This is a genomic window from Mesorhizobium sp. M0800 (assembly GCF_040320095.1).
Taxonomy (GTDB): domain Bacteria; phylum Pseudomonadota; class Alphaproteobacteria; order Rhizobiales; family Rhizobiaceae; genus Mesorhizobium.
The window spans coordinates 1-41,037 of sequence record NZ_JAMYOZ010000040.1 but is presented as its reverse complement, the minus strand read 5'-3'; the positions used below and the strand labels follow the sequence as shown (position 1 = coordinate 41,037).

The following is a 41,037-nucleotide window of genomic DNA, read 5'->3' as shown; positions in this document are numbered from 1 at the left end:
GACGCATCCACACCAGATACGACCGATGTGCTCACACCTTCCTGTCGGCGATCGCCTTCGCTGCAGCCTTCATCTTCTGGATCAATGAGTCCTGACCCTAGCTGAACCCTTCTAACCCTATCGGAGAGGGCGCCGCGCGGACTGGCTCGGCCACATAACCACCGACGGGAGTTCCCCACCGTGGCTCCGCCCCCGGCGCTGTGCCGCACGTTGGTTCGAGACCGCTATGATGGTGAAACCTCTCGCCCGATGGTCCACAAGAAGGGGCCATCTCATGCACGATCTCGGCCATGACCACCGGTGGCTTCTTGCCGGCAGCACTCAGGCGACTATAACGGGCGCAGAGCCGACCCTGCGGCTTCCAGACATTCGTGTACAGCTTCAGACCCTCAAGCCGAGCCCGCAGGGCCTCGCTTACCTTTTACGGGGCGGCGGTACGTCCAAGCCGCTTCAACAGTTAAGAATTTCGCAAAGACGATACCCCCGGATCGTCGAGCTTCCGCTGCCACTTCCCGCATTCGCCGAGGCGGTCAATGACCCGCCCTTCACAATAGTTATCCGGCAAGCATCTGGATGCGAGAGATAATGTTGCCGGAGGCATCTCTCATGGCTTCTACACCTGCCTGAACGCCAGAACCGCGTTCGTGCCGCCAAAGGCGAAGGAGTTGCTCAGTGCCACGCGCACCTTGCGCTCGCGTGCCACATTGGGCGTGACGTCGAGATCGCAATCGGGGTCCAGCTCACGATAATTGGCAGTCGGCGGCACGACGCTCTCGCGGATAGCCATCACGCAGGCGATCAACTCGAGCGCGCCGGACGCGCCGAGGCAATGCGCGTGCATGGACTTGGTAGAAGAAATGGACATTGAGAAGGCGTGCTGACCGAAGACGCGCTTGATCGCCGCCGTCTCGATCTGGTCGTTGGCCTTGGTGCCGGTGCCGTGCGCGTTGAGATAGTCGACATCCTCGGCGTCCAGCCTGGCATCGGCAAGGCAGGCCCGCATTGCTGCCTCCGGCCCCTCGACAGTCGGCGCGACGATGTCGGACGCATCGGCGGAAAGGCCGGCACCGGCAATTTCGGCAAGGATGGTGGCGCCCCGAGCCAGGGCATGCTCGTAGCTTTCCAGCACCGCCATGCCGGCGCCTTCACCAAGCGACAGGCCCTGGCGATCGGCCGAGAATGGCCGGCAAGTATCGGGCGAAAGCACGCGGATCGCTTCCCATGCCTTCAGCACACCCCATATGAGCGGCGCTTCGCTGCCGCCGGCAAGCATCACGTCGGCCCGGCCGAGCCTGATCTGGTCCACCGCGCAGGCAATCGCATGGTTTGCCGAGGAACAGGCGGACGTGACGCCGAAGACCGGCCCGCGCAGGCCGAGACTCATGCTGACCTGGCCGGCAGCGGCACCCGGCATCGCCTTGGGTACAGTCAAGAGAGCGGCACGCTTACCGCCCAGAAGGATGGCGCGGTAGGTTTGCTCGATCGCATCCCACCCGCAGCCGCCAACGCCCACCGTCGCACCGAAGCGATAGCTATTTCCCTCTTTGGAGGAAAGTCCGGCCTGACGCATGGCTTCGCGCGCCGCAAGCACAGCGAGCAGGCTGAAGCGGTCCATGGAGATGAGTTGCTTGCCGTCGATGTCATGCTCCGGCAGCGCCTTGATCTCGGCACCGATCCTGACCCTCAATTCATGGAGCTCGGAGTTGACGATTGGGCCGATGGCGGAGCAGCCTTCTCGCATCTCTCTCCAAATGGCGGCGGCGTTGGTCCCAAGCCCGCAAATCCCGCCAATCCCAGTAATCACGACGCGCCTGTCCATTCACACCCCCTTAGCGAGCAAGCTGCGCACGGCTTCCACCATGTCCCCAACATTCTGGAGATCCGACCATGCCTCGGCCGTATTCATCTCGATCTCGATGCCGTAGGCCTGCTCCAGGTCCCAGAGAACGTCCGCCAATCCCAGTGAATCGATACCGAGCGAAGTCAGTCCCGTGGCAGCCGTTATCTCGCCGCCCGTGGCAGGCGCTATGCCGCCCTCCGACGCGGCGCGCTTCTTGATCATGGCGATTATTTCGTTGGCGAGTTGATCTGCCATCTTGTTCCTTTCCAGCTTGCGTTTTCGGCGTCGTTCAAAACCCGAGTCGCGTCGCGTTGCCAAAATTGCCCCTCATAGAGCCTGTGCGACCGACCAAGCCCAATGCCCATAGGAACCGGACGAGTTCCGGCTTCTGCGGCGTCAGCCCGATGAGGAAGAAAAGTCGCCGGCCTCCCGCTTTTGCGCCAGCACATCAAGAATCTGCGTGTAAATGGATAGGAACCGTCGTCAAACGTCAGCTAAACGCTGCGACGGTGGGTGCTGTCAGCGTATTCACTCGGCACCTCATATGTAATCGAGATGTTTCATAGCTCCGGACCATTGCGATCAACTATTGTACCGGTCCACCATTCGTCGGAGAGTTCGACATGATCGGAGCGCTGCCTCTCATTCCCAGTACAATCTCCACCGCACGCGACAGATTTCCTCTTTCGGGCTCTTCTCAAGGGACTCGCCACGCGATAGAGGCAGTGATCGGCGCACGTTAGGTCCTGCCAAGTCCATGCGACATTCCGGAAAATTGGTAAAATCGTTTGTTCCAATCAAATGCATCCACGCTATGGATAGCTAAGACATGCGTTTCAAGGGCTCGATCTGAATCTTCTCGTCGTTCTCGACGCGCTGCTGAGCGAGCGCGGCCTCACGGCGGCGGCACGCCGCATCAACCTAACCAAATTCATGGGGGTTGGTGGATGTGGCGCAAGCCGTTGAAATGACGTAGGATTTGGTTGCTTAAGCCGATCCGAACCATTTCCCGGAGACCACACCTACCATGAACGATCTTGCGCTGCCGCTGAGCGGTTTGTCATCAGTCGGCGGCAAGTCCGTCGTCGCCCGTTTCGACGGCGGCATGCTGTCGTCCAACAGCGGCGTTCTGGCCTTGGCCGAGGTGGAAAAGCGGTTGCGGGTGGCCGAGCGTCTGGCGCGTTGCATCGACGATCCGCGCTGCCCGGACCAGGTCGTCTACAGCCTGGCGGACATGATCGGCTTTCGACGCCAACCGGCTGCGCCGCGATCCGGTCTTCAAGATGGCCCAGGATGCGCTGCCGTCGGGTCGGGATCTGGCGTCGCAATCGACGCTGTGCCGGCTGGAGAACCTACCCGGCGTGCGGGAGCTGGTCGCGATGGGACGGGCGATGGTCGATCTCTATTGCGCCTCGTTCCGGCAGGTGCCGAAGCGGATCGTACTCGACATTGACGATACCTTCGACGCTGTGCACGGAGGCCAACAGCTTCGCCTGTTCAATGCCCACCATGACGAGTACGGCTTCCAGCCGATCGTCGTGTTCGATGGTGCGGGACGGTTCGTCAGCGCGATCCTGCGACCGGCCAAGCGGCCGAGTGGGGCTGAGATCCGCCCCCACCTGCGCCGTCTGGTGCGGGCGATCCGGATCAACTGGCCGAACATTCGAATCCTGCTCCGCGGCGATAGCCATTATTGCAACCCGCAGGTCATCGACTGGTGCCGCGCCAACGACGTCGACTTCATCTTTGGCCTCGCGCCCACCACGACCCTGCGCAAGCATGTCGCGGATCTGGAGGCCAGCACGACGGCGCGCTTCGAAGCGTCGGCCAAGACAGGCAAGGTCCGCAGGTTCAAGGAGTTCTTTGACGGCGCCGCCAGCTGGAGCCGCGTCGAGCGCATCATCGCCCGCGTCGAGGTCAGTGCCCAAGGTACTGACACCCGCTTCATCGTCACCAATCTGGCCGGTGGCAAGGCCAAGGCGCTCTACGCGGACCTTTACTGCCGGCGCGGAGCGGCCGAGAACCACATCAAATCGTGGAAGACGCATCTCGCCGCCGACCGCACATCCTGCACCAGAGCCACAGCCAACCAGTTCCGGCTTCTGCATGCCGGCGCCTACTGGATGATGTGGAGCCTGCGCGCCGCGATGCCGAAGCGTTCCAGCTTTGCCGTCGCCCAATTCGACACGCTGCGTTTGCGCCTCATCAAGATCGCCGCGCGGGTGGTCGAGATGAAGACGCAAATCCGCTTGCACCTGCCGACATTCTGCCCCGACCAGCGCATCCTGCGCATCGTCCTCGATCGCATCCCCCAACTCGCGACATAACGATGGGGCGCTGACGCCCCGAAACGAACCCGTCGACCGCAACCTGCAAACCCCCGCCTGCCATCACAACGGAGCAATCCCGGCGCCTGACGAGGCGCGTGGAAAAGCACCGCAACGACGACCACAACGTCGCTTCAGGCCGTCAAAAGCTTATCGCCGTGCATCAAGGCGGCTAGTTCTTCCGCTGCGGGAATCGGGTTTGAGTAAGACGGACGAAGCACTGAGAACCAACGCTTTCGTGATAGTGCATTCATGCCCCGAGAATCCTGTTGACCGTTACGAACCCCAAGAAAGCCGGCGTTGAGTGAAACGGTCGCTGAACGTGCTCTGTGGCGTGCGCCGCCTGACTCTCGGTTTCGGCCATGCCGACTAACAGCGTATTGATAGGCCATCGCGGGCTAAGCTCTACCGGCGAAAGCCGCGTCAACAGCGGCAGGCAATCAGAAACTGGATCGGCGGCGACGATGATTATGATCAACGTGACGAACACGTGAATCATGCCGACGGCGCCGACGCTGCCGATGATGATGATGCCGATCATGCGTCGCTGATGCTGCCTAACTACAGTGCTTGTGATCATGCCGATCACCGCGTGATCACGAGCGGCGGCGCTTCGTGTCAGGTGCGTAGCCGGGATGGTCGCGCATGGCCGATTGTTCCTTCTGCCGCGGGGTGTGGGCTTGCTTTCGATCATGAGGGCGTCAGGCGCAACGAGAAGTTTAGATCAGGGGCTCATCCATGGGCTGGATGATAGTTATCCCTACAATCAATTGTACCAATATTACCGAATACTACTACAAGATCCCCAATGAAAGCGGCCGGATGGGTATCCGTCTCGCGTGGGCTGAAGCTGCCGGCAACAATGGGAAGACGAACATGTGCGGGATTGTTGGCATCGTTGGGCAACAGCCGGTGTCGGATCGGTTGGTCGACGCATTGAAGCGTTTGGAATATCGCGGCTATGATTCCGCCGGCGTTGCGACGATCACCGAAGGTGCCTTGCACCGCCGGCGCGCCGAGGGCAAGCTCGTCAATCTCGAGAGGAGACTGAAGGAAGAGCCGCTGAGCGGCAACATCGGCATCGGCCATACGCGTTGGGCAACCCATGGGGCCTCGACGGAACGCAATGCGCACCCGCACTTTACCGACGGTGTCGCCGTCGTCCATAACGGGATCATCGAGAATTTCACCGAGCTGAAGGAGGAATTGGCGGCGGCTGGCGCCGAGTTCCAGACCGACACCGACACCGAGGTCGTCGCGCATCTCTTGGCAAGACACCGCCGGGAGGGCATGAGGCGGCAAGAGGCGATGCGTGCCATGCTGAAACGCGTCAGGGGCGCCTATGCGCTTGCCGTCCTCTTCGAAGATGATCCGTCGACCATCATGGCGGCGCGCAACGGACCACCGCTGGCGATCGGTCACGGCGACGGCGAGATGTTCCTGGGCTCCGACGCGATCGCGCTCGCTCCCTTCACCAATGAAATTACCTATCTCATCGAGGGCGACTGGGCCGTTGTCGGCAATTCGGGCGCCCATATCTTCGATTTCGACGGCCACCCCGTCGAGCGTCCGCGCCATACCTCCACGGCCGCGGCCGATCTGGCCAGCAAGGGCAATCATCGCCACTTCATGGAGAAGGAAATCTGCGAGCAGCCCGAAGTCATCGCTCATGCTCTCCGTCACTATAGCAACATCATAGAGAATCGCGCCGACATGGTTTCTGGCATCGATTTCGCCAGGATCCCGAGCTTGGCGATCTCGGCCTGCGGGACCGCCTATCTCGCCGGACTGATCGGAAAATACTGGTTCGAGCGCTACGCGCGCCTGACGGTTGAAATCGACGTTGCGTCCGAATTCCGTTACCGCGAGATCCCGTTGTCGCCGCAGTCGGCGGCTCTTTTCATTTCGCAGTCCGGCGAAACCGCCGATACGCTCGCATCGTTGAGGTACTGCAAGGAGCGTGGGCTGAAAATTGGCGCTATCGTCAATGCCTGCGAATCGACCATCGCTCGGGAGGCCGATGCGGTCTTCCCGATCCTTGCCGGACCGGAGATCGGCGTCGCCTCCACCAAGGCGTTTACCTGCCAGCTTGCCGTTCTAGCCGCACTCGCCATCGGCGCCGCCAGAGCCCGCGGGACCGTAACCGAAGACGAGCTGCAGGCGCTCGTCAGGAGCCTCGCCGAAGTGCCGCGCGTCATGGGCCAGGTACTCAACAGCATCCAGCCGGAGATCGAGTTCCTGTCGCGCGAACTGTCAAAGTGTCGTGACGTCCTGTATCTCGGCCGTGGCACCAGTTTCCCGCTAGCGATGGAAGGTGCGCTGAAGCTCAAGGAGATTTCCTACATCCATGCCGAGGGCTATGCGGCGGGTGAATTGAAGCACGGTCCGATCGCATTGATAGACGACAACATGCCAGTGATCGTCATCGCGCCCCATGATCGCTTTTTCGACAAGACCGTCTCCAACATGCAGGAAGTGGCTGCCCGTGGAGGGCGGATTATCCTCATCACCGATGAAAAAGGGGCAGCCGCATCGAAACTCGACACTATGCACACGCTCGTGCTGCCGGCTGTCGACGAGATTATCGCGCCGATGATCTTCTCGCTGCCGATACAGCTTCTTGCCTACCACACGGCGCTCTTCATGGGCACAGATGTAGACCAGCCGCGCAATCTCGCAAAATCGGTCACGGTCGAATGATTGCGAACCTTTATAGGTGGCGATGCTCGTCCATCGAAAGCGCTACCCCCTGTCTGGATCCGAAGCCCGGATGAACCAGATGACCATTGCTGCAATTTCGGGAAACTCGCCGTCGCCGCATCATGACAATCGCCATCCTTTTTTCGGCCGGTCGGGCGATTGCACAGGGCAGCCGGATCGAGCTTGCTCAAGCCGACGTCAGCACAAAAGCGCGCGGCCCTTTCGGCTGTTTCCTCGGGCGCCCCATCCTTTCGGTCTCCGAACAAGCATCGGCGGCTTAAAAAATTTCGTTAACAGCGGTGATCGATGTGTGATTCAAGCACAAGCGCGTCTTTCGCTGCATCGGCGGTGGAAATTGGTCGAAGGTATCAGCGTCCGCGAGGCTGGGTGGCCGGTGCCGCGAATAGCCACTGGAGGCGTCAGGGGGAGTTCGAGTTGCTGTTCAAGAAAGCCATCGGCGAGAGTGAGTCGTGTAGGATCGCAGGTCGAATGCGCTACAGCCGATCAGGCCATCTCAGGGTGGGCAGGTTCTTAGAACTTGATCAGAAGCAGGTGAGCCGCCATATTCCGACCCGGCTGCCAATTTCAAGTGGCCCATTCCATGGATGAGGCCGGTCCGGCCGAATGGACGTCCATTTTTTTGATTTGCTGGGTGTGCGCCAGGGTCGGGGAGGAAATCTCCCGATTTGTCAGGCGCTCCCATCTTCTTGGAGATGTTTATGAAGGATTCGCGCATTCCCGAGCCAGTCTTGACGGCTATGTCGCAGGGGACCCACATCATCCGCGCTTATCGTGAGCACCTTGGGTATTCCATCGAGGACCTCGCGGTGGCGTGCGGGCTTGCCGCTGAGGAAATCCAAAACATCGAGCGGGGTGTGAGGTACAACAAGGGCTATCGGGATCGGATAGCAAGATCGCTGTCCATACCTGTGGGAATTCTTGAGGCAGAGGCGGACATATCGGACGCCGCCTGATCAGTCGGATAATCTGCAATGGGTGGAAGACCGCTCTTGTGATGTGAAGTTTGCGGCTGATAGTCGTCGCTTGATTCCGTTGGACGCGAATGCCTTCTGGCGCAGTACCGCCCAGAGAATTCTCGTCCACTGTCCGATGGAACTGCACACGGGCTCGCCGAACAGGAAGTTGGAACGCTTCGTCATGCTGTCTTAGGCGATATAGCCGCCCGGAGTGCTGCGACATGTGCACGATAGCATCGGCTCGCGACGATGGATTGCTAACAGCGAACTCATGCTGGTCGGCAAGGCGATACTGGCTGGAGCATCAACTCGGCCGACGAGAGTGGCCCCCCATCCTAGACTAGTTTCCGTCCACAAACGCGCCTATTTTGCAGCTTTTGCAAGCACTTGACCTCATCCAGTAGAGCCGTTGAACGGCAATGGACAGGCTCAAGAGCGCCGGTGTTGACAAAATCGCCGACCAAGGTATCGGCCCGCTTCAGCAGGCGCACCATGACCCGCACTGCATCCCAAAGCAGACTGCTGTCGCTCGGCTCGTGCATGAGTGCCGAAGTCACGGTGCTGTCCAGCCGCACGACCGCGCCGTCTTCAAGCTTCGCCTGCTGAGCGCTCGACAGCAGCATCCGATTGATCAATTCCCAGGTCTCGGGCAGGATCGCGCTGATCGTCCTTTGCAGCACCGACTTCTGTGGGCTCCACGACGACGGCAGGCGGGCAAAGGCGCGAAACGAGGCGGAGTCTTCGAGATGGAACGCCAGCTCTTGGTAGCTCAGTTGCCGGTACTGCTTGAGGATCGCGCAGCGCAACACCGCTTCGGCAGGCAGGCCCTGCCGTCCGGTGGCCTTACGCCGACCCGAACCAGATCTCGGGCCACCAGGCCAAGCAAATCGCAATCTCGTCCAGCCATTGCGACATCGCCTTCAGTTCGTGGCCGATCTCGTGCGTGGCGAAAACATCGAATATGCTGGCTTGGACGGTGCGTTCTTGGCGCATTGTCGGCTCCGGCGGTGGCAGATTGTACTTTGGAAGCAGTGGCATGAGACCAAAGTGTACCTGAAACCGCCGGGCCTTGCCTTGGCAAAATCACGATTTCATCAACAACATCAATGATTTGGAGTGTGTGGACGGAAACTAGACTAGGCAGGATCGGCCGACATGGCCGGCATCGCGCGCCGCTCTGAAAAGAGCACAGCGGGCATCCAGACGCTGCCGGGTTGACTATGGGTGTCGGAACAGCAAAAAGGGGCCGCTCTTCATGAGTGGCGTGCGCCGGCAGTCTAACCCCAAGCCCCCCCGCCAGGCTGCCGGCGCGCTTCTAGGAACATCGAGGTAGGGCACTACGCTTCCTTGTCCGACTACGCCTCGATCAGATCCCGAGCAGCCAGCCAGTGTCCGACCGTCGCTTGCGCCTCTGCCCGCTGAGCCTTGTGCTTCCTCCAGCGAGTCAAGCCGATCACCATGGGTGTCGCCAGTTCTGGTGCTCACCCATGTGCCATTTGCGATCTCGTGTCGGTGAGAGCACCGCAAGCACGTCCCCTGCTACGGCAAGGCGGCTTGCGTCGCCCGTGTTGTTACTATTCTTCGCTGTGATCGGAGTTTTTTCGTGGCTTCGGAATCGGGACATTCGGCTTTGCAAAAAAATAGGCCGTCGTGGTCGATCGTCACGCCCCCGAGTTCGGCGGCACGATGGAATGACAACAGCAGCGCAAGCTCCATTTGCGCGAGGGGCTCGTCCCTTCAAATACTTGATGCATTTGCGCTTTCCGTCCTCCGTGCATGTTGCTCGATGCCAGGCGGAGACCTCTGTCTAAACGATCGCGCATCGATGCAACGCCTGCGCGTTGATCGCCATCATCGCGGCGATCGCTTTGCCGCGACCGCCGCGGCAGCGATGCGCATGCAAAAATTCGCAGATGCATTCTAGCCAAATGCTAGCTGCCCAGCAAATGTCCGGCATTTCGCAAGGCCCCTAGGAAGAGACTGGCATGGGCGTTGGCATCGATCTTGGCCTGCATCGACAGCGGCATGCTGTGCCAGTTCTCCAAGGGCGCAGTGAAATGTGAGAACGTACCGTTGACGATGCAATGGTGGGTAACAAGGCCCTGTCTGTCCAACGCCAGCACGCCGATCTGGTCGCCCTGATATCGGATGGCTGCGACCCGCTGGACCCCCGCGTCACCGTCGACCCGCACGTCGAAAAGCAGGATGCCGCGGCTCCTGGTGGCTACCTCGGCGGCCTTTTCAGCGAAGCTTAAGGAGAGCGAGCGGACGCTTTCGACCGCCAGCTGTAAAACCATCAAATCCAGTTCATCCACTGCCATAAGGTACCTGCGCGCAACACATGGGTGATAGCAATCGACCACACCGCTTGTTCACAGATGTCGGCTCACGACCGATCATTGAGGGTTTGCCGGTCGTCCATTGACCGAGGGCGTGCTCCGGTTCGAACCGATCCTGAAGCGGAATGCGCTGGATCTACGGAACCCGAGGAGCAGGCCAGCCAGTTGCCGCGACAATTGATGTCGTGATCATTCCAGGCATCTCCATCGGCGTCGCTGAACGTCCCACTGGTAAGTCCGTTCTCTTGCGGCAAGCCCATCCTCGGACCGTCTTGTACCTGAAACCCTCGCGCTGACGTCCCTCGAAGCTCGGGACCGCCGGGCGGTTGATCGTCGAGAACTTTGTTTACGAAGGTCCGGACCTCCTGCAGAGCATATTCCGGTGCGCTCGCCTTTGAGCATTCCGCTGAAGCGTGACGTTTCGCTAGTCCGTGTTCCTTGCAGGCTCACCGCGAGGGCGCCTTGCACACAGCGGCACGTCAGCGCATGAAACTCGTCCCCCGTTCACTTCACAAAATGGATTTCCTGAAGTACTGGGAGCGCAGAGAAATCTCCGGTCGCAGCCTACCCGGTTAAAACAAGGACCCAACAATGAAGACTCTCGTCGTCTGCTCCGGCGGATTGGACTCCGTCACCCTTGCTCACAAGGTGGCAGCGGAGCACGAACTCGCCGGCCTCTTATCTTTCGATTACGGCCAACGGCATAGGAGGGAATTGGGCTTCGCCGCCCTCTGTGCGGAGCGACTGAGCGTCCCGCACCGCATCATCGACATCCACGAGATCGGCGGCGGCCTTTCCGGCTCCGCGCTGACCGATAATGTGGACGTGCCCGACGGGCACTACGCCGAAGACACGATGAAGGTCACGGTGGTGCCGAACCGGAACGCCATCATGTTGGCCATTGCCTTCGGCTTCGCCGCAGCGCACGACGCTGACGCGGTGGCGACGGCCGTGCATGGTGGGGATCATTTCATTTATCCCGACTGCCGTCCGGCCTTCATCGACGCTTTCCAGATGATGCAGGACCACGCGCTCGACGGCTACGCAAAGATTCGCATTTATGCACCCTATGTGAATCTCACGAAGGCGGACATTGTTAGGAATGGAGCAGCATACGGCACGCCATTTGCGCAGACCTGGTCCTGCTACAAGGGCGCCGAGCGTCACTGCGGGAGGTGCGGGACCTGTGTCGAGCGGCGCGAGGCGTTTCATCTCTCTGGGCAGCCGGACCCCACCGACTACGAGGACTCCGACTTCTGGCTCGATGCGCTGCGAAGGAGGACCGCGTAATGTTCCGCATCACCAAGGAATTCCACTTCTCAGCCTCGCATCAGCTCACCTCGTTGCCACCCGATCACCAATGCGCGCGCCTGCACGGGCATAACTACATCGTTGAAGTGGAGCTTTCAGCGAATGGACTGAACGAGAACGGCTTCGTGCGCGACTATCACGATTTGGCGCCATTCAAACGCTACATCGACGAGAGCTTCGACCACCGACATCTCAACGACGTGCTGGGACATGAGCAAGTCACGGCGGAATATCTGGCCAGACATTTTTATGAATGGTGCAAGGCACGCCTGCGCGAAACCTCGGCCGTGCGGGTGAGCGAAACGCCGAAAACCTGGGCGGAATACCGGCCATGACCGATACGCATCCCGCAATCCGCGTGAGTGAGATTTTCGGGCCGACGATCCAGGGCGAGGGCGTGCTCATCGGTTTGCCGACGGTCTTCGTCAGAACCGGCGGGTGTGACTATCGCTGTTCCTGGTGCGACAGCCTGCATGCGGTGGACAATCAATTCCGGCATGAATGGGAGATGATGTCCATTGGCGCGGTGTGGCAAAACGTGCTTGCGCTTTCCGGTGGCCGCCCGCTGATGGTATCGCTGTCAGGCGGCAATCCGGCCATCCAGCCGCTCGGCGCGCTCATCGAGCGAGGCCATGGTGAAGGTTACCGTTTTGCGCTGGAAACCCAAGGTTCGGTGGCCAGGGACTGGTTTTCCGACCTTGACGTGCTAGTCCTCAGCCCAAAGCCGCCATCAAGCCAAATGACGACCGATTGGGCCGCTTTCGAGGCGTGCCTCCAGGCGGCACAAGGCAAGCCGCAAGTCGTGCTCAAGCTCATTGTTTTCGACGAAAGGGACTACGCCTACGCGAAAGACGCCGCTGCGAGATTTCCGCGACTTCCGATCTATCTGCAACCCGGCAATCACACGCCGCCACGCCCCGCAAATGAAGACGCTCCTGTCGACCTTGACGGAATATTGAAGCGCATGGAGTGGCTGGTTGATGCCGTGACCCGCGACAGGTGGTTCGAAGCCCGTGTGCTGCCGCAGCTGCACGTTATGCTCTGGGGTAACAAGAGAGCCGTCTAGCCTAGGCCCGCTTTTCACTGAAGCTGCCCCGGCGGATATTCGGGTGGACGGGTTGTCCCACGCTTGACGGCGCTGCCGGGGTGCTTGCGGACTTCTGCCACCGGCACCAGGAGCGTGGCCAGCCGCTTACGACTCGGATTGTTGCCGAGGCTCGGTTTCGACGGGCGTCCCTGGCGCGAACCAATCAAAGGTTAGCGCGAGCCACGGGTGGATAGTATGGTGGTGCGATGCGGCGGCGCCTGCTGCAGCTGGCACGGTCCTTGCGGATTCTTGTTGCAAGGCCGAAGGGAGCTGTTGGCCGACAACCATGATCTGGCCAAGACGATTGTCGACTGCTTCCGATACAGAAAAGAGGCCGGACTCGACGTGGCGCTTTAGGGACTGCGAAATGGAATACGGCGCCGGAAGGCACGACCGAGCGATATCGTCGCTATGCCAAGACGCGTCTGGTCCGCTCCGAATCCTGTCTTGACACGACGGTCGCAGGTCAACAGTGAAAAACGTAGCGCAATCGGTTCACGATCGACTGAGAACCATGACCTTTCCTCTGCGGTGCTCAGACTGCCGCTGAGTGCCTGGCCGTTCCACTTTCGAAATATTTGTCGAACTTCGCCGCGATGCTTCTGACAAAGGGCCGGCTTTCCGCCGGCACGACGAAGCGGTCACCATCAAGTTCAAGCAGCCGCGCAGGACCATGAAGAGCCGTGGAACTCGCCTTGAGGAGAAGTCTTTGGCCGGCTTCGCCAAAGCGCTCCACCAGCTCAATCGCCGAGAAGGCGAAGTCACACATCAATCGCTCGATGATCCAGCCGCGAACACGGTCGCCGTCGGAAAGCGCGATACCCCGATCAGCGGCCAGCCCGCCATCAGCAACCATGCGTCCATACTCGGCGGTCGAAGGCATGTTCTGTGCATAGCCCTGGCGAAACTGGCTGATGGATGACGGGCCAAGGCCAATCAAGGTCTCGCAGCGATCCTCGGTATAGCCCTGGAAGTTCCGGTGCAGTGTTCCGGCGCGGGCGGCAAGCGCGAGGGCATCGCCCGGTTTGGCGAAATGGTCGAGCCCGATTGCTTCGTATCCCTGGTCCACGATCGCCCGCGCCGCAAGTTGCGATTGAGCAAACCGCTCTGCCGGACCCGGCAGCCATGCCTCGTCGATCATCGTCTGATGTTTCTTGAACCACGGCACATGGGCGTAGCCAAAAAGCGCTATCCGATCCGGTTCCAGGGTCAGTGCCTGCGCGACGGTGGAGGAGACACTCTCCCTGGTCTGGTGTGGCAAGCCGTAGAGCAGGTCCAGATTGACCGATTCGACGCCGCGCGAACGAACGCCGTCGACTACCGCTTTGGTCTGCAAAAAGCTCTGCTCGCGGTTAATTGCCTTTTGCACCTTCGGGTCAAAATCCTGGACGCCGAGGCTCGCACGGGTCATGCCGATTTCGGCGAGTGCGTCGAGGCGGGCATCGTCCATATCATTGGGTTCGATTTCGACGCTGATCTTGGCGCCGGGAAGAAAGGTGAAGCTGTTGCGCAGGGCGGTTCCCAGCGCCACCAGATCCTCCGGTTTGAGCATCGTTGGCGAACCGCCGCCGAAATGGACGGCACGCACGCGGCCCTTGCCTGCGACAAGACCGGCGACGGTGGCGATCTCGGCATGCAGTGAGCGAAGATATGTGGTCACCGGTTCGTAGTGGCGTGTCTGCTTGGTATGGCAGGCACAGAACCAGCAAAGCTTGTCGCAGTACGGGATGTGCAGATAGAGCGAGATCTCGTCACCACCTTCGAGCGCCTCCAACCAGCCTCGGTAAACGACGGCATCGACCCCCGCATGGAAATGCGGCGCGGTCGGATAACTGGTATAGCGCGGGACGTTCTCGCCAAGTCTGGCAGCTAGCTCCAGTCGCATGTCGTGGTCCACCGTGTTTGCGTCGCCGGAACTGTGGATGCTTGGATGAGCCTAAGCCCTGATTTCGATCAACCTTCAGCACGGACAAACTGCCGCAAGGATTTTTCTACCGTCGATTGCTATCCTCCCGCACTGGACCGGTAGAGCGATCGAATGACATTACGGCAGGACAGTCACAGTTCCGGCATTCCCGTTCTTTGCCTGTCTTGCGAGGCACGGCACCGCGGTGTCTGTGGTGCGCTCGAACCAGACCATTTGGCTCAGCTCGCCAAGACGTCGTCGCGGCACAATATCGAGCCGGGGGTCGAACTGATCGGCGACGCCGAGGCGGTCGACTGTTATTCAAACGTGCTTTCAGGCGTGGTGAAGCTCACGAAGAGCCTTTCGGACGGCCGCCAGCAGATCGTCGGTCTCCAGTTCGCGCCGGATTTTCTGGGACGGCCCTTCAAGATGAAAAGCGCGATCAATGCGGAAGCGGCAACAGCTGTCTCGCTATGCTCGTTTCCGAGAGCGGCCATCGAACGGATGATGAAGGAATCACCGGAATTTGTGCATCGCCTGTTCAAGCAGGCGCTGAACGAACTCGACGAGGCACGCGAATGGATGGTGACTCTGGGGCGCAAGACCGCACCGGAGAAGGTGGCGAGCTTTCTCCTCATGATCGCCCGGAACATCGGTTCCAGTGTTGACCCGGCGGCTAGGTCGGCGTGCTTCGAGCTGCCGATGACGCGTGCCGACATCTCTGATTTCCTTGGAATTACAAACGAGACCGTGAGCCGTCAGCTGACCAGCCTGAGAATGGACGGCGTGATTCGGATCGAGAACAACCGCCGTGTCACCGTGGACAGCATGAGCCGGCTGGAACGGCGCTGCGGCGGCCGAGGCGCAACCGCCGTTTGAATGACACCGAAGCTGCATGGCCTACGTCACTTATTTCGTTCGGGGCAGGGCATGCTCGCGTTGGGCTTAGAAGAAGCCGCATAGCGACAGCCCGCTCTCCATCCGATCGCCTGAGCCAGGTGTGTTTCGGCCAACTCGTCGGCGAAGCATCCATCCTCGAGGTGCTCGACGTGCAACCGGCTGTTCCAGGCAGGATTGCACTCGGCCGAAGTCAATACGCCTCATACGCAGGGGAAAATCGCCGTCTCCCCGAACCATGAATGTCACGAAGGCAGCGCAACGCTGGCGCTGGATGTCCCAAGGCATTGAAACGATCGACGTTCGGCAAGGCATCGGCCTACTTTCTAGCGTCACAGAAGGCGCGCTTCCCCACACGCCCGCGATCGCCTCCATACCCGGCCCGACCGGGGACGCGGGGCCTGTCCGTAAGCGTGGCGGCCGGTGCTGCGCTTCCACATTCGATCGCCACAGTCTGATCGCACCGAACTCGATGCTGCTCGAAGCAAAATCGTGCGGCTCTGACATGGATCAGGGCGAGCAGGCCACGGCTGCGCAATAAGGCACTGCGGTTTGGCGCCCGCCGGAATTGGAAATCGGGGCTTGCGATGAAATTCGGCACAGAGATCGTCCTTCTAAGCCTGTTTGCGTTTGCGGCCCTGGTGGCTGCCGGCTTCGGCGTAGATGAACCTTTTCGCCGGCATATGTGGGTTTTGTTCTTCGCCGTGGCTGGCTTCACTGCGATTCTGTTGCGCAACACGGAGTTCAAGCCGGCAGTTCCGATCGACCCCGCCGCTTACATGGATGGGCCGATCCGCTACGGTGCCATCGCCACCGTATTCTGGGGCGTCGTCGGCATGCTGGTCGGCGTGGTCATCGCCCTGCAGCTCGCCTACCCCGATCTCAACATCCAGCCCTGGTTCAATTTCGGCCGACTGCGGCCTTTGCATACTTCCGGCGTGGTTTTTGCCTTCGGCGGCAATGCACTCATCTGCACGTCACTTTATGTCGTGCAGCGGACCTGTCGTGCCAGGCTGTTCGGCGGCGATCTCACCTGGTTCGTGTTCTGGGGCTATCAGCTGTTCATCGTCATGGCGGCAACCGGATACCTGCTCGGTATCACCGAGAGCCGCGAATACGCCGAGCCCGAATGGTATGTGGACCTGTGGCTGACCATTGTCTGGGTCGCCTATCTCATCCTGTTCCTCGGCACGATCCTGAAGCGCAAGGAACCGCACATCTATGTCGCCAACTGGTTCTACCTTGCCTTCATCGTGACCATCGCAATGCTGCATGTGATCAACAACCTGTCGATGCCAGTCTCCTTCCTGGGCTCCAAGAGCTATTCAGCCTTCTCCGGCGTACAGGACGCCCTGACGCAATGGTGGTACGGCCACAATGCCGTCGGCTTCTTCCTCACCGCCGGCTTCCTCGGCATGATGTATTATTTCGTGCCCAAGCAAGCCAACCGACCGGTCTATTCCTACCGGCTGTCGATCATCCACTTCTGGGCTTTGATCTTTCTCTACATCTGGGCCGGTCCGCACCACCTCCACTACACCGCCCTGCCGGACTGGGCCCAGACGCTCGGCATGGTGTTCTCAATCATGCTCTGGATGCCCTCGTGGGGCGGCATGATAAACGGCCTGATGACGCTCTCGGGCGCCTGGGACAAGCTGCGCACCGACCCGATCATCCGTATGATGGTGATGGCCATCGCCTTCTACGGGATGTCGACCTTCGAAGGCCCGATGATGTCAATCAAGGCCGTCAACTCGCTCTCGCACTACACCGACTGGACCATCGGTCACGTCCATTCGGGCGCGCTCGGATGGGTTGGCATGATCTCGTTCGGCGCGATTTATTTCATGGTCCCGAAGTTATGGAATCGCGACCGGCTTTATTCGCTGCGGCTCGTCAACTGGCACTTCTGGCTGGCGACGCTTGGGATCGTCGTTTACGCCGCGGTGATGTGGGTCTCCGGCGTCATGCAGGGCCTGATGTGGCGCGAATACAACGAGCAGGGCTTCCTGGTCTACTCCTTCGCCGAAACCGTCGGCGCCATGCATCCCTACTACATGATGCGTGCCATCGGCGGCGCGATGTATCTGTCGGGCGCCCTCATCATGGCCTGGAACATCGCCATGACCATCCTCGGCTACCAGCGCGAGGAGGATCCGATGCCGCGCTCCATCCCCGCCCTCCAGCCTGTGCGATCAGGAGCCAGAAAATGGGCTTGATGGACAGACACGCGGTCATCGAGAAGAACGCCACACTGCTTCTCCTCGGGTCCCTGCTGGTCGTAACAATCGGCGGTATCGTCGAGATCGCGCCGCTCTTCTATCTCGACAACACCATCGAGAAGGTCGAAGGCATGCGGCCCTATTCGCCGCTCGAGCTCGCCGGGCGCAACATCTATGCGCGCGAGGGCTGTTACCTCTGCCACAGCCAGATGATAAGGCCGTTCCGCGACGAGGTCGAGCGCTACGGCCACTATAGCCTGGCGGCCGAGTCGATGTACGACCACCCGTTCCAGTGGGGCTCGAAGCGCACGGGGCCGGATCTCGCCCGGGTCGGCGACCGCTACTCCAACGCATGGCATGTACAGCATCTCACCGAACCACGCTCCGTGGTGCCGGAATCGATCATGCCGGGCTATGCCTTCCTGAAGGACACACGGATCGAGGTGAAGGATTTCTCGACGCATCTGATCGCCAACAGCCGTGTCGGTGTGCCCTATTCAGACGACATGATCGCTCATGCCAATGCCGATCTCATGGCGCAGGCCGATGCGAATGCCGATACATCGGGCCTGGAGAGACGCTATCCGAAGGCCAAGCTTGGGGACTTCGACGGCGATCCGCAGCAGGTCACCGAAATGGATGCGCTGGTCGCCTATCTCCAGATGCTCGGCACGCTGGTCGATTTCAGGACCTATGACGAAGCCGCCGGTTACCGCTGAGGAGAATGGCGATGACCTACAATTTCATGCGGGAGTTTGCCGACAGCTGGGGCCTGCTTGCCATGGCACTTTTCTTCCTCGGATGCGTTGCCTTTGCACTTCGTCCCGGCAGCCGCAGGCAAGCCGAGAGAGCCGCTCACATTCCTCTCAAGGACGACTGATCATGGGCAGCGAGCATATCGACGAGGTTTCGGGTATCTCGACGACCGGCCATGAGTGGGACGGCATCAAGGAACTCAACAACCCGCTTCCCCGCTGGTGGGTCATCACCTTCTACATCACCATTGCCTGGGCGATCGGCTACACCGTCGTCTATCCGGCATGGCCGATGCTGACTTCCGCGACCAGGGGTGTGCTGGGGTATTCGAGCCGCAGAGACGTCAAGAATGAACTGGCCGCGGCCGAAGTGGCCAAGGGTAAATTTGTCGCTGCCATTCAGGCGAAGACCGTCTCCGAGATTACTGCCGACGATACGCTACGCGAATTCGCCGTCGCCGCAGGTGGCGCCGCGTTCAAGGTCAATTGCGTGCAGTGCCATGGCTCGGGCGCTCAAGGGTCCAAGGGTTTTCCCAACCTAAACGACGACGATTGGCTGTGGGGTGGCAACGCCGAACAGATCCAGCAGACGATTGCGCACGGCATCCGCTTCGCATCAGACCCGGATACGCGCCTGTCGGAAATGCCTGCTTTTGGCGACATCATCACGACGGATCAGATCAAGCAGGTCGGCGCCTATGTCGCAAGCCTCTCCGATCCTGTTCAGGACACAAGCCTGATCGAACTCGGCGCCAATGTTTTCGCCGAGAATTGTGCGGCCTGTCATGGTGAGAATGCAAAGGGCAACAGGGAGCTCGGCGCACCCGACCTGACCGACGCGATCTGGCTATACGGGTCTGGCGAAACAGCCATCGCCGCGCAGGTCCGCGCGCCGAAGCACGGCGTCATGCCGGCCTGGATCGGGCGTCTCGGCGAGATCAAGGCCAAGGAACTCGCGGTCTATGTCCATTCGCTTGGTGGCGGAGAATAGGTACGCAGCCTATTCTCGTCCTCCCCCCCACCGCCAAGCGACGAGGCCCGGCGCGAGCCGGGCCTCGGCATCATCCAGAAACCGATGGGTCGCTGGTGACTGGAGCTTCTCGTGCTCGATAACACGCAAATAGAACGGCTCGAAGCCGATGCGGTCAACTCCGCCAAGACCCGTCAGCCGCTCTATGCCGCACGCAAGAAGATCTTCCCGAACCGGGCCTCTGGCAGTTTCCGCCGCTTCAAGTGGTCGGTGATGGCAATCACGCTGGGGATCTACTACCTGACACCTTGGCTGCGGTGGGATCGCGGGCCATTTGCCCCGGACCAGGCCGTGCTGGTCGATCTTGCCAACCGGCGTTTCTACTTCTTCTTCATCGAGATATGGCCGCAGGAATTCTATTATGTGGCCGGCCTGCTGGTCATGGCCGGTATCGGCCTTTTCCTGATCACATCCACCGTCGGCCGGGCCTGGTGCGGCTATACGTGCCCGCAGACCGTGTGGGTCGATCTGTTTGTGGTCGTCGAGCGAGCCATCGAGGGCGACCGCAACGCGCGCATCAAGCTCGATGCCGGTCCCTGGACTGCGCGCAAACTCGTGCTGCGAACATCGAAACACGCCATTTGGCTGGTCATAGGGATGCTGACCGGCGGCGCCTGGATCTTCTATTTCGCCGATGCGCCGACGCTGCTTGGGGAACTCTTCACCGGCACCGCCGCCCCCGTCGCCTACATCACCGTGTCCGTGCTGACGGCGACGACCTATACGTTCGGCGGGCTGATGCGCGAGCAGGTCTGCACCTACATGTGCCCATGGCCGCGCATCCAGGCGGCCATGCTCGACGAGAATTCCCTCACCGTCACCTATAATGACTGGCGCGGCGAACGGCGCTCGCGTCACGCCAAGAGGGTCCTTGCCGCCGGGCAGCCCGTCGGCGACTGCGTCGACTGCAATGCCTGTGTCGCGGTGTGCCCGATGGGGATCGACATTCGTGATGGCCAGCAGCTTGAATGCATCACCTGCGCGCTCTGCATCGATACCTGTGACGGTATCATGGACAAGCTCGGCAGGGAGCGCGGACTGATTTCCTATGCGACGCTGGCCGACTACAACGCCAATATGATGCTGGCGACCCCGGGCGGCTCCGGTTCAGTCAACCCGTCACTGGTCAGGAGCGCTGACGGCCTGTTCTCCGACAAGGTGGCCCGTTTCCATATCCGCAAGATCTTTCGCCCGCGCACCTTCATCTACATGGGCGCCTGGTCGGCGGTCGGTCTCGCGCTGCTCTATTCGCTGCTGACCCGCGAACGGCTCGAATTGAATGTCCTGCACGATCGCAACCCGCAGTTCGTGACGCTGTCCGACGGTTCGATCCGCAACGGCTACACCGTCAAGCTGCTCAACATGATCCCCGAACCAAGAACGATCATTGTCACGATGCAGGGCCTGCATGGAGCCGAAATGAGCGTTGTCGGCATCGACCTGCCGGCGGATCGCTCCTTCGCCATCCCGGTCGAACCCGACCGGCTCAAGATGCTCAAGGTTTTCGTGCGTCAGCCGGCAGATCAGGTTCGGGGTGCAGCGCAAAGCTTCAAGTTCCGGGTCGAAAACAAGGCACCGTTCGAGTCGGACGAATACACGGCCACTTTCAACGCACCGGAGAGCGCCAGATGAGCGACACCTCGCGACAATCTCGCGAATTCACCGGCAGGCATATGCTGTTCACCATCCTTGGCTTCTTCGGCGTGGTCATAGCGGTCAATCTGACGATGGCGACGCTCGCCAACACGAGCTGGACCGGCCTTGTCGTCGAAAACATCTATGTGGCGAGCCAGCAGTTCAACAAGAAGGCCGAGGAGGGGCGAGCTCAGGCAGCCCTCGGCTGGACTGGCAAACTGACCATCGCAGGCGGTGAGGTCCGCTACAGCCTCACCGATGCTGTCGGCAAGCCGGTTGCCTTGCATGGCGTCAAGGTGCTGTTTCGTCATCCCGCCTACGAGGCCGAGGACAAATCCGTCACTCTTGCCGCTGCCTCCGGTCAGATATTCGCCGCGCACCACATGCCCACGGATGGCGTCTGGATCGTCGAAATCGACGCCGATGCGAGCCTTGCGGAACCCTATCGCGACGTTCGCCGGATCATGATTTCCCACGGGGCGCTGCAATGAGCTGCTGCGCGCCAGGCGCCGAAATGGCATTGGACCTGGAAAAGGTCACACTGGTCCTGCCTTCTGGCCAGGAAATCAGACTGGCGAGCCGCTCGATTGGCGAAAATCTTCGCCAGACCGACCTCTCGGTGCCGGCTGTGCATTGTGCCGCCTGCATCCAGACGATCGAGACGGCGATCGGTAAGCTGGATCGCGTCGAAGGCGCTCGTGTCAATCTTTCAACGAAACGTGTTTCGGTCCGGTGGCGCGGCGACGAGGTTCCGCCATTCGTCGCCACACTTGGACGGCTGGGCTATGGCGCGCACCTGTTCGATCCCGAGGCTGACGGGAAGGACAGGACGCTCTCGGAACTGATCCGCGCCGTCGCGGTCGCCGGCTTTGCGGCGGGCAACATCATGCTGCTATCAGTCTCCGTCTGGTCCGGCGCGCAAGGCGCGACCCGCGACCTGTTCCATTGGGTCTCGGCCTTGATTGCCATTCCTGCGCTCGCTTTCGCCGGCGGCATCTATTTTCGCTCGGCCTGGAATGCGCTGCGCCACAGCCGCATGAACATGGACGTGCCGATCGCGGTCGGGGTATCGCTCGCTTACGCCATGAGCCTCTACGAGACGATCAACCATGGCGACCATGCTTATTTCGACGCGTCGGTGTCGCTGCTGTTCTTTCTGCTGATCGGCCGCACGCTGGATCACGTGATGCGGGAACGGGCACGGACGGCCGTAAACGGACTGGCTCGGCTGGCGGCGCGCGGCGCCATGGTGCTGCGCGAGGATGGTTCGCGCGACTACTTGCCGGTTGGCGAGATCGAACCAGGAATGGAGCTCTTGATTGCGGCTGGCGAGAGGGTGCCCATCGACGGCAGGATCATTGGCGGGGCATCGGATCTCGACTGTTCCCTGGTTTCCGGGGAAAGCACGCCCAGAACGGTGGGCCCGGGGGCGCAGGTCCAGGCCGGTACACTCAATCTCACCGGTCCGCTGACCATCGAGGCGACGGCCGCCGCGAAGGATTCATTCCTGGCCGAAATCGTTCGGCTGATGGAAGCGGCAGAGGGCGGCCGCGCCCGCCATCGCAGGATCGCCGATCGCGTCTCCGCGCTCTATGCCCCCGTGGTCCACCTCACCGCCTTTGTGACGTTCCTCGGCTGGATGGCGGCGACCGGCGACTGGCACCGGGCAATAACAATCGCAATCGCCGTTTTGATCATTACATGCCCGTGTGCGCTCGGTCTCGCCGTGCCGATCGTGCAGGTGGTCGCTGCGCGGCGGCTGTTTGAAAGCGGCGTCATGGTCAGGGACGGCTCCGCCATTGAGCGCCTGGCCGGGATCGACACGGCATTGTTCGACAAAACCGGCACGCTTACGCTCGGACTGCCCAGGCTGATCAATGCGCCGTCCATCGATCCGACGATGCTCGCCATGGCGGCCGAGATGGCAGCGCATTCCAGCCATCCCTTTTCGAAGGCAATCGCTGGCAATGCAGCCTTTGCCGGCCAGCCGAAACTCGCGTCCGTCAGCGAGCATCCGGGCTTCGGCATCGAAGCCATCGCCGAGGGCAGTACCTGGCGACTGGGTCGCCGCGGATGGGGTGAGTGGAAAGCCCGGACCGGCGGCGAAGGCAAACAAGGCTATGGCGGAACCGTTCTGACGAAGGACGGGGTCATTGTCGCGACTTTCGATTTCGAGGATGAGCTGCGTGCCGATGCCAAGGCGGCCATCGAGCAACTGAACGGCGCCGGCGTGTCGGTGGAGATGCTGTCGGGCGACACAGAAGCTGCCTGCGGCGAAGTCGCGGAAGCACTGGGCGTCGAGCGCTTCGTTCCCGCGTTGCTTCCCTCCGGGAAGGTCGATCACATCGAAGCATTGACGCGAACTGGCCACAAGGTGCTGATGGTCGGCGATGGGCTCAACGACACGCCTGCATTGGGCGCCGCACACGTTTCGATCGCTCCGGCCACGGCGGCGGATATCGGTCGCAACGCCGCGGATTTCGTGTTCCTGCGTAAAAGTCTTCTGGCGGTCCCACTTGCTTTAGACATTTCGCGGAAGGCCGGACGGCTGATCCGGCAGAACATCGCCATCGCGATCGTTTACAATGGCATCGCCGTGCCGGTCGCCATTCTGGGGCACGTTACGCCACTGATCGCTGCGGTCGCAATGTCCGCCTCCTCCCTCCTGGTCATCGGCAATGCGCTACGCCTGCAAGGTTTCGTGTCACATGCATCGGTGCAAGATGCCCGACATGACAGGCGCTCCGACATTGGCGCACTGGCACAATCCTCATGACGACGCTCGCCTACCTCATACCTGTGGCCCTGTTCCTCGGAGCGCTTGGGCTGGCGGGGTTCCTGTGGGCCTTGAGGAGCGGCCAATATGAAGATCTCGATGGCGCCGCCGAGCGGATCCTGATCGACCGCGACGAGCCACGCAGTTGACCCAGCCTGCCCTGCGACGACTCGCTCGAATATTTCCGCGGTTGCTTCGCGTCATGCCGATTTCGGCGCGCGACGGGTCCGAACGGATCAGCCAGAATACGTTGCCGAACTCTCGGCCAGGAAAGGGCCGCACCTAACGGGAAGCCGGCCATTCCATGATGACCTGACCAGACCATGGCGTGGCGATCGACCAGTCGACCGTGAACCTGCCGTTGCCGCGTTTATCGAGCCTGCTTGAGCCACATCAGGGTTATCTCTTCATCGGCATGGTTTCATTGAGCATTTTTGAACGGAGAACGGATGTCTAACGGACGGTTAGGTCGCGTGGAGACGCTTGGGGAGATGAGCCGCAAACCGTGGATCGATTGCGATGCGTTCCAGTGCCCTTCGTCGCAGATAGCCGACGCAATGGCGGCACGCTGATGGCCGGCTCTGTCGATAGATTCGACGTTATTGTCGTCGGAGCCGGGCCGGTCGGACTTTCCTTCGCCGCATCGCTTGCCCAGAGCCGACTCGAGGTGGCAGTGGTTGAACGGCAGTCGCTCGAAAGCCTGGCGAATCCGGGCTTCGACGGTCGCGAGATCGCGCTGACCCACGCATCGGTTGGAATCCTTCGCGAGCTCGGCGCCTGGGATGCCATCCCCGCTTCGGACAAATCACCGCTACAAGGCGCGCGCGTGCTCAACGGATCGAGCCCTTTCGCCCTGAGCTTCGATTCTCCCAGCGGATCTGGGGAACCACTCGGAATTCTGGTCCCAAATTGTCGGATCCGCGACGCCCTGTTCAAGCTTGTCCACTTCCAGGATCATGCCCAGCTGCTGTGCGGCCGCTCGGTCGTCAATGCAACAACCAGCCACAAAGAAGCAGTCATAACGCTCTCTGATGGCAGGCAATTGGCCGCTCGGCTGCTCGTTGCAGCGGATTCGCGTTTGTCCGCGACGCGCGACCTGCTCGGCATTGGCGCCGACATCAATCGGCTTGGCAACTCCATGCTGATTTGCCGGGTGAGGCACGAGCGCGCCCATCACCAGATCGCGGTCGAATGGTTCGATCACCATCAGACGATAGCGATGTTGCCGCTCATGGAAGGCGTGTCGTCGCTGCTTCTCACTTTGCGCTCAAGCGAGGCCGACAGACTGCTTGCTCTCGACGACGATTTGTTCCTCATGGAATCGACGAGCCGGTGTCGAGGACGCCTCGGAGAGATGACCTTGGCAAGCACCCGCCATGCCTATCCGCTGGTCACGACCTGGGCGCACAAGTTCTGGGCTCCGAGTGCGGCACTGATCGGCGATGCTGCCCTCGGCATGCACCCGGTGACCGCGCATGGCTTCAACATCGGCCTCAGTGGCCAGAAGCAACTCGCCGATAGAATCCTGGCGGCATGTCGCGAGCGCCGCGACATTGCTGATCCCGACATGCTCGGCAGATACGAAAGCCGGCTGCGTCTGTCGGCGGCACCGCTCTATCATGCTACGAATGCGCTTGTCGCTCTCTACTCAGGCGAGCACCCGGCGGCACGGCTTGCAAGACATGCAGGGCTTCGCTTTGCCCAATATCTTCCATTTATCCGCCATGGCATTTCGGCCATGCTCAGGCGGTGAATCGCAGGCAGCGCTGCCGCTCTGGAACGCTATCTCGGCCCGGCTTCCTTTTGTCTCGCCGGGCGCGTTGATGCCGTTTGCAGGGCTGCTTCCATGGTGACGTTGCCGATCCTGGGATGATTCGGATCAAGGCACGCGTGCGGGAAGAGCTCGATGGTCAGACGGCAAGGCCAAGAGCAGACGTGCGCGCCGAAGCCATGGTGAGCGCACTGGCTACCCCTGCTGGATAGTTAACCCGTCCTTCAGTGGGCTTGCGTAAGCTTGTCGTCGCGAACAACGATGGGAGCAAGCCGGTCCGTCCATGGCCCCGAAGAATGAAGACACGCTGGAGGCCAAAATCCGTCAGGATCAGCTTGCTGACCTGAGGGCCGGCCTCTTCGTGTCGATGCCGATAAGCGCTATCCTGTCAGGCCTGATTTGGGCGGTGCACGCCCTTTCTGGCAGCGGCTTTGCCGCTGCAATCTGGTTCCTGGTCGTCAATGCGATAAATGCCGCCCGCCTTGCACTCGCGCGTTATCAGCTAAAGGAAACAAGGCGCCATGACAATTTCGTGGGGGTTTTGCCGCGGCTTCGCTGGTTTGGCATCCTTGCTCTTCTGGCAGGGTTTGCCTGGTCCTTCCTGGCCGTCCTGACTGTTGGATACACGACACCTCAAGCACCGCTGCATCTGGTCATTCTGGCGGGCATTTCAGCTGGTGCGGTTACATACGGCAGTTCGTATGCCGCGGCGGCGATCAACTTCATAACACCTCCGCTCCTCATCACGGTGGGATGCCTTTTGGCGAAAGGCAATTTTGAAGACTACATTCTGGCTTTTACCATTCTGCTCTTCATGGGCGGCTTGGTTCGAGCTTCGTGTGTTGGGCAAGCACGGTTCCGCGAAGCGAGCCGCCTGAGGCATGAGGCTGAGCGGCTTGCGGCGGAGATGAAGGCCAGTTCCAGGCAGGACCACCTGACGGCCCTTCTCAACAGGCGTGGCCTCGAAGACGCTATCGGACGGTTCGAGACCGCGGATGGCCCCTTCGTGGCAATGCTGATTGATCTGGACGGGTTCAAATCCGTCAACGATACCTACGGTCACAGGACCGGTGATGAACTGCTTCTCAGGATCGCGCGCCGCATAGAGGAGGAAGCACCGGAAGGCTCAACGCTCGCTCGTATCGGCGGCGATGAATTCGTGCTGTTTTTTCCCTCAACGAGGGTTTCGGTTTCTGCCAGTGATCTCGCCTCCGATATCATAGCCAAAATTGCCCGCCCCTATATCGAGGTCGCGTCCGTCCGTGTCGGGGCATCGATAGGAATATACTTGGCGCAGACGCCGGGCCTGACGGAAATGTTGTTGCGGGCGGATATCGCCCTTTATACGGCCAAGCGTCGTGGCAGGAACGAATTTTGCCTGTTCGATGCCGAACTCGACAGGGAACTGCAACGCCGCCAGTCCGTCGAACGGGACCTTCATTCGGCGATAAAGACGAGAAGCTTGCAACCTTGGTTCCAGCCGATCGTGAAACTCGACACCGAGGCCGTGGTCGGTTTTGAAGCCTTGCTGAGGTGGTCCCATCCGACTCATGGTGCCATCTCTCCACCCGAAATCATCACAGCTGCACGCGAAACCGGTATGCTTCAGCTGCTGACGCAAACCGTATTCGCCGATTGTTGTGCTTTTATCGACGGCTTGGTGAAAGCTGACTGTCGTGATCTCCGTGTGGCGATGAATGTTTCACCGCGCGAACTGGAAGCCGGCGATATCGACGACATGGTTCTGGATGGTCTGGCGGCAAGAGGTCTGCCTGCAACGATGTTCGAGATCGAGATTACCGAAGAATCCCCGGTGGACCCGGACAGAGTGGATGAAAAGCTCGGACGGCTTTCACATGCCGGCATTTCCATTGCGCTCGATGACTTCGGCACCGGCTTTTCCACGTTGGCATCGCTCAAGGACAGTCGGATACGCAAGGTGAAAATAGACCAGGGCTTCATTCGCGGCTTGGCCAAGTCCCGAGAGGACCGACTGCTTGTCAAATCGGTCATCGATCTCGGTAACATGCTCGGGATCGAGGTCATGGCCGAGGGCGTCGAAACAGAGGCGGATCGGCAAACCCTGCACAAGCTTGGCTGCAGGACCGCTCAGGGCTTCCTGTTCTCGAAGGCGGTGCCTCTGAGCCAAGCACTAGAAATGGCAGTCAAACAGCACGCCAACCAGTTGTGACCGCTCCCGCCGCGCTGTCTCTCGCGGCCGTGCGCTCATGAATGGCGGGTATCTGAACGTCCTTGTTTGAAGAGCATGACAGTCCGTGCTGTGCGTCAGCCGGCGAACAGTTCTTTGTAGCCAGTCGTCACCATCCAGTTCGCCCGGTCGATATGGCTGCGAAGAGCCTTGCGGGCGCGGACCGGTTCAAGGGCCGGGTCGATGCCGAGAATGAGATCAGCCATCTCCTCTTCGCTGGCATTGTCGGCGCAGGCATCCAGGATCCGCAGGTAGATCGTGAAATGCTCCCTGTCGTAGCTCGTGAGGTTCTCCGACCAGGGGACTTCATCGCTCAACGTTGAGCTTCGACTTTCATCTGTTCCCATTGGTCGATTCATGCTGCGAACCTCGCATGTTGAGCGCGCGCAGCATATCCCAAAATGGGATAATCCGAAACCGGGATTAGTCGCTGATCCGGTCTTTACCCGACCGGTTCGCCTACATGCCCAAGTCTCTTCGATCGCCCCGCCACCAGCGGTTTCTGGCCGAGTTGGTTGCCCTGCGCAAGGCCAAAGGCCTGACTCAGGCGCAGGTGGCCGAGAAGCTTGATCGTCCCCAATCCTTCGTGGCCAAGTACGAGGGTGGAGAGCGGCGTCTCGACGTCATCGAGTTTCTCGACTTAACTGCGGCGCTTGACGCTGATCCGTGCGAGATTCTGTCCAGCCTGCGGGCTAACGGGCGCCTGCGCGTTTAACGGCTCGCGCCGGTACCGTGAACCGAGCGTGCTTTTCTTCGGCAAGCTGCCATTCCGCTGCGGGTGGGTCTTTACCAAGCCATGCCGATATAGGATGATAATCCTAATTATATACTTGACGTACCAAGCCGAATTTTCAATGAATGCAAGGAGCTACCGCCAATTTTCGACCTGACCAACGAAATTTACCACGACGCTGACAAGGCCCGCGAGCATCTGGAGACTATCCATTGGCCTCATGGCCCGTTCTGCCCGCATTGTGGCAACGCCAACCCCGAGCGCATCACGAAGCTGGCGGGCAAGTCCACGCGCCCCGGCGTCTACAAATGCAACGAATGCCGTTTGCCTTTCACGGTCACGGTCGGCACCGTCTTTGAGCGTTCCAAGATCGGCCTGCATAGATGGGTGCTGGCTTCGCATCTCTACGCTTCGTCCAAGAAAGGCATGAGTGCCATCAGTTGCATCGTATGCTTGGCGTCACCTACAAGACCGCTTGGTTTATGGCGCACCGCATCCGCGAAGCCATGCAAGAGGGTGTTGCTTCTGCTGGTCCTATCGGCGGCAACGGCAAGACTGTTGAGGCCGACGAAACCTACATCGGAAAGCGCGAGACGCCTCGCGTATCAGCCCAACGTAAGGGTCGTCCTTTCACCAAGAAAGGCGAGGGCGGCGGTCGCGAAAAGCGCATCGTCGTCGGCTTGGTCGAGCGCGGCGGCAAGGCTCGCATGTTCCATTTGAACGACGCCACCAAGGCAACCGTCCGTGACGTGCTGGTGCGCAACGTGTCGCGAGATACCATCCTCTACACCGATGCGTCGAACCTCTACACAGAGACTGGCGGCGAGTCGCTACCCACAAGACCACGAAGCATTCGGACGGCGAATATGTCCGCTACGAGGACGGGATCGCCATCCATTCGAACACCATTGAGAACGTGTTCTCAGTCTTCAAGCGCGGCATGATCGGCGTCTACCAGCATTGCGGCGAGGCGCATTTGCATCGCTACCTTGCCGAGTTTGATTTCCGCTACCATCGCCGCATGGCTCTGAAAGTCTCAGATGCAGAACGCGCCGAGGATTTGCTTCGCATGGCCCGCGACTAGCGCCTTATCTATCGGCGGATTGGTGAAGCCGGTCACGCCTAAGCAGAAGGCGCGACGACTCCTGTGGATACGTAGAAAAAAGAGAACAAAACGAGATTGACGATCTTGTGCGAATCAAAGTTTCGCCAGAACGTAAAAGGCGACCGTCTGAACCACGGTCGCCTTTAAGTTGAAACCAAGCCGTTGGAGGGCTTGTTTGTGATCACGTCCATTAAGTTGCGCGTTACGCGATTCACGTCAAGCCCTCCTGTGGCGCAAATCACAGGAGGCCTACATGGCCGGAACTTTCCGAGTAAATTGTCACAAGCCTGATAACGCCGACAAAGACCGTCGTCTTCAGGGCCTCGGCGGCCCTGCCGCTGGCGGCTGGTATCGAGACATCGATACGATGATAAACAACGTCGAAAACGAAAATGAGCAATACTGGACGGTAGCGCCGACAGGAGAGTCCGTGTGGATTGTCGTACGCCAGCGTTCGAACGGACGGAAGTATCTTAAGACGGAGCCTGACGGCGTGGAGCCGAATAACCTGCTGGCACTCCCTCACTGTCCTTAGAGCCATCTGGCGCTACAGGCTGCTTGCCCTTCCCGGTCTTATGATCGGGAGGGGTTTTCAACAGGCGTCGCAAAATCTCGTCGCCCTTGTCCTGGTCTTTGTCTTTGGGGGATTCTGACATGGCTACCTACAACGATCTCAACAACCTAAGTAGTGATTCGGACATCGCAACCGCATTGGGCGATATGGTCGTCGCTTGGGCGAACGCTGAAACCACACTCATGCATGCCATGTGTTCAATCTGTAACATGTCGACCAACATGGCGCATTTCGGCTACTATCGTATTCCAACTTTTGAAGCCCGAGTTAAGTTCCTCCTAGCGATGATCCCCGAGTGGGATACGTCTTCCGATCGAGACGCCATCTCAAAGGCAATTGAGAAAATCAGCGGCATGTCGGGCACGCGCAACAACTGGGTTCACGGAATCTGGAGCAAGGAAAAGACAACAGGCCAAGTTGTTGTGTTCAATTTCCGCGCCGCCGAAAACAAGGGCAGGAACAAGCCCGTCAAAGCGCATGACATCAACCACCATGTCGAAACCCTGATAGCCAATACTAAGGCTCTACGGAAGCTGCTCCCACCACTGCCATAGATGAGTAAATCTTGGCGCCCATCCTTTGGTCGACAACGTCTCCCGTGGCGGTGTGAGGGCACCCAGACGAACGGAAATGCTCGCTTCGACCATCAGCGGCGTAATCTCGTTTTCAGTACCGGCCTGCCCGGCTGCTTTATCGAATCGATCATTGGTACGTCAAGTATACAATTGGGATGATAATCCTAGGTGGGGCGATTCCTCAACGGAGATCGCAATGGCTCGGACCAAACTTTCCAAGCAGCTTTCACAGGCTGAAATCGAGCGCTTTCTGGCGGAGGCGGAACGGCTGCACAAGAGCATCGTCCAGCCGCTTCTATCACCCACCAGCAACCATTACCGGCCTCTCCAACGCACCCATGAAGCGCTGTTAAAGACGGTGAAGGATATCACGCAAACGTCGCATTCTCTCTTCGGAGGGAGGGGGCGTAGGCAATCATCGCTATCAAGACAACTCCTGGCTGGCTTTCTTGCCTTCGAATCGACCCTGCCGCTGTCAGCGCAACATCAAAGCCAATATAAGCCACAAAACGGGCGAGCGCGTCTATCATGATCCCAGACAGGAATATTACTGGGATACGCGCCTCAACCTGTTGAAAGGCGAGCGCTGGTTTTGTTCGGATGAAGCCGCGCCACGGCGGTGATGTCGTCGAGTTTCTTGACGTAACTGCGGCGCTTGACGATGATCCGTGCGAAAAATCTGTCCAGCCTGCCGTCCTGGCGGGCGCCCGCGCGCCTGACGACGCGCACCAGGTGCTCGTGAACCGAGCCCGCTTTTCTTCGGCAAGCTCAGGCGGTCTCGGCCATTCGGCTTCGCCCCTTGGCGTGGGCAGCCCTTCGGGCTGAGACGGCCGCCGCCCTTGCGGGCGGCGGGGTTTGCTGTTGGCCTTTCCCGGTGGCGCGGGGTGGGCGGCACTCCCTTCTAGGCCCGCCGCGGCAGCCCGCAACCCTTCGCTGCCGCTCAGGGTCCTCCTCTTCGTTCCGGTCCTTCGGATGCGGTCCGCCTCCCACGGCGGGCCTTTCCGGTCGCGACTCGCCGCCCACCCCGCTTCCGGGGAAAGGCGCGGCGATTGGCGAGCGGAGGATGAGACGATGCATGCAAACAGCAAGCGTTCCGCCAGCACAGAGGCTGGCGCAGGCAAGGGCGGGCGCCCCGGCGCCAGCCTTTATCAGGAGATCACGGACCGCATCATTGCGGAGCTGGAGCGCGGCACCGTGCCATGGGTCAAGCCATGGGGCAGCGCAAAGGCAGGCCTTGGCCTGCCGAGCAATGCATCCTCTGGGCGCATCTATTCCGGCATCAATATCCTCATCCTGTGGGGCGCGGTCATCGAGCGCAGCTATCCCAGCCAGAACTGGCTCACCTTCCGGCAGGCGCTCGTCCTTGGCGGCAATGTCAGGAAGGGCGAGCGCGGCACGACCATCGTGCATGCCGACCGCTTTGTCCCCAAGGACGAGAAGGAGCGCGCACGCCACGAGGGCGATGAACCACAGGCCGTGCCTTTTTTGAAGCGCTTCACCGTCTTCAATGTCGCGCAGTGCGATAATCTTCCGGAAGACCTCTATGCCGCCACCGAGCCGCTGCCTCAGTGCGAGATCGTGCCGCAGGCCGAGACGCTCATTCGCGCTAGCGGTGCGGATTTCAGGGTCGGCGGCGATCGCGCTTTCTACATGCTGGGCAGCGACCACATTCAGGTGCCGCCGCAGCCGGCGTTCCATCAGCAGATCGACTATTACCGGACCTGCTTTCACGAGCTTGGCCACTGGACCGGCCACCCAACGCGGCTTGCTCGCGACCTCTCCGGCTCGTTCGGCTCCAAGGCTTACGCGCGTGAAGAATTGGTCGCCGAAATCACTGCCGCCTTCGTCTGCAGCAATCTCGGTATCGAGCCGACCGTGCGTCATGCCGATTACATCGGCTCATGGCTGAAGGTGCTGCGCGAGGACAACCGCGCGATCTTCCGTGCCGCCAGTCTTGCCTCCAAGGCCGCCGATTTCCTGTTTGGCCTTCAGGCCGATGCCGAAGGCGAGGCGCAGGAAGGGATTGCGGCATGACGATGCGCGATCCTCAACTGACCGCGAGCGAGCCGACGCCGCAAGGCGAGCAGATGCTCATTCCCGGTGTCCGGCCGATCACCACGCGCGATCGGCTCACCCTCCTGATGAACGCGCCGATGTGTCCGCGCGCGGCGCAAAAGCCGCTCGATATCGGCCTCTTCGATGAAGCCAGCAGAAATCAACTCGACCTGTTCTGACAAGGAGTCTTTCCATGATCCTGATCACCGATCTACTGCGCGCACGACTGCTCGCCAATGGCGCCGCCGACGCCGAAACGGACCATTTTCCCGTTGTGAAACTGTTTAATCCGACAGGTGCCGCCACGTGGCTTCTGACCGAACTCGACGCCGATGGCGACACGCTGTTCGGCCTTTGCGATCTCGGCTTCGGCTTCCCCGAACTCGGCAGCGTCAGTCTGGCCGAGCTTGCATCCGTAAAAGGTCCGCTTGGCCTCGGCATAGAGCGCGACCTGCATTTCCAGGCGCGCTTTCCGCTCTCCGTCTATGCCGAAGCCGCCCGTATTTGCCGCCACATCACCGAGGCCGAGCGACTTCTGCGGCAGGCAGCAGACGCCCTTTCAAAGCCCCGTTCCGAGCTTCCGTCCGACACGGCGGAACAGCAGCGCCGATAGGCGAAAAAACCGTCCCGCCGCGCCGGCCTTCGGCCTCTGCGGCGGGACAACCTCAACCAAAGCGAAGGAGAGTAACCATGCAGCTTGCCCACATCCCCTTCGATCGGCTCAACATTTCCGCGCTCAACATGCGCCATGGAAAACGCGCGCCCGACATTTCCGATATCCTGCCATCCGTGGGTGCGCGCGGCGTGCTGGTGCCTCTCCTTGTGCGGCCCAACGGCCAGCCGGAAGCCTTCGAGATCGTCGCCGGCAGGCGGCGCTATTTCGCCGCGAAATCGATTGCCGACGAGCGCGGCGAAGGCGATCCCTTGCCCTGCGCCATCATGGAGGACGGTGACGACGCCGATGCGCTGGAAGCCTCGCTGATCGAAAACCTCGCCCGCCTTGATCCTGACGAAGTATCGCAATGGGAGACGTTTTCGCGGCTCGTCAGGCAAGGCCGCACCGTTCCAGACATCGCTGCGACCTTCGGCATCACTGACCTGAAGGTCAAACGCATTCTGGCGCTTGGCGACCTCTTGCCCAAAATCCGCGAAGCCTATCGCCGCGAGGAGATCGACGCCGAGACGGTGCGCCATCTCACCATGGCGTCCAAGGCGCAGCAGAAGGACTGGCTGGCACTCTGTGCCGATCCCGATCAATACGCGCCGCGTGGCTTTCAATTGAAGCAATGGCTGTTCGGCGGCCAGTCGATTCCCACCAAGGTGGCGCTGTTTGCCATCGACGAATATCCCGGCCTGATCACCTCGGACCTGTTCGGCGAGGACAGCTATTTCGCCGATGCCGACCTGTTCTGGCAAAAGCAGAACGAAGCGATTGCCGCCAGACGCGACACCTATCTCAACGACGGCTGGAGCGAGGTGGTGCTGCTGGAGCCGGGCCAGTATTTCCACCCATGGGACCACGAGAAGACCCCGAAGAAGAAGGGCGGCAAGGTCGTCATCACTGTCTCGCATCGCGGCGAGGTCGAGTGTCACGAGGGCTGGCTGTCACGCAAGGAAGCCCGCCGCGCCCGCGAGGGCGGTGAGCAAGAAGAAACAGCCGCCAAGCCGCCGCGCCCCGAACTCACCGGCCCGATGCAGAACTATGTCGATCTGCATCGCCATGCGGCCGTGCGCGCGGCCATGCTCGACCATCCCGCCGTGGCGCTGCGACTCGTGGTGGCGCACGCCATCACCGGTTCCGGCCTGTGGCAGGTGCGCCCCGAGCCGCAGCGCGCAGCCAACGAGACGGTGACTGCCAGCCTTGCCGGCTGCAAGGCTGAAGCTGCATTCGGCAAAAAACGGCGCGAAGTGTTGGCCCTGCTCGGATCACCGGATGAGGATGGCGTGGTCGCCGGCGGCGATGGCGACGCCTTTGCTATCGCCGGCGTCTTCGCGCGCCTCTTGGCGCTCTGCGACGACGATGTCATGCGCGTTCTCACCCTTGTCATGGCCGAGACGCTTGCAGCCGGCAGCGCCGTCATCAAGGCGCTCGGCAACCATCTGAACGTCGATATGGGCACCTGGTGGCAACCGGACGATGCCTTCTTCGACCTCTTGCGCGACAAGGAAATCGCCAATTCGATGCTCGCCGATGTCGGCGGCAAGCTGGTCGCGGACGGCAATGTCGCCGAGAAGGTCAAGACGCAAAAGAAGATCATCCGCGACTTCCTGGCGGGCGAGAATGGCCGCCTCAGGGTCGAGACCTGGCTGCCGCGCTGGATGAAATTCCCGGCCGAAAGCTACACCAGCCGCGGTGGCTTCCGCACCGCCGATCAGTGGACACAGGTACAGCCGCTGTTCGTCCGCGAATAATCGATCAGGGCCCGAGCGGCGGTTCTCTCGAGTGCCGCCGCTCAGATCGCGCGCGCCGCTCCGGGCCGCGCCGGCTGCCGATTGGTCGTCTTGTCGAGCCAGTGCCTTGCGCGAGAAATCCCGACGCCAACTCGCCCCCATTTCGGCAGCCCTGCACCGCGCCGGGTTGCTTGCCGAGGCGCTCCGCGCATGGGCCAATTGTCTGATCGGGTTGCCGACAGAGCCCGCGCAGCCGGCGCCCTGTAATGCCGCCTGCTCGTTGTGCCGCCGATCGCGCCACCTGTCTCCATGTGTCTCAGGGACCATTCCCCTGCGGCTGGCTTGACGACCTATGGGCGGATCCGGCCCGCCCGAAACCCTCGCCAGCAGCTTTTTTCCCCGCCGCCTGCGGCGGCTTCCTCGCGCCGCTTCGCTTCAAAAAAGCTGCCCGCTCGGGTCCTTCGCTATCGCTGCGGCCGTCCCGGTTCCGGCGGTCCGGACGCGCCCATCACGGTCCGCCATCGCAGGGGAATGGTCCCCTGCGAGCACCAAAGGAGACTGAAAATGACCGCGATCGGATACGTTACCAAACAGGAAAACGGCGGCTACAAGGGCCAGCTCAAGACGCTTAGCGTCCGCGCCGACATCGACATCGTGCCCAATCAGGCAAAGAGCGCCGACACCCATCCCGACTTTCGGGTGCTGACGCAAGGGGTCGAAGTAGGGGCCGGCTGGATCCGCACCGGCGAGACCTCCGGCAAGGACTATGTGAGCCTGTCGATTGCCGCCCCGGAGTTCGGCCCGCGCAAGCTCTACGCCAATCTCGGCCGCGCCGCCGGCCAGGATGACGACGACACATACGCCATCATCTGGAACCCGGTCGACTGAACCGCCAGCCTCGAGCCCCGCGCCGCAACCGGCGCGGGGCTCTTTCGGGAGGGGGCGGCGAAAACTCGCCCCCCACTCTTCGCCCGTCCCCAAAACGATCTCGCTCGCCGATCCTCGCCTTCGCTTGTCCGTAGCGAAACGAGGATCATCATGGACGACGAAAACGAACGCGCGGCCCGCGCCAAGAAGGGCAGTCCGTTTCTCAACACCGCGCAGTCCGCCTTCTATATCGGGCTATCCCAGCGCACGCTGGAGAAGATGCGGCTCAAGGGCGGTGGCCCGCAATTTCGCAAGCACGGCCGCTATGTCCGCTATCACATCGACGAGCTCGACGACTGGTCGAAGGGACGCGCGCAGGAGACCAGGCCCGAGGATGGCGGGCACAATCCCGGATCGGCCGGTGCGGGAGGCCGCTCATGAGCCGGCGTCCCACCATCCGTCTGATCGGCAGCCATCTGCGGCGCATTCGGGCGCGCAAGACGATCGCCGTGGCCACAATAGGCCTCGGCCTGATCGGCTTCGCCGCTTTCGACAACCCATCGCCCTGGCTGGTCTGGAACGCCTCGGCCAGTGCGCCGGTCGGCCTCTATCGCCTCGCGTCCGGATCGCCGGCTCGTGGCGATCTGGTGCTCGTCCGCCCGCCAAAACCGGTCGCCGATCTCGCCGCCGAACGCTTCTATCTGCCCAGCAATGTGCCGCTGGTCAAGCGCCTTGCCGCGCTGCCTGGCGAGCATGTCTGCGCCTTCGGCGACGCCATCATCATCGGCGGCGAGATCGTCGCGCGCCGGCTGGCAACCGACACGCAGCACCGTCCGCTATCTTGGTGGAATGCCTGCCGCAAGCTCGCCGCCGACGAGTTTTTCCTGCTCGGCAACGATAGAAATCACTCCTTCGACAGCCGCTATTTCGGGCCGGTGCCGGCCGAAAATATTGCCGGGAGGCTCGTGCCGCTATGGACCGAGTAACCCTCCTGATGCTGGGCATGGTCGCGATAGCGCCATGCGCCTGTTCCGCCGCGACCGACGCTCAGCCGGCCGCCATCTCCCGTGGTCCGCAGCTGGCAAGATGGCAGCACTACGTAGCTGAGGCAAGCCGGCGTTTCAGCATTCCACTGCCCTGGATTTATGCCGTCATGGATGCCGAAAGCCGGGGGCAGACAATGCTGCACGGACGGCCGATCGCCTCACACGCCGGCGCCATTGGCCTCATGCAGGTGATGCCCGGCACCTACGAGGAGATGCGCGCAGAGCTTGGCCTGGGAACCGATCCGCACGACCCTCGCGACAACATTCTGGCAGGCACTGCCTATCTGCGCGCCATGTATAACCGCTTCGGCTTTCCCGGCCTGTTTGCCGCCTATAACGCTGGGCCGGACCGCTACGAACAGCATTTGCAGCGTGGGCGACCGCTGCCCAGCGAGACGGTTTCGTATCTGGAAGAGCTCAAGGCTGCGGGGATTTCGGCCGCCGACATGGACGCGTTCACCGGCAAATCCCGTTCCGGAAAAGCGCCGGAAATCCCGTCCGGGCAGTCGCTGTTTTTCCTGCGAAACGGTGTTTCCGCGACCGATCCGAATGGCCAAATTGTGGTGCCGCTCGGATCGGAGCGAGCAAGGTCAGGCCGGCCGGATCGCAGGTGAGGGCAGGGGTACCGGGGTCGGGCGGGGCAGGGAGGCAGGGAGGCAGGGAGGCAGGTCCGCGGAAGGCAAGATAAAGGCATCGCCTCCTGGAGGCGGCGAAGTCTTTGTCTGCACATCGTTTTTCACGGAGGCTGCCTTCAGCGTCAGGAGAGCTGCTGCCGACAAACCTCTGATTTTGTTAAAGATTGCTAGGAGGCTCAATGCAGGATGAAGAGTTCAAGCCGAGCCTGGGCAAAATCGGATCGCGCGGCTCGAAGGCAGGCAAGCGTTTCGCCGGCCAGATCCGCGCCGCGATCAACCGAGCCGGCGGGGGCAGCGGTCGCCGTGGCCGCTTCATCGGAAGCCGGGCGGGGCGCGGCGGGGCTGCTGCCGCCGTTCTCAGAGCGCGCGACCACCACGCGGCGTTTCGGCAGCGGCGCGCCGTCGTCAAGGCGCGTATCGTCAAGCTGGCCGGCAAGGGTGTTGACGGGGCACGTGCACACCTTCGCTACCTCCAGCGCGACGGCGTCACCCGCGAAGGCGAGCCTGGCGAGCTCTATAGCGCCGACAGCGCCCGCGTCGATGGTAAGGCCTTCATCGATCGTGCCGATGGCGACCGGCATCAGTTCCGCTTCATCGTCGCCCCTGAAGACGGCATCGAGTATGATGACCTGAAGCCGCTCACGCGGCGCCTCATGGCGCAGATGGAAGAAGATCTCGGCACCAGGCTCGACTGGGTGGCCGTCGATCATTTCAACACTGGTCATCCGCATACCCATATTATCGTCCGCGGCAAGGACGACCGCGGCGAAAATCTTGTCATCGCGCGAGACTACATCTCGTCTGGAATCCGTGAACGGGCGGCCGAGCTGGTCAGCCTCGACCTTGGCCCGAGAACGGACCGCGAGATCGAGCAACGCCTGCGCCAGGAAATGGAGCGAGAACGCTTCACCAGCATCGATCGGCAGCTGCTCCGCATGCGCGACCATGAGGGGCATGTCTCACCGGCCAGCCGAGACACGTTTCGCCAGACGCTGCACCAGGGCCGCCTGCGCAAGCTCGTGCGGATGGGTCTGGCTGAGGAAGTCGGCTCGGGCCGCTGGCGCCTTGATGGCGAGCTTGAAGCGACGCTGCGCCGCATCGGCGAGCGGGGCGACATCATCAAGACCATGCACCGCGAACTGACCGGCAAGGGGCTCGCCCGCAGTGCCGCCGACTATGTTGTCCATGATCGATCTGCAGAGCAGATGCAGCCTGTCGTTGGCCGCATCGTTGCGCGCGGCCTGGCCGACGAAATCACTGACCGCCATTACCTCGTCGTCGACGGCGTGGACGGCAAAAGCCACTATGTTGATATCGGCAAAGGCGAGGCCACCCAACCGACGCCAGAGGGCTGCATAGTGCGGGTCACGCCGAGGGACACCGGGCCAAGGCAAGTCGACCGCACAATTGCCGAGATCGCCACGGCCAATGACGCGCGCTACAGCATCGATATCCATCTCAAGCATGACCCGTCGGCCACCGAACGCTTTGCCGAAACGCACGTGCGGCGACTGGAGGCGATCCGCCGGGCGACCGGTCGTGTCGAGCGCGAGCCGGACGGCACCTGGATCGTCGCACCGGATCATCTCGACCGTGTGTCTGACTACGAGCGTAAGCGAGCGAGGGCCGAGCCTGTCACGGTTCACAAGCTCTCATCGATGCCGCTGGAGAGACAAGTCAGGTTCGACGGCGCCACCTGGCTCGATCGAGAGCTGGTTTCCGACACACCGGAGGCCTTGCACAGCTCTGGTTTCGGCCGCGATGTCCGAGAGGCGCAAGGCCGCCGACGGCAGTGGCTGATTGCGCAAGGTCTTGCTCGGGAAGAGCAGGACCGGATCGTCTATCGCGCCAACATGCTTTCGATGCTGCGTCAACGTGAGCTGAACCGTGTTGCCGGTCAACTGTCTGACGAACTCGGACTCTCGTATTCCGAAGCGCAGCCTGGTGATCGAATAGAGGGTCGATTGCGCCGCTCGATCGACCTTGCCAGCGGCAAGTACGTCATAGTCGAGAAGGCGCGCGAGTTCACGCTGGTACCATGGAGGCCAGTGCTTGATCGGTCTATTGGCAAGGAGGTGTCTGGTGTCATGGGTGGGGAGGGGATTTCATGGACCATCGGCCGGCAGAGAAGCGGACCAAGCATTTCGTGACATGACTACACAACTTCTTTTGCCCGCCTTGAAACAGGTACTCAGTCCGGACGGAGTTCGCCTGCTAATTGCCCGCGGCATTGATCTCGCGAGGGATAAATGGCTGCTCGTGCAAGACTTATCGTTCGCTCTACAAAAAGCGCCGCGATGATTCATCGTGTTCCATGATTCTGAGCCAAAACCCTCCTGCGCCACCACGGCACTCTTCCCGGTGCCACGGAAGCCGCGCCGACGACGGCGGTGCCGGCCTGGTTGCGCAGGGCTGCCGCCGACCCAAACAGTTGCGGCGCATTGAGGACATTGCAATCACTGCAGGTGCGGCCATCGGCGCGCTCGATGCGATGGTCCGCCAGCTAGAGAGGTGGGCTGGCGCCTGGTGACAGCGCCTAGGGCTTTCGGCGGCCGCGGTACGGCGAGCTAGGCTCGCGGCGTCGAGGATGAAGCCGCACTTCGCGATGTTCTTCTGCTCACACGACCGGGAGACGAGTCGGCCCCACGGGCCGGATGCTTGTTGGCCGCTCACAGCGCTGAAGGCGCGGGTTGGGCGGGTGCTTCCTCGTCGTGAGTTGCGGGAAACGGGCGCAGATTTTCTTGACGGCCTTCTTTCCGGCATTGAGCGCAAGACAGGCTGGCTGATGGCTGAGCAATCCGGAGCGGAGCGGCCCTATCGGATGCAGTCGCTGAGGATGGCGTCCTGATCGTCGACGAGACGGGATTTGTGAAGAAGGGCGATCGTTCCGCCGGTGTCGCGCGTCAGTACTCGGGAACGGCGGGGCGGATCGAGAACAGCCAGGTCGGCGTGTTCTTGGCTTACGCGAGCCGCTACGGCCAAGCGCTGGTCGATCGTCGCCTTTATCTGCCGGAGAGCTGGACAAGGGATCGGGCGCGATGTGCCAGAGCGTCGATCCCGGAGATGGTCGAGTTTGCGACCAAGCCAAAGATGGCGCGCGCCATGGTCGAGGCGGCGCTCGATGCCGGCGTCCCGTGCGCTTACGTTCTGGGCGACGCTGTCTACGGGGCGGACAGCAGCCTTCGCCGGATGCTGGAAGCTCGCGAGCAGCCCTATGTCTTGGCGGTTCGAGGCGCTCACTTCATGCGCCGGGGAGGGGATCGTCTGTTTGAGG

36 protein-coding genes and 5 pseudogenes are annotated in these 41,037 nt (G+C 61.2%); 33 read left to right on the top strand and 8 right to left on the bottom strand.

The features are described from left to right. Window positions 1-462 precede the first annotated feature (462 nt). Window positions 463-627: pseudogene (locus NKI18_RS29925) on the top strand (LysR family transcriptional regulator); the annotation flags it as partial. Here the strand turns inward: NKI18_RS29925 and NKI18_RS29920 are convergent. After that, the gene (locus NKI18_RS29920; RefSeq protein WP_352480275.1) at window positions 614-1,819 is read right to left on the bottom strand and encodes a beta-ketoacyl-[acyl-carrier-protein] synthase family protein; all 1,206 of its coding nucleotides are present in this window, start codon (window positions 1,817-1,819) and stop codon (window positions 614-616) included. The pseudogene NKI18_RS29925 and the gene NKI18_RS29920 sit on opposite strands and share 14 nt — an antisense overlap. Further along, window positions 1,820-2,095: an acyl carrier protein gene (locus tag NKI18_RS29915; protein ID WP_023679611.1), complete on the bottom strand. Its 276-nt coding sequence runs from the start codon at window positions 2,093-2,095 to the stop codon at window positions 1,820-1,822. It abuts the gene before it with no gap. A gap of 772 nt (window positions 2,096-2,867) precedes the next feature. Here NKI18_RS29915 and NKI18_RS29910 point away from each other — a divergent pair. Further along, a pseudogene (locus tag NKI18_RS29910) lies at window positions 2,868-4,167 on the top strand (IS1380 family transposase). Window positions 4,168-4,417: 250 nt separating this feature from the next. On the opposite strand, the gene NKI18_RS29905 reads toward NKI18_RS29910, so the two are convergent. Beyond that, window positions 4,418-4,708: a hypothetical protein gene (locus tag NKI18_RS29905; RefSeq protein ID WP_352480274.1), complete on the bottom strand. Its 291-nt coding sequence runs from the start codon at window positions 4,706-4,708 to the stop codon at window positions 4,418-4,420. 335 nt (window positions 4,709-5,043) lie between these two features. Here NKI18_RS29905 and glmS point away from each other — a divergent pair, with 335 nt between their 5' ends. Next, window positions 5,044-6,867, top strand: a complete 1,824-nt coding sequence (glmS, locus tag NKI18_RS29900) for a glutamine--fructose-6-phosphate transaminase (isomerizing) (protein WP_352480273.1) — start codon at window positions 5,044-5,046, stop codon at window positions 6,865-6,867. A 719-nt stretch (window positions 6,868-7,586) separates the two neighbouring features. Then, window positions 7,587-7,841 carry a helix-turn-helix domain-containing protein gene (locus NKI18_RS29895; RefSeq protein ID WP_031212627.1) on the top strand — a complete coding sequence of 85 codons (255 nt, stop codon included), beginning with the start codon at window positions 7,587-7,589 and terminating at the stop codon, window positions 7,839-7,841. 458 nt (window positions 7,842-8,299) lie between these two features. On the opposite strand, the pseudogene NKI18_RS29890 reads toward NKI18_RS29895, so the two are convergent. Further along, window positions 8,300-8,837 (bottom strand): annotated as a pseudogene (locus tag NKI18_RS29890) (transposase); the annotation flags it as partial. A 938-nt stretch (window positions 8,838-9,775) separates the two neighbouring features. Beyond that, window positions 9,776-10,165, bottom strand: a complete 390-nt coding sequence (locus tag NKI18_RS29885) for a hypothetical protein (protein WP_353021543.1) — start codon at window positions 10,163-10,165, stop codon at window positions 9,776-9,778. A gap of 609 nt (window positions 10,166-10,774) precedes the next feature. Between NKI18_RS29885 and queC the strand changes: the two genes are divergently transcribed. Genes queC through queE form a run of 3 tightly spaced genes read left to right on the top strand, consistent with a single transcriptional unit; the run spans window position 10,775 to window position 12,560 of the window. Next, complete coding sequence (gene queC, locus NKI18_RS29880) at window positions 10,775-11,473, top strand: 7-cyano-7-deazaguanine synthase QueC (protein WP_353021540.1); 699 nt, start codon at window positions 10,775-10,777, stop codon at window positions 11,471-11,473. Beyond that, on the top strand, window positions 11,473-11,829 hold the full coding sequence (gene queD / locus NKI18_RS29875; RefSeq protein WP_352457393.1) for a 6-carboxytetrahydropterin synthase QueD: 357 nt from the start codon (window positions 11,473-11,475) through the stop codon (window positions 11,827-11,829). The genes queC and queD overlap by 1 nt, the downstream gene beginning before the upstream one ends. After that, on the top strand, window positions 11,826-12,560 hold the full coding sequence (gene queE / locus NKI18_RS29870) for a 7-carboxy-7-deazaguanine synthase QueE (protein ID WP_353021537.1): 735 nt from the start codon (window positions 11,826-11,828) through the stop codon (window positions 12,558-12,560). Before queD ends, queE begins: the two co-directional genes overlap by 4 nt. A 556-nt stretch (window positions 12,561-13,116) precedes the next feature. Here queE and hemN read toward each other — a convergent pair. Beyond that, window positions 13,117-14,466, bottom strand: a complete 1,350-nt coding sequence (gene hemN / locus NKI18_RS29865; RefSeq protein ID WP_353021535.1) for an oxygen-independent coproporphyrinogen III oxidase — start codon at window positions 14,464-14,466, stop codon at window positions 13,117-13,119. Between the two features lie 153 nt (window positions 14,467-14,619). Between hemN and NKI18_RS29860 the strand changes: the two genes are divergently transcribed. From NKI18_RS29860 to NKI18_RS29810, 11 genes are all read left to right on the top strand, one after another. After that, complete coding sequence (locus tag NKI18_RS29860) at window positions 14,620-15,366, top strand: Crp/Fnr family transcriptional regulator (RefSeq protein ID WP_353021532.1); 747 nt, start codon at window positions 14,620-14,622, stop codon at window positions 15,364-15,366. Between the two features lie 605 nt (window positions 15,367-15,971). Further along, on the top strand, window positions 15,972-17,603 hold the full coding sequence (gene ccoN / locus NKI18_RS29855) for a cytochrome-c oxidase, cbb3-type subunit I (protein WP_353021529.1): 1,632 nt from the start codon (window positions 15,972-15,974) through the stop codon (window positions 17,601-17,603). After that, window positions 17,594-18,325, top strand: a complete 732-nt coding sequence (gene ccoO / locus NKI18_RS29850; protein ID WP_352618972.1) for a cytochrome-c oxidase, cbb3-type subunit II — start codon at window positions 17,594-17,596, stop codon at window positions 18,323-18,325. Before ccoN ends, ccoO begins: the two co-directional genes overlap by 10 nt. Before the next feature lie 11 nt (window positions 18,326-18,336). Beyond that, window positions 18,337-18,486 carry a cbb3-type cytochrome c oxidase subunit 3 gene (locus NKI18_RS29845; protein WP_023679629.1) on the top strand — a complete coding sequence of 50 codons (150 nt, stop codon included), beginning with the start codon at window positions 18,337-18,339 and terminating at the stop codon, window positions 18,484-18,486. Window positions 18,487-18,488: 2 nt separating this feature from the next. After that, complete coding sequence (ccoP, locus tag NKI18_RS29840) at window positions 18,489-19,352, top strand: cytochrome-c oxidase, cbb3-type subunit III (RefSeq protein ID WP_352516163.1); 864 nt, start codon at window positions 18,489-18,491, stop codon at window positions 19,350-19,352. Between the two features lie 111 nt (window positions 19,353-19,463). Continuing rightward, the gene (gene ccoG / locus NKI18_RS29835; protein ID WP_353021525.1) at window positions 19,464-21,023 is read left to right on the top strand and encodes a cytochrome c oxidase accessory protein CcoG; all 1,560 of its coding nucleotides are present in this window, start codon (window positions 19,464-19,466) and stop codon (window positions 21,021-21,023) included. Continuing rightward, complete coding sequence (locus NKI18_RS29830) at window positions 21,020-21,517, top strand: FixH family protein (protein WP_353021522.1); 498 nt, start codon at window positions 21,020-21,022, stop codon at window positions 21,515-21,517. Before ccoG ends, NKI18_RS29830 begins: the two co-directional genes overlap by 4 nt. Further along, window positions 21,514-23,802, top strand: a complete 2,289-nt coding sequence (locus NKI18_RS29825) for a cation-translocating P-type ATPase (RefSeq protein ID WP_353021519.1) — start codon at window positions 21,514-21,516, stop codon at window positions 23,800-23,802. Before NKI18_RS29830 ends, NKI18_RS29825 begins: the two co-directional genes overlap by 4 nt. Continuing rightward, complete coding sequence (gene ccoS, locus NKI18_RS29820) at window positions 23,799-23,951, top strand: cbb3-type cytochrome oxidase assembly protein CcoS (protein WP_023679633.1); 153 nt, start codon at window positions 23,799-23,801, stop codon at window positions 23,949-23,951. Before NKI18_RS29825 ends, ccoS begins: the two co-directional genes overlap by 4 nt. A gap of 422 nt (window positions 23,952-24,373) precedes the next feature. Next, window positions 24,374-25,555, top strand: a complete 1,182-nt coding sequence (gene ubiM, locus NKI18_RS29815; protein WP_352649488.1) for a 5-demethoxyubiquinol-8 5-hydroxylase UbiM — start codon at window positions 24,374-24,376, stop codon at window positions 25,553-25,555. Between the two features lie 301 nt (window positions 25,556-25,856). Continuing rightward, entirely contained in the window at window positions 25,857-27,764 is a 1,908-nt protein-coding gene (locus tag NKI18_RS29810; protein WP_353021516.1) for a putative bifunctional diguanylate cyclase/phosphodiesterase, read from the top strand. Between the two features lie 95 nt (window positions 27,765-27,859). Here the strand turns inward: NKI18_RS29810 and NKI18_RS29805 are convergent, their stop codons facing one another. Then, on the bottom strand, window positions 27,860-28,129 hold the full coding sequence (locus NKI18_RS29805; protein ID WP_353021514.1) for a DNA -binding domain-containing protein: 270 nt from the start codon (window positions 28,127-28,129) through the stop codon (window positions 27,860-27,862). Between the two features lie 116 nt (window positions 28,130-28,245). On the opposite strand from NKI18_RS29805, the gene NKI18_RS29800 reads away from it, so the two are divergent. From NKI18_RS29800 to NKI18_RS29780, 5 genes and pseudogenes are all read left to right on the top strand, one after another. After that, window positions 28,246-28,497 (top strand): helix-turn-helix domain-containing protein, encoded by a 252-nt coding sequence (locus tag NKI18_RS29800; RefSeq protein ID WP_352480259.1) that lies wholly within the window; start codon window positions 28,246-28,248, stop codon window positions 28,495-28,497. 162 nt (window positions 28,498-28,659) lie between these two features. Continuing rightward, window positions 28,660-29,599: pseudogene (locus tag NKI18_RS29795) on the top strand (IS1595 family transposase). 274 nt (window positions 29,600-29,873) lie between these two features. Beyond that, window positions 29,874-30,155, top strand: coding sequence for a DUF3892 domain-containing protein (locus NKI18_RS29790; protein ID WP_352649467.1), 282 nt, complete (start codon window positions 29,874-29,876; stop codon window positions 30,153-30,155). A gap of 119 nt (window positions 30,156-30,274) precedes the next feature. Then, a complete protein-coding gene (locus NKI18_RS29785) occupies window positions 30,275-30,748 on the top strand; it encodes a hypothetical protein (RefSeq protein ID WP_352480257.1) in 474 nt (157 codons plus the stop codon). A 217-nt stretch (window positions 30,749-30,965) separates the two neighbouring features. Continuing rightward, a complete protein-coding gene (locus tag NKI18_RS29780) occupies window positions 30,966-31,301 on the top strand; it encodes a hypothetical protein (protein WP_352480256.1) in 336 nt (111 codons plus the stop codon). 32 nt (window positions 31,302-31,333) lie between these two features. On the opposite strand, the gene NKI18_RS29775 is transcribed toward NKI18_RS29780, so the two are convergent. After that, complete coding sequence (locus NKI18_RS29775) at window positions 31,334-31,498, bottom strand: hypothetical protein (protein WP_353021511.1); 165 nt, start codon at window positions 31,496-31,498, stop codon at window positions 31,334-31,336. A gap of 342 nt (window positions 31,499-31,840) precedes the next feature. On the opposite strand from NKI18_RS29775, the gene NKI18_RS29770 reads away from it, so the two are divergent. The 10 genes and pseudogenes from NKI18_RS29770 to NKI18_RS29725 all read left to right on the top strand — a co-directional run. Next, the gene (locus NKI18_RS29770) at window positions 31,841-32,803 is read left to right on the top strand and encodes an ArdC family protein (protein WP_352802046.1); all 963 of its coding nucleotides are present in this window, start codon (window positions 31,841-31,843) and stop codon (window positions 32,801-32,803) included. Further along, window positions 32,800-33,003, top strand: a complete 204-nt coding sequence (locus NKI18_RS29765; RefSeq protein WP_352842612.1) for a hypothetical protein — start codon at window positions 32,800-32,802, stop codon at window positions 33,001-33,003. Before NKI18_RS29770 ends, NKI18_RS29765 begins: the two co-directional genes overlap by 4 nt. Before the next feature lie 14 nt (window positions 33,004-33,017). After that, window positions 33,018-33,437, top strand: a complete 420-nt coding sequence (locus NKI18_RS29760) for a DUF2958 domain-containing protein (RefSeq protein WP_353021509.1) — start codon at window positions 33,018-33,020, stop codon at window positions 33,435-33,437. Window positions 33,438-33,514: 77 nt separating this feature from the next. Continuing rightward, window positions 33,515-35,236: a ParB/RepB/Spo0J family partition protein gene (locus tag NKI18_RS29755; RefSeq protein WP_353021507.1), complete on the top strand. Its 1,722-nt coding sequence runs from the start codon at window positions 33,515-33,517 to the stop codon at window positions 35,234-35,236. 543 nt (window positions 35,237-35,779) lie between these two features. Then, window positions 35,780-36,103, top strand: coding sequence for a DUF736 domain-containing protein (locus NKI18_RS29750; protein ID WP_023672372.1), 324 nt, complete (start codon window positions 35,780-35,782; stop codon window positions 36,101-36,103). Between the two features lie 150 nt (window positions 36,104-36,253). Further along, window positions 36,254-36,523, top strand: a complete 270-nt coding sequence (locus NKI18_RS29745; RefSeq protein WP_353021504.1) for a helix-turn-helix transcriptional regulator — start codon at window positions 36,254-36,256, stop codon at window positions 36,521-36,523. After that, complete coding sequence (gene lepB, locus NKI18_RS29740; RefSeq protein ID WP_353021501.1) at window positions 36,520-37,068, top strand: signal peptidase I; 549 nt, start codon at window positions 36,520-36,522, stop codon at window positions 37,066-37,068. Before NKI18_RS29745 ends, lepB begins: the two co-directional genes overlap by 4 nt. Further along, on the top strand, window positions 37,056-37,742 hold the full coding sequence (locus NKI18_RS29735; RefSeq protein ID WP_353021499.1) for a lytic transglycosylase domain-containing protein: 687 nt from the start codon (window positions 37,056-37,058) through the stop codon (window positions 37,740-37,742). The genes lepB and NKI18_RS29735 overlap by 13 nt, the downstream gene beginning before the upstream one ends. 200 nt (window positions 37,743-37,942) lie before the next feature. Continuing rightward, window positions 37,943-39,913 carry a relaxase/mobilization nuclease RlxS gene (gene rlxS / locus NKI18_RS29730; RefSeq protein WP_353021497.1) on the top strand — a complete coding sequence of 657 codons (1,971 nt, stop codon included), beginning with the start codon at window positions 37,943-37,945 and terminating at the stop codon, window positions 39,911-39,913. A 455-nt stretch (window positions 39,914-40,368) separates the two neighbouring features. Then, a pseudogene (locus NKI18_RS29725) lies at window positions 40,369-41,037 on the top strand (IS701 family transposase); the annotation flags it as partial.

Coding starts and splice junctions, on each gene's coding strand:
- NKI18_RS29785 (WP_352480257.1), top strand. CDS start 30,275: ATGGCTACCTACAACGATCTCAACAACCTAAGTAGTGATTCGGACATC.
- queE (WP_353021537.1), top strand. CDS start 11,826: ATGACCGATACGCATCCCGCAATCCGCGTGAGTGAGATTTTCGGGCCG.
- NKI18_RS29895 (WP_031212627.1), top strand. CDS start 7,587: ATGAAGGATTCGCGCATTCCCGAGCCAGTCTTGACGGCTATGTCGCAG.
- NKI18_RS29885 (WP_353021543.1), bottom strand. CDS start 10,165: ATGGCAGTGGATGAACTGGATTTGATGGTTTTACAGCTGGCGGTCGAA.
- NKI18_RS29790 (WP_352649467.1), top strand. CDS start 29,874: ATGGCCGGAACTTTCCGAGTAAATTGTCACAAGCCTGATAACGCCGAC.
- NKI18_RS29770 (WP_352802046.1), top strand. CDS start 31,841: ATGCATGCAAACAGCAAGCGTTCCGCCAGCACAGAGGCTGGCGCAGGC.
- NKI18_RS29920 (WP_352480275.1), bottom strand. CDS start 1,819: ATGGACAGGCGCGTCGTGATTACTGGGATTGGCGGGATTTGCGGGCTT.
- NKI18_RS29905 (WP_352480274.1), bottom strand. CDS start 4,708: ATGATCGGCATCATCATCATCGGCAGCGTCGGCGCCGTCGGCATGATT.
- ubiM (WP_352649488.1), top strand. CDS start 24,374: ATGGCCGGCTCTGTCGATAGATTCGACGTTATTGTCGTCGGAGCCGGG.
- NKI18_RS29780 (WP_352480256.1), top strand. CDS start 30,966: ATGGCTCGGACCAAACTTTCCAAGCAGCTTTCACAGGCTGAAATCGAG.
- NKI18_RS29750 (WP_023672372.1), top strand. CDS start 35,780: ATGACCGCGATCGGATACGTTACCAAACAGGAAAACGGCGGCTACAAG.
- rlxS (WP_353021497.1), top strand. CDS start 37,943: ATGCAGGATGAAGAGTTCAAGCCGAGCCTGGGCAAAATCGGATCGCGC.
- ccoN (WP_353021529.1), top strand. CDS start 15,972: ATGAAATTCGGCACAGAGATCGTCCTTCTAAGCCTGTTTGCGTTTGCG.
- NKI18_RS29805 (WP_353021514.1), bottom strand. CDS start 28,129: ATGGGAACAGATGAAAGTCGAAGCTCAACGTTGAGCGATGAAGTCCCC.
- NKI18_RS29735 (WP_353021499.1), top strand. CDS start 37,056: ATGGACCGAGTAACCCTCCTGATGCTGGGCATGGTCGCGATAGCGCCA.
- NKI18_RS29830 (WP_353021522.1), top strand. CDS start 21,020: ATGAGCGACACCTCGCGACAATCTCGCGAATTCACCGGCAGGCATATG.
- NKI18_RS29810 (WP_353021516.1), top strand. CDS start 25,857: ATGGCCCCGAAGAATGAAGACACGCTGGAGGCCAAAATCCGTCAGGAT.
- queC (WP_353021540.1), top strand. CDS start 10,775: ATGAAGACTCTCGTCGTCTGCTCCGGCGGATTGGACTCCGTCACCCTT.
- NKI18_RS29765 (WP_352842612.1), top strand. CDS start 32,800: ATGACGATGCGCGATCCTCAACTGACCGCGAGCGAGCCGACGCCGCAA.
- NKI18_RS29760 (WP_353021509.1), top strand. CDS start 33,018: ATGATCCTGATCACCGATCTACTGCGCGCACGACTGCTCGCCAATGGC.
- ccoP (WP_352516163.1), top strand. CDS start 18,489: ATGGGCAGCGAGCATATCGACGAGGTTTCGGGTATCTCGACGACCGGC.
- lepB (WP_353021501.1), top strand. CDS start 36,520: ATGAGCCGGCGTCCCACCATCCGTCTGATCGGCAGCCATCTGCGGCGC.
- hemN (WP_353021535.1), bottom strand. CDS start 14,466: ATGCGACTGGAGCTAGCTGCCAGACTTGGCGAGAACGTCCCGCGCTAT.
- ccoO (WP_352618972.1), top strand. CDS start 17,594: ATGGGCTTGATGGACAGACACGCGGTCATCGAGAAGAACGCCACACTG.
- ccoS (WP_023679633.1), top strand. CDS start 23,799: ATGACGACGCTCGCCTACCTCATACCTGTGGCCCTGTTCCTCGGAGCG.
- NKI18_RS29745 (WP_353021504.1), top strand. CDS start 36,254: ATGGACGACGAAAACGAACGCGCGGCCCGCGCCAAGAAGGGCAGTCCG.
- NKI18_RS29825 (WP_353021519.1), top strand. CDS start 21,514: ATGAGCTGCTGCGCGCCAGGCGCCGAAATGGCATTGGACCTGGAAAAG.
- NKI18_RS29800 (WP_352480259.1), top strand. CDS start 28,246: ATGCCCAAGTCTCTTCGATCGCCCCGCCACCAGCGGTTTCTGGCCGAG.
- queD (WP_352457393.1), top strand. CDS start 11,473: ATGTTCCGCATCACCAAGGAATTCCACTTCTCAGCCTCGCATCAGCTC.
- NKI18_RS29860 (WP_353021532.1), top strand. CDS start 14,620: ATGACATTACGGCAGGACAGTCACAGTTCCGGCATTCCCGTTCTTTGC.
- glmS (WP_352480273.1), top strand. CDS start 5,044: ATGTGCGGGATTGTTGGCATCGTTGGGCAACAGCCGGTGTCGGATCGG.
- NKI18_RS29845 (WP_023679629.1), top strand. CDS start 18,337: ATGACCTACAATTTCATGCGGGAGTTTGCCGACAGCTGGGGCCTGCTT.
- NKI18_RS29755 (WP_353021507.1), top strand. CDS start 33,515: ATGCAGCTTGCCCACATCCCCTTCGATCGGCTCAACATTTCCGCGCTC.
- NKI18_RS29915 (WP_023679611.1), bottom strand. CDS start 2,095: ATGGCAGATCAACTCGCCAACGAAATAATCGCCATGATCAAGAAGCGC.